This window comes from Clostridium sp. UBA4548, assembly GCF_002387895.1.
Lineage (GTDB): Bacteria > Bacillota > Clostridia > Clostridiales > Clostridiaceae > Clostridium_J.
The window spans coordinates 57672-115342 of sequence record NZ_DGLI01000001.1; the positions used below are offsets into that span (position 1 = coordinate 57672).

At 30.3% G+C, this 57671-nt stretch carries 63 protein-coding genes and 1 pseudogene (2 of these 64 cut by a window edge); 16 read left to right on the forward strand and 48 right to left on the reverse strand.

Features of this window, described 5'->3' with window-relative positions:
• From B3040_RS00325 to B3040_RS00385, 13 genes are all read right to left on the reverse strand, one after another.
• On the reverse strand, positions 1-385 hold the 5' portion of the coding sequence (locus B3040_RS00325) for an RNA polymerase sigma factor (protein ID WP_291569277.1). 101 nt of this gene lie to the left of the window's left edge; 385 of the gene's 486 nt are visible here — the first part of the coding sequence; it begins with the start codon at positions 383-385; its stop codon lies off the left edge, out of view.
• 223 nt (positions 386-608) lie between these two features.
• Complete coding sequence (locus B3040_RS00330; RefSeq protein WP_291569278.1) at positions 609-2303, reverse strand: M3 family oligoendopeptidase; 1695 nt, start codon at positions 2301-2303, stop codon at positions 609-611.
• Between the two features lie 57 nt (positions 2304-2360).
• On the reverse strand, positions 2361-3065 hold the full coding sequence (locus tag B3040_RS00335; RefSeq protein ID WP_291569279.1) for a GNAT family N-acetyltransferase: 705 nt from the start codon (positions 3063-3065) through the stop codon (positions 2361-2363).
• A gap of 110 nt (positions 3066-3175) precedes the next feature.
• A complete protein-coding gene (locus tag B3040_RS00340; RefSeq protein WP_291569280.1) occupies positions 3176-3562 on the reverse strand; it encodes a cytidine deaminase in 387 nt (128 codons plus the stop codon).
• A gap of 129 nt (positions 3563-3691) precedes the next feature.
• Positions 3692-4219, reverse strand: a complete 528-nt coding sequence (locus B3040_RS00345; RefSeq protein ID WP_291569281.1) for a GNAT family N-acetyltransferase — start codon at positions 4217-4219, stop codon at positions 3692-3694.
• A 105-nt stretch (positions 4220-4324) separates the two neighbouring features.
• A complete protein-coding gene (locus B3040_RS00350; protein ID WP_291569282.1) occupies positions 4325-4894 on the reverse strand; it encodes a DJ-1/PfpI family protein in 570 nt (189 codons plus the stop codon).
• Between the two features lie 200 nt (positions 4895-5094).
• Entirely contained in the window at positions 5095-5220 is a 126-nt protein-coding gene (locus B3040_RS00355; protein ID WP_291569283.1) for a hypothetical protein, read from the reverse strand.
• A gap of 79 nt (positions 5221-5299) precedes the next feature.
• Positions 5300-5560 carry a CPBP family intramembrane glutamic endopeptidase gene (locus B3040_RS00360; RefSeq protein WP_291569284.1) on the reverse strand — a complete coding sequence of 87 codons (261 nt, stop codon included), beginning with the start codon at positions 5558-5560 and terminating at the stop codon, positions 5300-5302.
• Positions 5541-5912 carry a hypothetical protein gene (locus B3040_RS00365; protein WP_291569285.1) on the reverse strand — a complete coding sequence of 124 codons (372 nt, stop codon included), beginning with the start codon at positions 5910-5912 and terminating at the stop codon, positions 5541-5543. The genes B3040_RS00360 and B3040_RS00365 overlap by 20 nt, the downstream gene beginning before the upstream one ends.
• A 115-nt stretch (positions 5913-6027) precedes the next feature.
• Positions 6028-6825 (reverse strand): class I SAM-dependent methyltransferase, encoded by a 798-nt coding sequence (locus tag B3040_RS00370; protein ID WP_291569286.1) that lies wholly within the window; start codon positions 6823-6825, stop codon positions 6028-6030.
• 83 nt (positions 6826-6908) lie between these two features.
• Positions 6909-7430 carry a hypothetical protein gene (locus B3040_RS00375; protein WP_291569287.1) on the reverse strand — a complete coding sequence of 174 codons (522 nt, stop codon included), beginning with the start codon at positions 7428-7430 and terminating at the stop codon, positions 6909-6911.
• A 111-nt stretch (positions 7431-7541) separates the two neighbouring features.
• On the reverse strand, positions 7542-7784 hold the full coding sequence (locus tag B3040_RS00380) for a hypothetical protein (RefSeq protein ID WP_291569288.1): 243 nt from the start codon (positions 7782-7784) through the stop codon (positions 7542-7544).
• 138 nt (positions 7785-7922) lie between these two features.
• Positions 7923-8573: a class I SAM-dependent methyltransferase gene (locus B3040_RS00385; RefSeq protein WP_291569289.1), complete on the reverse strand. Its 651-nt coding sequence runs from the start codon at positions 8571-8573 to the stop codon at positions 7923-7925.
• 573 nt (positions 8574-9146) lie between these two features.
• Here B3040_RS00385 and B3040_RS00390 point away from each other — a divergent pair.
• Positions 9147-10304 carry a MerR family transcriptional regulator gene (locus B3040_RS00390; RefSeq protein WP_291569290.1) on the forward strand — a complete coding sequence of 386 codons (1158 nt, stop codon included), beginning with the start codon at positions 9147-9149 and terminating at the stop codon, positions 10302-10304.
• Between the two features lie 196 nt (positions 10305-10500).
• On the opposite strand, the gene B3040_RS00395 is transcribed toward B3040_RS00390, so the two are convergent.
• From B3040_RS00395 to B3040_RS19515, 10 genes and pseudogenes are all read right to left on the reverse strand, one after another.
• Positions 10501-11034, reverse strand: a complete 534-nt coding sequence (locus B3040_RS00395; protein ID WP_291569291.1) for a DUF7010 family protein — start codon at positions 11032-11034, stop codon at positions 10501-10503.
• Positions 11035-11299: 265 nt separating this feature from the next.
• Positions 11300-11809 (reverse strand): GNAT family N-acetyltransferase, encoded by a 510-nt coding sequence (locus B3040_RS00400; RefSeq protein WP_291569292.1) that lies wholly within the window; start codon positions 11807-11809, stop codon positions 11300-11302.
• 40 nt (positions 11810-11849) lie between these two features.
• Entirely contained in the window at positions 11850-12002 is a 153-nt protein-coding gene (locus B3040_RS00405) for a hypothetical protein (protein ID WP_291569293.1), read from the reverse strand.
• 129 nt (positions 12003-12131) lie between these two features.
• Positions 12132-13376: an alpha/beta hydrolase-fold protein gene (locus B3040_RS00410; RefSeq protein WP_291569294.1), complete on the reverse strand. Its 1245-nt coding sequence runs from the start codon at positions 13374-13376 to the stop codon at positions 12132-12134.
• A gap of 597 nt (positions 13377-13973) precedes the next feature.
• Positions 13974-15458: a DUF4179 domain-containing protein gene (locus B3040_RS00415; RefSeq protein WP_291569295.1), complete on the reverse strand. Its 1485-nt coding sequence runs from the start codon at positions 15456-15458 to the stop codon at positions 13974-13976.
• A 1-nt stretch (position 15459) separates the two neighbouring features.
• On the reverse strand, positions 15460-15981 hold the full coding sequence (locus tag B3040_RS00420; protein WP_291569296.1) for a sigma-70 family RNA polymerase sigma factor: 522 nt from the start codon (positions 15979-15981) through the stop codon (positions 15460-15462).
• Positions 15982-16362: 381 nt separating this feature from the next.
• The gene (locus tag B3040_RS00425) at positions 16363-16866 is read right to left on the reverse strand and encodes a hypothetical protein (protein ID WP_291569297.1); all 504 of its coding nucleotides are present in this window, start codon (positions 16864-16866) and stop codon (positions 16363-16365) included.
• A 191-nt stretch (positions 16867-17057) separates the two neighbouring features.
• Positions 17058-19727 carry a sigma 54-interacting transcriptional regulator gene (locus tag B3040_RS00430; protein ID WP_291569298.1) on the reverse strand — a complete coding sequence of 890 codons (2670 nt, stop codon included), beginning with the start codon at positions 19725-19727 and terminating at the stop codon, positions 17058-17060.
• Positions 19728-19794: 67 nt separating this feature from the next.
• A complete protein-coding gene (locus B3040_RS00435; RefSeq protein WP_291569299.1) occupies positions 19795-19986 on the reverse strand; it encodes a hypothetical protein in 192 nt (63 codons plus the stop codon).
• Positions 19987-20022: 36 nt separating this feature from the next.
• Positions 20023-20187, reverse strand: a pseudogene (locus B3040_RS19515) (phosphotransferase); the annotation flags it as partial.
• Positions 20188-20660: 473 nt separating this feature from the next.
• Between B3040_RS19515 and B3040_RS00440 the strand changes: the two are divergent.
• On the forward strand, positions 20661-20984 hold the full coding sequence (locus tag B3040_RS00440; protein WP_017414336.1) for a hypothetical protein: 324 nt from the start codon (positions 20661-20663) through the stop codon (positions 20982-20984).
• Positions 20985-21551: 567 nt separating this feature from the next.
• Here the strand turns inward: B3040_RS00440 and B3040_RS00450 are convergent.
• Both B3040_RS00450 and B3040_RS00455 read right to left on the reverse strand, forming a co-directional pair.
• Positions 21552-22568: an NAD-dependent epimerase/dehydratase family protein gene (locus tag B3040_RS00450; RefSeq protein WP_291569300.1), complete on the reverse strand. Its 1017-nt coding sequence runs from the start codon at positions 22566-22568 to the stop codon at positions 21552-21554.
• A 152-nt stretch (positions 22569-22720) separates the two neighbouring features.
• Entirely contained in the window at positions 22721-23662 is a 942-nt protein-coding gene (locus tag B3040_RS00455; protein WP_291569301.1) for a helix-turn-helix transcriptional regulator, read from the reverse strand.
• Positions 23663-23753: 91 nt separating this feature from the next.
• Here B3040_RS00455 and B3040_RS00460 point away from each other — a divergent pair, with 91 nt between their 5' ends.
• Complete coding sequence (locus B3040_RS00460) at positions 23754-26042, forward strand: excinuclease ABC subunit UvrA (RefSeq protein ID WP_291569302.1); 2289 nt, start codon at positions 23754-23756, stop codon at positions 26040-26042.
• A gap of 515 nt (positions 26043-26557) precedes the next feature.
• Here B3040_RS00460 and B3040_RS00465 read toward each other — a convergent pair.
• The 4 genes from B3040_RS00465 to B3040_RS00480 form a co-directional block, all read right to left on the reverse strand.
• The gene (locus B3040_RS00465) at positions 26558-27370 is read right to left on the reverse strand and encodes an alpha/beta fold hydrolase (protein WP_291569303.1); all 813 of its coding nucleotides are present in this window, start codon (positions 27368-27370) and stop codon (positions 26558-26560) included.
• Positions 27371-27446: 76 nt separating this feature from the next.
• The gene (locus B3040_RS00470) at positions 27447-29099 is read right to left on the reverse strand and encodes a hypothetical protein (protein ID WP_291569304.1); all 1653 of its coding nucleotides are present in this window, start codon (positions 29097-29099) and stop codon (positions 27447-27449) included.
• Positions 29100-29103: 4 nt separating this feature from the next.
• Positions 29104-29886, reverse strand: coding sequence for an ABC transporter ATP-binding protein (locus tag B3040_RS00475; RefSeq protein ID WP_414632511.1), 783 nt, complete (start codon positions 29884-29886; stop codon positions 29104-29106).
• Positions 29887-30096: 210 nt separating this feature from the next.
• Positions 30097-30969, reverse strand: coding sequence for a LysR family transcriptional regulator (locus tag B3040_RS00480; RefSeq protein WP_291569305.1), 873 nt, complete (start codon positions 30967-30969; stop codon positions 30097-30099).
• A 192-nt stretch (positions 30970-31161) separates the two neighbouring features.
• On the opposite strand from B3040_RS00480, the gene B3040_RS00485 reads away from it, so the two are divergent.
• Complete coding sequence (locus B3040_RS00485; protein WP_291569306.1) at positions 31162-32493, forward strand: MATE family efflux transporter; 1332 nt, start codon at positions 31162-31164, stop codon at positions 32491-32493.
• A gap of 202 nt (positions 32494-32695) precedes the next feature.
• Here the strand turns inward: B3040_RS00485 and B3040_RS00490 are convergent, their stop codons facing one another.
• The 3 genes from B3040_RS00490 to B3040_RS00500 all read right to left on the reverse strand — a co-directional run bounded on the left by B3040_RS00490 (position 32696) and on the right by B3040_RS00500 (position 35193).
• Positions 32696-32941, reverse strand: a complete 246-nt coding sequence (locus B3040_RS00490; RefSeq protein ID WP_291569307.1) for a hypothetical protein — start codon at positions 32939-32941, stop codon at positions 32696-32698.
• Between the two features lie 347 nt (positions 32942-33288).
• Positions 33289-33522: a hypothetical protein gene (locus tag B3040_RS00495; protein ID WP_017414347.1), complete on the reverse strand. Its 234-nt coding sequence runs from the start codon at positions 33520-33522 to the stop codon at positions 33289-33291.
• A gap of 645 nt (positions 33523-34167) precedes the next feature.
• Positions 34168-35193: an FUSC family protein gene (locus tag B3040_RS00500; protein WP_291569308.1), complete on the reverse strand. Its 1026-nt coding sequence runs from the start codon at positions 35191-35193 to the stop codon at positions 34168-34170.
• A gap of 347 nt (positions 35194-35540) precedes the next feature.
• On the opposite strand from B3040_RS00500, the gene B3040_RS00505 reads away from it, so the two are divergent.
• Both B3040_RS00505 and B3040_RS00510 read left to right on the forward strand, forming a co-directional pair.
• On the forward strand, positions 35541-37061 hold the full coding sequence (locus tag B3040_RS00505; RefSeq protein ID WP_291569309.1) for a diguanylate cyclase: 1521 nt from the start codon (positions 35541-35543) through the stop codon (positions 37059-37061).
• A 95-nt stretch (positions 37062-37156) separates the two neighbouring features.
• On the forward strand, positions 37157-37324 hold the full coding sequence (locus B3040_RS00510; protein ID WP_291569310.1) for a DUF2922 domain-containing protein: 168 nt from the start codon (positions 37157-37159) through the stop codon (positions 37322-37324).
• Between the two features lie 85 nt (positions 37325-37409).
• On the opposite strand, the gene B3040_RS00515 is transcribed toward B3040_RS00510, so the two are convergent.
• From B3040_RS00515 to B3040_RS00525, 3 genes are all read right to left on the reverse strand, one after another.
• Positions 37410-38603: a DUF4179 domain-containing protein gene (locus B3040_RS00515; protein WP_291569311.1), complete on the reverse strand. Its 1194-nt coding sequence runs from the start codon at positions 38601-38603 to the stop codon at positions 37410-37412.
• A 1-nt stretch (position 38604) separates the two neighbouring features.
• Positions 38605-39150 carry an RNA polymerase sigma factor gene (locus B3040_RS00520; RefSeq protein WP_291569312.1) on the reverse strand — a complete coding sequence of 182 codons (546 nt, stop codon included), beginning with the start codon at positions 39148-39150 and terminating at the stop codon, positions 38605-38607.
• Between the two features lie 289 nt (positions 39151-39439).
• The gene (locus B3040_RS00525) at positions 39440-39715 is read right to left on the reverse strand and encodes a hypothetical protein (RefSeq protein ID WP_291569313.1); all 276 of its coding nucleotides are present in this window, start codon (positions 39713-39715) and stop codon (positions 39440-39442) included.
• A gap of 295 nt (positions 39716-40010) precedes the next feature.
• On the opposite strand from B3040_RS00525, the gene B3040_RS00530 reads away from it, so the two are divergent.
• Together B3040_RS00530 and B3040_RS00535 are read left to right on the forward strand one after the other, a co-directional pair.
• Positions 40011-40442, forward strand: coding sequence for a MarR family transcriptional regulator (locus tag B3040_RS00530; RefSeq protein WP_291569314.1), 432 nt, complete (start codon positions 40011-40013; stop codon positions 40440-40442).
• Positions 40443-40444: 2 nt separating this feature from the next.
• Positions 40445-41308 (forward strand): NmrA family NAD(P)-binding protein, encoded by an 864-nt coding sequence (locus tag B3040_RS00535; protein WP_291569315.1) that lies wholly within the window; start codon positions 40445-40447, stop codon positions 41306-41308.
• Positions 41309-41471: 163 nt separating this feature from the next.
• Here B3040_RS00535 and catA read toward each other — a convergent pair whose 3' ends face one another.
• The 7 genes from catA to B3040_RS00570 form a co-directional block, all read right to left on the reverse strand.
• Positions 41472-42131, reverse strand: coding sequence for a type A chloramphenicol O-acetyltransferase (gene catA, locus B3040_RS00540; RefSeq protein WP_291569316.1), 660 nt, complete (start codon positions 42129-42131; stop codon positions 41472-41474).
• Between the two features lie 605 nt (positions 42132-42736).
• Positions 42737-42889: a hypothetical protein gene (locus tag B3040_RS00545; protein ID WP_291569317.1), complete on the reverse strand. Its 153-nt coding sequence runs from the start codon at positions 42887-42889 to the stop codon at positions 42737-42739.
• Entirely contained in the window at positions 42882-43109 is a 228-nt protein-coding gene (locus B3040_RS00550) for a hypothetical protein (RefSeq protein ID WP_291569318.1), read from the reverse strand. Before B3040_RS00550 ends, B3040_RS00545 begins: the two co-directional genes overlap by 8 nt.
• Before the next feature lie 43 nt (positions 43110-43152).
• Positions 43153-43275, reverse strand: coding sequence for a hypothetical protein (locus tag B3040_RS00555; protein WP_291569319.1), 123 nt, complete (start codon positions 43273-43275; stop codon positions 43153-43155).
• 275 nt (positions 43276-43550) lie between these two features.
• Complete coding sequence (locus B3040_RS00560) at positions 43551-43757, reverse strand: hypothetical protein (RefSeq protein WP_291569320.1); 207 nt, start codon at positions 43755-43757, stop codon at positions 43551-43553.
• Positions 43758-43759: 2 nt separating this feature from the next.
• Positions 43760-44380 (reverse strand): hypothetical protein, encoded by a 621-nt coding sequence (locus tag B3040_RS00565; protein ID WP_291569321.1) that lies wholly within the window; start codon positions 44378-44380, stop codon positions 43760-43762.
• A 545-nt stretch (positions 44381-44925) separates the two neighbouring features.
• Complete coding sequence (locus B3040_RS00570; RefSeq protein ID WP_291569322.1) at positions 44926-45186, reverse strand: hypothetical protein; 261 nt, start codon at positions 45184-45186, stop codon at positions 44926-44928.
• A gap of 321 nt (positions 45187-45507) precedes the next feature.
• Between B3040_RS00570 and B3040_RS00575 the strand changes: the two genes are divergently transcribed.
• Together B3040_RS00575 and B3040_RS00580 are read left to right on the forward strand one after the other, a co-directional pair.
• Positions 45508-46263 carry a DUF438 domain-containing protein gene (locus B3040_RS00575; RefSeq protein WP_291569323.1) on the forward strand — a complete coding sequence of 252 codons (756 nt, stop codon included), beginning with the start codon at positions 45508-45510 and terminating at the stop codon, positions 46261-46263.
• A gap of 200 nt (positions 46264-46463) precedes the next feature.
• Entirely contained in the window at positions 46464-46697 is a 234-nt protein-coding gene (locus B3040_RS00580) for a DUF2249 domain-containing protein (protein ID WP_291569324.1), read from the forward strand.
• Positions 46698-46855: 158 nt separating this feature from the next.
• On the opposite strand, the gene B3040_RS00585 is transcribed toward B3040_RS00580, so the two are convergent.
• The 4 genes from B3040_RS00585 to B3040_RS00600 form a co-directional block, all read right to left on the reverse strand.
• The gene (locus B3040_RS00585; RefSeq protein ID WP_291569325.1) at positions 46856-47728 is read right to left on the reverse strand and encodes a YitT family protein; all 873 of its coding nucleotides are present in this window, start codon (positions 47726-47728) and stop codon (positions 46856-46858) included.
• 251 nt (positions 47729-47979) lie between these two features.
• Positions 47980-48222, reverse strand: a complete 243-nt coding sequence (locus tag B3040_RS00590) for a hypothetical protein (RefSeq protein WP_291569326.1) — start codon at positions 48220-48222, stop codon at positions 47980-47982.
• A gap of 99 nt (positions 48223-48321) precedes the next feature.
• Entirely contained in the window at positions 48322-48687 is a 366-nt protein-coding gene (locus tag B3040_RS00595) for a DUF4180 domain-containing protein (RefSeq protein ID WP_291569327.1), read from the reverse strand.
• 381 nt (positions 48688-49068) lie between these two features.
• The gene (locus B3040_RS00600) at positions 49069-49842 is read right to left on the reverse strand and encodes a hypothetical protein (RefSeq protein ID WP_291569328.1); all 774 of its coding nucleotides are present in this window, start codon (positions 49840-49842) and stop codon (positions 49069-49071) included.
• Between the two features lie 268 nt (positions 49843-50110).
• Between B3040_RS00600 and B3040_RS00605 the strand changes: the two genes are divergently transcribed.
• The 6 genes from B3040_RS00605 to B3040_RS00630 all read left to right on the forward strand — a co-directional run bounded on the left by B3040_RS00605 (position 50111) and on the right by B3040_RS00630 (position 54057).
• Positions 50111-50545, forward strand: coding sequence for an OsmC family protein (locus B3040_RS00605; protein ID WP_291569329.1), 435 nt, complete (start codon positions 50111-50113; stop codon positions 50543-50545).
• A gap of 216 nt (positions 50546-50761) precedes the next feature.
• Positions 50762-51310: an NUDIX hydrolase gene (locus B3040_RS00610; protein ID WP_291569330.1), complete on the forward strand. Its 549-nt coding sequence runs from the start codon at positions 50762-50764 to the stop codon at positions 51308-51310.
• Positions 51300-51791, forward strand: a complete 492-nt coding sequence (locus tag B3040_RS00615; RefSeq protein WP_291569331.1) for an HIT family protein — start codon at positions 51300-51302, stop codon at positions 51789-51791. Before B3040_RS00610 ends, B3040_RS00615 begins: the two co-directional genes overlap by 11 nt.
• Positions 51792-52262: 471 nt before the next feature.
• Complete coding sequence (locus B3040_RS00620) at positions 52263-52808, forward strand: GNAT family N-acetyltransferase (RefSeq protein WP_291569332.1); 546 nt, start codon at positions 52263-52265, stop codon at positions 52806-52808.
• A gap of 338 nt (positions 52809-53146) precedes the next feature.
• Positions 53147-53623: an RNA polymerase sigma factor gene (locus tag B3040_RS00625; protein WP_291569430.1), complete on the forward strand. Its 477-nt coding sequence runs from the start codon at positions 53147-53149 to the stop codon at positions 53621-53623.
• Entirely contained in the window at positions 53620-54057 is a 438-nt protein-coding gene (locus B3040_RS00630; RefSeq protein ID WP_291569333.1) for a DUF3955 domain-containing protein, read from the forward strand. Before B3040_RS00625 ends, B3040_RS00630 begins: the two co-directional genes overlap by 4 nt.
• A 237-nt stretch (positions 54058-54294) precedes the next feature.
• Here B3040_RS00630 and B3040_RS00635 read toward each other — a convergent pair whose 3' ends face one another.
• Entirely contained in the window at positions 54295-56304 is a 2010-nt protein-coding gene (locus B3040_RS00635; RefSeq protein ID WP_291569334.1) for a methyl-accepting chemotaxis protein, read from the reverse strand.
• A gap of 678 nt (positions 56305-56982) precedes the next feature.
• On the reverse strand, positions 56983-57671 hold the 3' portion of the coding sequence (locus tag B3040_RS00640) for a DUF401 family protein (RefSeq protein WP_291569335.1). It continues 517 nt past the right edge of the window; only the last 689 of its 1206 coding nucleotides appear in the window; its start codon lies off the right edge, out of view; it ends in the stop codon at positions 56983-56985.

Sequence of the window (57671 nt, forward strand, 5' to 3'; positions counted from 1 at the left end):
TTTGTGGTAAATCTTCATAATAATATAGCACTGCAATAATCTTTAAATCATAATTTAGTTTATTTACAAGATCTCTAAGTTCTAGTTTGTCATGGTTAAACTCTTCAATGCCTTGAGGAAAATCCTCATTAAATGTAATTAACTTTTTCTTCTTTAAGATATTCTTGCATTGATTAATCAAAATGCTGGTTAACCAGGTTTTTATATATTCTTCCTTTTGCAATTTGCCCAGGGATTTAAAAGCCCTCAATACAGTTTCTTGAAAGGCATCTTCCACATCCTGTTCATTTTGCACAATTCTTTTAGTTATTCTATAGAAATAATTTTTATTATCGTATATAGTTTGTATTAATAAATTTTCCGCTGCAGCTTTATTAACCAACAAATCAACCCCTTCAATAATTAGACCACCATAACCTTATATTGGTTCAAAAAAACTTTAAGTTTTTTCTTTTTTTATGTAAATCTGATTTTTTCTGAATATTAGTTATATTCTATCATGATTATGGTTGAACCCTATAAGCCCCATAATAAAAAGAGGCATCTCAAAACAAATTCTTTTGCAAAATGTTTTGAAACACCTCTAAATATATTTTATTATTCATAAGCTAGACTAAGTTAGCTTCAGCTTCAAGTATCCATTCTCTAATAGATTTTATGATAGATTCAATACTTCCTTCTTTAAAAGGATCTTGTAAGTTTCCTAACTTAACAATATCCATAAAGGACTTACTTCCCCCTGCACTACATACCTTCATATAATCTTCCCAAGCTTTATCTCTATTTTTCTTAGCTTTACTCCAGAAATTAAATGCAACAACCTGTGCTAATCCATAATCTATATAATAAAAAGGCCCCCAGAAAATGTGTGATTGACGTAGCCAGTATCCGCCTCTATCTAAAAAACTATTTTCTTCATAGTCCCTATAAGGAATATATTTCTTTTCAAGTTCTCTCCAGAAACTATTTCTCTCTTCATATGAAGCTTCAGGCTTTTCATAAACAAAATGTTGAAATTCATCAACTACAGCAATGTAGGCTAATAAAAATAATGCACTGCACATATGAGAGAATTTATATTTTTCTCCATCTTCCTCAAAAAAGTCCTCTACCCAAGGTTCAGTTAAAAATTCCATGGTCATAGAATGAATCTCTGATATATCTTCAGTTGCTGTTAAATACTCTGGTATTTTATGATTTCTGCATAAATAATGTTGAAAGGCATGTCCAACTTCATGGGTAAATACATTGAAATCTTCTATAGTTCCTTTGTATACGCAGTATATAAATGGTGCAGAGTATTTGGGTATATACTCACAAAATCCCCCCTCATCCTTTCCATCTCTTTTTTCAATATCAAAAAGATTTCTCTCACAAATATATTTAAAGAACTCATTTGTTTCTAATGACAATTCCTCATACATCTTTTGAGTTTTCTTTATAATTGAATTCTCGTCCCCTTTTAACAGAGGATTACCACTTAAGAAAAATATTGATTCATCATAATATCTTATATTTTCCACATTCAACCTTTTAGCTTGTCTTTCCATCAACTCTTTGTTCAATGGCACAACATATTCTAATATTTGCTTTCTAAAATTAGCTATCATTTCTTTATCATAGCCAATCCTATTCATTCTTGCATATCCCATATCAACAAAATTATCATATCCCATTTTTATGGCCATATTATTTCTTAGCTTTACAAATTTATTAAATATTTCTTGCATTTCTTCTTCATGTTCTATATATATTTGAGTTTGAGCTTCATAAGCACGCTTTCTCATTTCTCTATCTTCAGAGCATATATAATTATCAAAGTCCCACCTTCCAAGTTCTTCTCCTTGAAATTTTGTCTTAAAAGACTGCCCTAATTTAACATATTCTATTATCAACTTTTTTTCCTGTTGCAAATCCTCTATTATGTCTTTTGAAATACATTTTGTCTTCATTTCTGCTAAATCAAATAATTGATTTCCATACTTTTCTTTAAGTGTAGCTTTAAACTTTGAGCTATTTAAAGCTTTATAGTAGTCACAAACTAAATCCTCTAAAATAGGTTCAGCATCAGCATAGTAATCCATTTCCTCACTATAAAATTCCTTATCTACTCCTAAGCTATTTCTTAACTCACTTAATACTCTCATTGATGTAAACTCACTTCTAATATTATTAATTTCATCTATTATTAAGCATTGTACTTCAAAAGAATTAGCTTCATTTAGTTTGTTTATTAACTCAGTAATCTTATTCTCAATTTCTTTTATATCTACACGTTGGTATTTAAAATTCTCAAACTTCATGGTTGGTTATCCCCTTTAAATTCTCTCTTTTTTATTCCTTTTATAATCTAGATACCCTTATAAGGAAGCTTCTTCTGCAAAATATTCCACCCATGCTGGATAAAAACCAGCTGCTAAAGCAGTTCTCATGGAAGCAATATTTCCACTCCAAGTTGTATAATATGGTATTTTATCTAGCTTTAATATCTCCTTTGTTAGTTCTTGAGTAAGTAATTTTGCTAATCCTTGTCCCCTAAATTCTTTCACAGTATCTATACCTATTTGCCATAGTGAATCATGATCATTGTCAGCACCAGCTAATGCTGCTATCTTTCCTTCAATAAAAGCTGCAATTGCAATTTCATCTTTTTTATAGTTTAGCGCATTTTCAAATCCAGGGTATTTTAAATAAAACTCCCTCATATTTTCCTTTTGTATTTTCTTAAGAACTACATTGTCTGGGCATGTAATATGCTCATTTTTACTATAAAGAAATCTCAAATACTCACCTGCAAGGCATAAATGATTTTCTCTTAATTTACACTCAATCTTATGAAGGTTTTTCCCATCAATAATATCCTCAGCAAGTGTATCTATAAAATTTTCCTCTGCCCAGTTAATTAAATCTTTTCTTCCTACAAAAACCATTGATTTTCCAAAGGAAATCATACGAAATACTTCTTTATCATTTTCCACAAATACATTTTTATCATGATTAAACACATTATATTCTAAGTTATTACTTTCAATATAATAGTTAATTACCTTCTCTTTGCTATCCATAATTAAAATCTCCTCTGAAAATTCATATTCTTTATGTCCCTCTATCAATAATAATTAGTAGTGTAATTACTTCTTACTAATATCATTCTATAACTTAAGAATACTTAAAATTAATATGTTGAGTAAGGTAGTAGTTCTTTTATAGTTACTTTCTCTATGCCATTTTCAGTTTGAACTAAAACCTTAATATTAGGAGCATACTGCTTAAGTAATTCTCTGCAATTTCCACAGGGTGGAATTATAGTGTTATTTTTCTTTGGCGACCTAACTGCAACAATAGTATCGAAATTACGCTCTCCAGCGGTAATGGCTGCACCAATTGCTATATATTCAGCACATGAGCCATGATGTGTATAAACATTTACCCCAACATAGATATTACCATTCTTACAACGTATTGCTGCTCCTACTGTATGATTTTCATCAACTTCATCAAAATTCTTGTTAATAACCTTTTTTGCTTCTTCAATTAACTCTAAATCATTACTATCAACCATAATTAACCCTACCTCTTTTATTGTAATTTATTATTTTATAGCCTACTATTTAGTTTTAAAAGCACCTTGTTCGTGCCCTAAATTTCAATAGTTACATTGCTTAAATTCTATATTTTGATTACGGATCATTTATAAATTAATCCAATATCGTTGAGTGGTTTCAGAAAAAGCCTCATTATAAATCTCATTTTCTAATACTCCACTGTTATTTTGAATAACCTTTGCTGATGCAACATTTGTTTTATTGCAGGTTATTAAAACTTTACTTAAATTCAATTCTCTGCACTTCTCCAAGGCTAATTTTAACATTAAAGTTCCGTATCCCTTTTTTCTTTCGGTTGGTCTTATTGAATAACCTATATGTCCTCCCCTATTAAATAAGGATTCATTTAATTTATGCCTTATAGTAATCATTCCAATTATTTTGCTATCTTCTGTTCTAATAAAAAAGTAAGTGTTTCCAGGCACCTTGTCTTCTGGTATGTTTGCTATGTCTAAAGACTTCTTAAGTTTAAGTAACCATTCATCATAATTATCATACCTATTAAGTCCCGCTGTACCATTAATTTCTGAATTATGCTTTAAGAATTCTTGTATATATTCAAATGCTTGCCTTTCAAATTCCTTTGAAGGAGCTATCAATGTAAAATCTGTCATTTTCTCACCTCATAAGTTAATAATTTGTTGTTACACAACAATTTGCTATTCTCCAAAATCTAATTCATTTCCGTCAAGTCCATGAATCTCTCTTTACTTTATACCTTATTCTCCTTTGTAAGATTTTGCATACCCTTTCTTATCATCTTCATCATCAAATACATTAAACTTTGATAATATTTCTGCACCAAAGTCTACAAAGGATCTTCCTTTAGCGGTAATTATATTTTCATGCTTTACAACTTTTTCTTCTAGATAATTTCCCCTAGGAAAACAATCCTCTATTCCATTATCTACATAATAACTATGGTCTAAGGTGGTAGTGTACCTATGATTATCTAATACACCTGCTTTTGCTAAAAATTCGGGTGCAGCACATATTGCGCAAATTAACTTTTTCTCCCTATCCAGCTTTTGTATTAGTTCTATTAATTCCGTTCTGCACTCCCTTATGATTCCACCAGGTATAATTAGTCCTTCAATATCCCCAAGCTCAATTGCTTCTTTTACTGTCATATCAGGAACATATTTAAGCTGAGACAAAGCCTCTATTGTATCTCTTTCATAAGCAACACTAACTATTTTAACTTCTTCTATGCATCCTAACATATGGCATCCTAATGTAACTTCAAAATCTGCCATACTATCATAAATAAAACACAATATTTTCCCCATTTTAAAATCCCCTTTTTATATAACATTTAACTTATTTTGTTATCCTCAATATTAAATCTGTTACTAAATTATCTAAATCGAATAATATTAATTTTTCATGTTAATAATCCAATTTAAAATTCACTAGGTGAAATAATATCTATTAACCCCCTCCTACAATTCTATATATTCCTATTAGGATTACCTTTTACTCTTAAACCTTAAAGATACATTCCAATTGCATACTCAGTCTGCTGATAAAATTTATAACCTATACTTTCATAAACTGATAATCCCCTAATTATTCCTTCTCTGGTTGCAAAACCATCATTATTGTTGTTTATCAATGGCAGTGCTTCTGTTGGTAAACTCTATACGAAGATTAAGCTTAGTAGAAAACTGCAAATTATATTCATATTAGATATCCTATAGAATCACTGTTAATATTAAACTTGATACCATGTTAATAAGTATATGAGCAATCATAACCGGCATAATGCTGCCATTACTTTTTCTATCCACAATGTATCCAAATGTATACCCTAACAAAAAAGCATTTATAATTCGTACAGTGATATCTACTAAGGATGCTGAACCTCGTATGACGAAATGTGGCAATGCAAACACAATAGCCTGAAGAACATTTCCCTTTAAAAACCCAAGATTCTTAATGAGTTTTTTTTGCAACAAATCCTCTAAAAAGAAGCTCTTCTGCTATACCTGTTTTCAAGCCATAAAGCAAAAGGTACATGAAGAATGTTAATGATGTAAAATCTTGTGTATCAACAGTACTCCTACCACTATATCCTAACTTGATTACCAAAATATTAGTTGATAATGTTACTAAGTATACTATAGTAATAATAAGAACTGTCTCAAAGACATTGATTTTTTGTGGCTTATAAATACCTATTGAATTTAAAAATCCTTTTGATGATTTTTCTTTAATCAGATACCAAATAAGAGGTATAGTTGAAAAGAATAAGATATTAAATATAACACCAATAAATTCGTTAATCAGTGTATTGATTACATTCATATTTATACTCCTTCTGTTATTGGTCTAGCCTTTCCCTATACTCATCATCCCAATAAAAAATAGTAATTAATCTCTTTTCTAATTTCATCTGTCATTAATGCTTTAAAAAGAGGAACTATTTCTTTGTAGAGATAAATAACCCTGTTTCCTTAGGAATATTTATGACTCCTTTTTTTTGTCTTATTCCTTCAAAATAGTCATAGAAATCAGTCAAATCGTTATCAGTATAATGTGCTATAGTAATAGTAGATTTTAGCCAATCTACTAGATCTTGAGTTTCAGTGATAGCTAAGGAGTCTTCATGATCATATCTCTCAACTTCATCAAAATGCTTACTTAATAATTCCTTTCCATTTTGCAGATTGAAAGTAAAGTTTTCTGTAAAGGAATTTAATTTTGGATTAACCTTTTTAAAAGCATCTCTAAGAAATGGCCTCATACCCCCATTTCCATTTGTCGCTGAATAAAATTTGCCACCATTTTTAAGCACCCTGTTAACTTCAGATAAAGCTTTTGATAAATCAGGCACATGATATAACATGTGATTTGCAATAACAACGTCAAAGCAATTATCAGGAAAGGGTATATTCTGAATGTCCACCTTTTGTGCTAACATATTATTTCTACTAGAATACTTTTCCCAAACTACTTTTACCATGCCCTCTGAAAAGTCCGATAAAACTAAAGTACAATCTTCTGGTAACTTATGAATTCCCTTATCCCATTGAGCACCATTTCCACAGCCTAACTCTAATATGCGGCACCCCTTTGGAAACTCATATTTTTCAAAAAGCCAAGGAAAAAAACCTTGTTTATTTGTGCTGTATTTATCATGTAATTTGGTTCTTATTGATAGGTTACTACCATCTTTATATTGTTCTTTCACATTTTCTGCTTTGTTCATTACTGACATAACTTTCCCCCCAATAATATAAAATTCGTAACATTTAACACTAATATATTTTCACTAAGAGGCTATTAATAATTTTTATTAATTTATTGAAGTTCTTCAAACCCAACGCACTGCTTAGTGTTATTTAAATAGGCAATCCTATATTTTTTACCGGATTTTAATTTGCCATTTATGAAGAACTTTGGTTCATAGAGTTTTAAATCATAAATAAATATGATATTACTACTTTTTGACTCTTGAACATTATAAATTGTGCCAACTGTGTATTGATAATTATTTTTCATTAAACTAGGAATATCTTTAACTGCTGGAACTACCATATAATAAATATAGAAAGGAATTGCAATAAAGTAGACCATAGATGCTAAGAAAGAAAAACTACATTTAAACAGCAAAGTAAATTTTGATTGGACTTTATTATATACAAAATATCCAATACATCCGTTCGCATTCTTTGATATTTTGTAAAGTCTTAGATTCTTCCTGCCAAAGTAATAACATATTATTGAAGCTCCTGCTATAAGTACTATAACACTTAATAAAATTACAGTGTCAAAAACTACCATATATTTTAAATTAAACTCCATCTGAATTTTTCCTTTCATAAATTAAACTGTTTTGTTTTTTTATAACTTTAACCATAACTTAGTAAGAAACTCTAAAATTACGGTTATTTAAAAACCTTATACCACCATAAGTTTTTTTTACATACCTATTTACATAAATAAAAACAATACAAACTTCGTTGTCATGGTTACTAAAAATATTGAGATACCTATTATTAGAATTTTAATACTTTTATTCTGAACTAGTTTTTCACCATCATATAGTAAGTTATCGTCACTTATTTTTCTGTGTTCTTTTAGTGTTTTCTTAAATCTGAGAATTGCAATACCTATCATGGTAAGCCCTAATAGTTCTATAGCAAAAAATACAATATTAAATATGCTCCTAAGCACTGCAGTTCCTCCTCGAATTTCTATTGTTTTTAACTTATCTTCTGGTTCTTAAACCTATAGTAAATGAACACCTTAAAAAGAAAGTGAAGTGAAAAAACTTCTGATTATCCTTATTTTATAGTTCTCATGTATCAAGAGTTATTTATTAAATTTTAAGAGTAATATTTTTGGTACTTTGGAGCTATCATTAGAAAGTTGCGGCTCGCATAATAGTTTCAAATTAAATCCAACATTTATCATACAATTGATTGTATTACTTAATGTCTTATGCCAAAAGGTAATTGGTTTCCCTAAATGTTCACTTAACATTTCTTGATATGGACCTTCATTAAAATAATCTTTTAATCCAAAACATGGATGCAAAATAGAAATTAAGAATTCACCACCTGGTTTTAATACACGATAAGCTTCTTTTATAGCAGCTTCAAGATTTTCTACTGCCATTAAGCACATGGCTGATACCGCAAAATCAAATTTTTCATCTTCAATTCCTTCTAAAAAACAAGCATCTCTTACATAATATTCAATTTCGCTAGCCTGGTTTTGTTTTAATGCTTCATTGATTAAGTTTTCGCAATAGTCTACTCCTATTACTATAGCTCCTTTACTTGCAAATAATCTCGAATATCCACCTTCTCCACACCCTAAGTCAAGTATTCTTTTCCCTTTTATATCACCAAGAATTTTTAATGTCTCTGGTATTAATATATCTGTTCTAACTTGATTAATTTTTAAAGATTCTAACCATTCGTCTGAAGCATTGTCCCATTCATTTACAATATCGCTCATCTGTTTTACCTCCACCGGTATAAATAATCTTTGCTATATAATACAATCTTTCTAGTGGCTAGGTCTTTTTAAAAGAAGTAGCCTTATTTCTGTTCATTTCTCATATTTTCCTCATAATTATCTCCCATAGTAAAATTTATTTCTTCGGTGCTTAGTTATTTATATACTTTTATATAATAAGAGATAATACATTCTTTTTGATTTATATATCTTTACAGACTTAGCTATGCAATAAATAGCTTATACTAATTATATAGCTACCCATTAAATCTACAATAACTCTATAACTTGTTTTAAAGCATTTTTATGCAGCTTTTAAGTTTTCATGTGTTTTTTTATTCAATTTAAAGTTAAATGAAAAACACATGAATCATGGAAAGCTATTAGTTACTTAATTCGAGTTATTTATACATTCAGTAATAATTGCTTAGAAATATAATTTCTTTAAGTGTTGACCCTCACATGATGTCATAGTGTAATATAAAAATAGAGGTTTAAGATATAAGCTAAAACTCATGGCCGGCAGAGTATTAGTGATATTCTCAATTTAAAATCATACTTGGAGGTATTTCCATGAGAACAGTAAAACAAATTTCAGATCTCACAGGAATAAGTGTGCGCATGCTGCATTACTATGATGAAATCGGATTATTAAAACCAAGCTCAGTTACAGAGGCAGGCTACAGACTTTATGACAATGAAGCTCTTGTAACCTTACAACAGATTTTATTTTTTAAAGAACTTGATATACCACTAAAGCAAGTTAAAGAAATTATGGATGGTCCCCATTTTGATAAAATGCAGGCTCTTAAAAATCAGAAAAAACTACTCCTTATAAAACGGAATAGATTAAATGATTTAGTAGAGCTTATAGATAAAACCTTAAAAGGAGAAAATACAATGAGCTTTAGAGAATTTGATATGAGAGAATATTATAATGTACTAGAGGAATTTAAGCATGAAAATAGTGACAAAGTAATTAGTCAGTGGGGAAGTATAGATAAATTTGATGAAATCATTGAAACAATAAAATCTAAGGAAGCAAAGCTTGTCAACATGGCTTTGGAGGAATACGGAAGTATAGAAAAGTATACTGATGCTGTAAAGAAAAATTTGAATAATAGTGTGGTATTAACTAAAGCAGAACAAATTGATAAGTTTAAAAAGGATTTTCTTTATGACAATCACCCAAGGTTGAAAGAAATATATAAAACTCTTGTAGCTGACTTAAGTAAAGATCCTTCTTCAAAGGAAATTCAACAAATTGCTAGTGAAATAACTAATACAGCTAAAAGGGATTATGAAGTTTTTAGAGCTGGCATGGGAGAAGATTATTGGTACACTATGGTACAACTTTTCTTAGTATTTCCTATGTGGATAGAAGAAGTTGATAGTAAATATGGTAGTGGAGCGTCTAACTATATTGGAAAAGCTTTAAAAGTTTATTTGGCCGATTATGAACCTAAATTAGATAAGCTATATAAAAACCTTACAGCAGACTTAAGTAAAGACCCTTTGTCAAAGGAAGTTCAAGAAATTATTTCTCATATAGTTGCTGAGACACAAAGGCAACATGAAGCCTTAAAAGTAGAGGTGGGAGAAAATTATTGGAGCTATCAAGCAGAGCAGTATTTATCAGAACCTATTTTAATTAAAGCATTGGATAAGAAATATGGTGATGGTGCATCTAAATTTATTGGAGAAGCTCTAAAGTTTTATGCAAAAAAATAATAAGTAATGCTTATAAATGGCATATTAAATAGTCAATAATAAACTAAAGTCCTATTTATCCTATAGCTTCCAGTTCATATTTTTTCCTCTAAAAGGGCAATATCAGCTGGAAGCTATTCCTAGCCTAGGTACAAAATTTTACACAAAGAGAAAAAGAACATCCATAGATTTGATTTACACAAATCTATGGATGTTCTTATTTTCCTATTTTTTTATTTTCAACCACCAAACAAATACTAAAGAAAATCTCTATTATCATCATCATAGCTGCAAGAATATAGGGTTCAAAGTTTATACCAACTATAAGGGATAAAATTGGAACTAAAATAGCAAATGCAATATATGATTTAGACTTATATAGCCACCCATAGGGCAATAAATGTGCTCCAAAAATCATTGCTATTATCATTAACATTTTTTCAGGTAGTGTTGGATATATCCACATTGCAATTAACAGGTACAGCATTTGATTAGCAGAAAAAAGAATTCCCAAATTAGTTAAAGGATTTTTCTTGTTTTGAAAATCTACCTTGATTAATTTAGATATTAAAAATGCTAAAGGCATTAACGGTGCTGTAAAACAAAATGTAAGTAGGTTCTTAGTAAGAATAGGTAATGATGTTACATGAAGAATAAGTACAGCACCCCAAATAATAATTGATGCTACTATGAAATGTAGTCCTTTCTTTTGCTTAATTGCACAATCCAAGCGTAATTCTTCTAAGTTCATAATTTATCTTTAGTGAGAGTGTACTGTAAGTACCAACCTCCCACTAAAATTCACCTCATTTCTTTTATACTTTTTTCTGTGTATAGCATATGAGCAACTTTGTTGTTAATTCGTCACCTTAAGAAAAGTACGTATTAATTCTTAATTATAATTATGGATGCTTTATAAGTTAATCCAGTATGGTTGAGTGCTGTGAGATTGTCATTTGCAACTAATAAAATTGGGTCTTTCATTTTTTCTTTTTTCAACTATTAATGAAAATACTCTACTTAACTAGATTGTATCGTGCCATGATGTGCTCATCTTCATATTTACCATTCCTTATGATTGCATATTTTTTTGTTCCTTCTATTGCAAAACCTAAAGACTTGTACAAATTAATTGCTCTTTCATTGTCTATAAATACTCCTAATTCCAATCTTACAAGCATCAGCCAATTATCTGCTAAATCAATAACTTTATTCAACAATGCTTTACCAATACCTTTACCTTGATAATCCTTACTAATAGTAATTCCAAGACTTCCAGAGTGTCTAACTCGTGGAGAATTATTTACAGTTAAACCTGCAATCCCAACTACTTTTTTTCCTCCATTTTCTTCAACCTCTGCAACAAATATATGCTGGTTATTTGTAAGTCCACTAATAAATGCTTGGGTTTTTGTTATCCTATCACTTGTTAATGACATTATATTTTCTCTTACTCCATCCATTGTACGAATTTCATGTATGGCCTCAGCATCCTCTAGTTTTATAGATCTTATATTAATATTCACTGTTATCCCCTCCTAAAACATATAATAATGTTATTATTTTTCATTCTTTATTATTTGATTGTGTTATGCCAAGAACGATAAAGCAGCACCCTATAGGTATAAATACATAATTTTTACCTATAATAGCAGCAATAAAAAATAAAATTGCTGATGATAAGTAAAGCATTCTCACTAATTTCTCTTTACTTTTCATAAATTATTTCCCCTATTTCTCACTAAGTTAGTACCACTAGGATTTCCTATAGCACCAAAATCTAAGTTACAATTTATACAAATGGTTGTGTAATAGTTATTTTTACAAACTTTTAATAACATCATATTTTTATTTATTTCCAACAAGGTAAACTAGCCCTTTTGCCAAGGTTTCTCCCCAACTTAAATAATCATGTCCTCCTTTAAACTCTGAGTATTCAACCTGATACCCCTTAGAAAGAAGTACATCTTTCATTATAACGTTGGGTTTTATCATCCTATTTCCTTCAAGGATTCCTACTTCTAAGTAAAACTTTAAGTTCAGCTTTTCTTTTTCTTTAAATAAATTACTAATCCAAGTTTCCTGAAACTCTTCTTTTGAATTCACATTTTCAGGAGTCCATCCAGGACACCACCAAAAGGATCCTGATTGGGATAAAACATTACCAAATACCTCTGATTTCATTACACCTAAGTAAGTAGCAGCTAATCCTCCTAAGCTAAGACCACCTATTATAGAGTCCTCTGGCTTGTGTGAAACATTATATCTTTCTCTAACATATGGAACTATTTCCTCAGCTACAAAACTAGTAAAATTCTTATTACATGACAGCATCTCAAATCTATTGTCCTTACTTTCTATAAAAACTGCTACTATAGGTGCTATTTGTTTTTCATAAATCAGATTGTCCAATAATGAAGGGGTTAAAAGCCCATGAACGTATTCAAAGCCATCACTTAAAACTAGCATCTTATAGGGTTCTTCTTCTTTTGAATATCCTACAGGAGTATAAATCCACACTCTATACTCATCATTTAAAATCTTACTTTTATATCTAAACATTTCTAAGTTTCCATTAGGGGTATCTTCCCTTTTCACAGACCACACCTTAGGCTCTGCTTTAGGAAGTTCAACCATATTGCATATCCAAGGCTGTGAATCTAAAGTTTCTTCATCCTTTGGAACTAAAACCTTTTGCTTTGCTAATGGATCAATTCTTATACATTCTTCATTTCTTTTTTGCCAATCTTCATTTAAAGGGTCATTTACAGTTAAAAAGTACCTAAATCTTAAATCATTTCTTACTTTAAAGGTCTTATACCAAATATCAGTATCTAGAATCCTATCCATTTTATTTTTTTCGTAATCTAGTCCTACGCAGCCATCAAGGACCACAACATTTTCAACGTCCTTGTCCCCTTCATATAAAAACGTAATTAGTACATCATCTGTATCTCCCTTGATTTCTTCAATAATTGGGGTATTATTTTCTTTGATTTCTTTCCAAAATTCATCTATGGCCTTTTCATTTCCTTCTAGAATACTTCTTTTTAGCTTATTAATTTTTTCACTCTCAAAATTCACATCATTCACAATAAATCCCCTACCTCTTTTAAACGTATTTTTATAAATGTTAGATAAAATATTATAATTTACTCATAGATTTTTTAATTGCCTTTGTTATCTTTTCTGCACAAAAAATCATTGTTGAAACTATTGATATTCCCAATAAATATGCGCTTCCATCAATTTTATTTCATGTTCGTTTTTATCCTCATAGTTTTTAAAATACAATATGATCATTTCATATAACCCTTTAGTAAATAATTTCATTATAATTTATATTCTACCATGTGATTAATGTAAAAATATACCTATAACCTTCGATTAATTGCACAAATCAAAAATAAAGACAGTTTACATCTAATACTTTAATTTAATTAAAGCTTTAGATGTAAACTGTCCATAGGCTTCCTAAGTGAAAGCTCAATTTATTCAACATGAATAAAATTCATGCCCAAAAGGCCTTAAGGGAACCAGGGTAAGTTCATGTATAAGTTAAATTTTATTTCTGTTTCCCTATAGGATTGAATTTATTTTAGTGATTAAATAATAATTATCCAAGCATTGATAGGTGCTATTTCCTTCAATTATCCTATAGCAATTCTACTTCTGCCTTTACTATTATCTTTAATTATTAAGATTAATGTCTATTTTATACTTATCATCAATTTGGGGTTCTTCTATAATAGGAAGTGCTATTTTGTATTTCTTATTTTTATCAATAGGAGGAAGTTTTACTGATACAATTCTCTCCTCCACATCTTCAAGTATGGCCATAGATCCATCCTGTTCTTGATCTATATCATTATAATTTTCATCTAGAATTTCCACAAAGTTAATCTTTCTAAAGGAATATGCCCCGCTGCCTTCCAGCTTGAAGGTAATTTTAGTTTCTTTGTCTGTTGCTTCAATATTTTTAATAAGAGCTGTGTTATTTTCTCCTACTTTTATTACCTTATTAACTAGGTTATCTAAGGTTTCAAATTCTCTTGCTTTATCAATGTTGTAAACGTGAGTAACCTTATCCCACCCATATCCTTCTGATTTTTCCTTTTCTGTTGCAGCTCTTACTTTTGTTACAACCTCCTGTGGAATGTTTAAATCAGTGCTACTAACTGTAGTTTGTAATATTTGATGTTTAATGCCATCTATCTCCTTAGTCTTATCTCCCCATTTCTTTAAAATAGGTACAACCCTTAATGATTTAACATTTGACAGGTCATTACGAATCTCTATCCTTGAATAATATTCCCAATCGCTAGCGTAACCACTGTCTCCGCTACTTTCTAATATCCTTCCCCTGTCATCTATAACAACAAAGTCATATATACCTATATCATAAAATTCACTTGTATTTAAATTATCAAAAACTCCTGAGTAATTTATTGTATTTCCTAAAGGACTTATAACCATCTTTTCAAGCTTTAAAGTGCTGCTTGGCAACTTAATGGTTTTATCCAGATTTATAACTTTAGATTTTGTGGCCTCATCCGCCTTTGAAACCTTAAACTTAAATTCCCACGGCCCTTCTACTTCGTTTATCCATCCAATATTTATTTTAACATCTACTTCCTTAGGTAGGTCCATCTCCGAGATATTTGCATAGGATATGCTAATAAGTTTATTATCACCTATCTTTTTATCCCTCTCTCCATATGATCTTACGGATTTACCATTTAAATAAATGCCTCCCATACCTCCCATGCTTTCCCTAAGATTCTCCCCTTCAATTATTGAAGTAACTGCCATGGTGTTATCATCAATTACAATTTCAGCTATTGTAACTTTTATACCATTATTCTCCACAGTCTTGTACACACTAGTTGAAAACTGCTCATATTCATCAAAATGCTGACCCATGTAACCATACTTTACAAGTTTAAAAACAGATTCCATTCCCGGAGTTGCTTTTACTAGTTCACGCCCCATAACCCCTACTGCTGTAGCTATAAATATTGCTGCTGTAGCTGCAATTGCTATGTTTTTATATTTATTTCTAGAACTAACCTTTTTCTGCTTCTCCCTTCGTCCCCTTTCAATTCCTTTTTTAACTGCTAAATCTATACCCTCTGGTATTTTGATATCATTTATTAAGCTATCTATATTCTCCATATTAAACACTCTCCTTTCCCATAGATATTCTCAACTTGCTCAAAGCTTTATTTAGATGTGTCTTTACTGTACCTGTTGGACAATCAAGCACCTGTGATATCTCAGTTATGGTGAGATCCTGAAAATACTTTAGTACTATGACGTTCTTCAGCTTATATTCTAGTTTATCAATGGAACTCAGGATATCTAACTTTTCATCAATTCCATAGCTTTCATAATAACTTGAAGTCTCTGAAGGATTATCCACTATAGACACAACCTTATTTTTATTTTTTATAAAGTCCTTAGCATTATTAATCAAAATTCTAGTTATCCAGGTCTTAAAATATTTAGGCTCCTTTAATTTGCCTATGGACATGTAAGCTTTATATACAGTCTCCTGCAATATGTCTAATGCATCTGCTTCATTCTTAACATAAGCATAGGCTGTTCTGTAAAACCCTTCTTTATTTATGTCCATAAGATATTCGAAAGCTTTTTCATCCCCTTGGATTGCTAGCTTAACCTGTTCTTCTATAACCATAGCTAATCTCCTTTAAGGTATTAATTACGCGTAATTTTTGTTTGGTGTATCTTCAAAAAATAAGTAAGTCAATTTGTTCGCCTATTTTGTGTTATACTGCGTCAACAGGTTCCTTGCCTACCTCAAAATATCCTTCACATCTTTGATTTATTATTTATTTTCAGATACCTTACACCTATTAGACTTTAATAGCCATCAAAGGGTTTTAAAAATCATAAAAAATCTGCAGAAGAATAAAAATTCTACTGCAGATTTATGTGCTAAATCAATAAGCTTTATTTTAACTACTATCCTTTTGAATTTTACCTCTAATATAAATTGATGAATTATAAATTATCCTTATGACATATTGACTTATAATTAACTTGTTTATAGATTTCTTTACTTGAACTTTACCACTACTTCCCCTTCAGTAGTTTCATCACCAACAACTTTAACAGTATACTCTTCTACTTCATTAGCTTTTACTTCAATGGTTTCTTCCTTATTTGCATCTAGTGATTTAATTACATCACTATTTTTATCTAACACTAAAAGTATTAACTTACCTGACTCAACTTTTGAGTTGCACTGTAGTGTTACACTTTCATCTTTGCTTAGCTTAAACTTTGACATAGTATGAACCCCAGTGAATTTTTTAAACTTTAGTTTCCATGAATCATTAGTGTCTTGAGGCATAAACATGACTCCACTCTTTTCATCCTCAGAATTTTTAATATTAAATTTACTTAAATCTACAGTGGTTATTAAGTTTTTCTTGTTTTCAACTTTAGCTTCATTATTAGCTTTGTTCACTTGATTTACCTTTTCATTACCACCTTTACTGCATCCTGAAAGTGACAGTAACATCCCTACAGATAATATAATTAATAATTTTTTTCTCATGATACCCCCTACTTAACCATACATTACTTCTACTTAATACTTCTATTAAGAAATCACTTCAAATTTAGGTTATATACTCCAAGAGTGGTCCCTCAATAAAGAATTAAAGTAAGGAAATTTCTACATATATCCATACCTTAGTTCACCCTAGGGTGTGTTATAAGTAATATATATCCTTCTTAAATCCTATGCTAATTTCCCATTTTAAAGTAGCTCATTATATAACAGATTTCATCTGATAGGATATATACATCATATTTTTTATTTAATTCATTGCACCCCTTCTTCACAGCTCTATAAAGTTCTAGGTTAGCTCTTATATATTCCTCACTTCCTTGAAATTCTATTATAGAATCACCAGCTTTAAGCCTTTCAATCATACAACCTATATGAAGGGTTGTACCTATTAAAACTTCCCTGTCCATCTTTATATTTAGAGCATCTTCAATTTCATTTATAAATCTCCTAATATCCTTAAACGCCTCCGCCCCATCTATGGTTTTAAGCTGATTTTTTAAGGTATCTCCCATTTTAATATAGGTAGTTTCAATATCTATGAGCTGTTGAATTTCTTCTATAGCTTTTCCACTTATAATTTCATGAAGTCCAAAATGTTTTATTTGCTTATTTATGTCGAAGGAACTAACTATACAAAGGATATTTTTTTCCCGGGAAATAGCCTTAATCCTTGAATTAATATTGTCCTTTGATACTAAATTGAAAGGAATTAGTTCTAGTAGATTGCTGTCATATCTAAGATTCTTATCTAGTAATTCTTTGATAGCTCTTGCACTACCTTCACCAGTGGTACAAACAGTTATAATAGCCATTTTATCTTCAAAGGTGCTTAAATCCTGAATTAGTGAAATATCCTGTTCAATTAAACTATTAACATTTATGGTTTCCTTATAAATCTGGTCTAAAGAAGAGCCTAGCATAGCTTTTCTTGCTGCCTCTAAAACATGGAGAGTACTCACCAATGGAATGGTTTTTGTTTTAATTGAAAATTCTTTTTCTAGCTCCTCTCCAAAGGTTGTTAAAGATCCCATGTCTACCAAAATCATCATATCTGAAGTTATATTATTTTCCTTCACCATAGTCTTTAATCTTTGAAGCACTTGCTGAGGTTTCTCCTCCAGAGGAGCATTTATACCAATAACATGATTTATTCCTAGAAGCTTATTTGCCACCTCTGCCATGGAAGTTGCAGTACCATTTCCATGAGCAATAACAACAACTTTTACTTCTTCCTCATACTTTATGCTATCTTTTTCATCATATACTAAAAACAATGCAATAAATCCTGCTTCATCAATAGGCATGGTGATATCAAGAGTTCTTTCTATTATGTTTAAGCATTCTAGTGCCACTGAAAACTCGTCACCATGGTCTGTTCTTATTTTATTTAGTTGAGGATTTATTATTCTTTTATTCCTTTTAACTCTTTCAATTGCATTTGCTATGTGAGCCGCCATACCAAAATAAATCTTTTGATTTAAAACTCTTTTAAATCTTTCTTCACAAAAGGTCATTATGTGCTGCACTACACTTGCAATCTCAGGAGCTATAATATTCTCTAGGCTCCATAAATCCGTTCTCTTACTTACATTATGAATATATTTAGCAAAATAATCCTCAATATCTCTTCCCATTTCCCTTTCAAATTCATTCCCCTTTATGCCCTTTGCCTTAAGTTCATGAACTCTCATGGAAATCATATCATATATGGTGTCTTCATTGTTATCTTCTTGAAAAAGAATTCCCTCATTATTATTATTGAAAATACAGTACCTTTTATTGAAACCTATGAGCTTGTTCCATATTTGCCTATGATCAGTTTCTCTGTATAAACCTTCTCTAATATAGATAGGAAGCTCTGAGCTATTTACTTTTATTTCACCTTTTTTCCCAGCAGCAAAATCTGCATAAGCTTTAGCACAAGCAAGTTGAATGTCTGTTTTAAGTTGTCCTATATTGTTTGTACAGTCATAACTTAAAAAAGCCCTCATAGAATTTACGGAGACTTTTATTTCTTTCTCCAGTCTAGTGGACTCCTCCTTGAAGAAACCACTAATAAGGTTAAACCTCTCCTCCACACTTCTTTCCCCTAAGGCTGGTATTTTAATCACCATGGGAATTCTTCTAGTAAAGGTCCTTAGAAGAGTTGACTCAGGATTTTCTGTAGTTGCACATATAATGAGCACCGTTGCTCTTCTTTCTTGTTCCGTTTCCCCAAGCCTTCTATATATTCCCTTATCCATAAAGGTAAAGAATATTTCCTGTCCCTCTGGTGGTAGCCTATGAACCTCATCAAGAAATAACACTCCTCCATTAGCCTTTTCAATAAGCCCTTGCTTATCTGAATCTGCCCCTGTATAAGCACCCTTTTTAGTTCCAAAAAGCTGACTAATTAAAAGCTGAGGGTTATTAGCGTAGTCAGCACAGTTAAAGATAACAAAGGGGGCATTATTTTGAAGTTTTTTTGTCTCTACAGCATATTTATGTATAAGAGATGCAAACATGGACTTTCCAACTCCAGTGTCTCCAAGGATTAAAATATTCATGCCCCTAGGAGGATAAAGCACCGCCGCCTTAGCCTGCTCCACTGCTGTAAAAAGACTCTCATTTAACTTTGAAAACTTATCAATGGTAAAAGAAAATCTTTCAGCAGACTGCTCTTTTAAAATACTAAATATCACAGGTCTTCCACTGCTTTTAGAAACCCTGCCCTCTTCACATAATTTATTTAAATCACTACTCACATTGGCTCTGCTTAAATCTAGATCCTCTGCAATTTCTATAGCCGTTGCCCCTTTTTCATATTCCTTAAGCTTTTCATAAATAGCATCAATTCTCTTCAAGTTCTCACCCCCATTTAGCTGATTTGACTATATTCATAATTTATTTTCTTAGTGTTTTATTATGCTATTACTCAGTAAGACTTTCTAAAAAGTCACTCTGTTGTTGAATAAATAAGTCATTTCTAATACTATGTCCAAGTATGTTTGCACGAAAAAAAATGACCTGAGCCATAAACCATAATTGCCTACCTATAGCAAGGAAAGCTATGGCTTCCTCGTCTTTTTCAGAAAGTCCTTTTACCTGCTTATACGATTTCAAGAATTCTTTCCATATAATTTGGGGCTGGCCCACTCTCTTCAGACTCCAATAATAAACTGCAAGATCATAAGCTATATAGCCAGGACTACATTCATCAAAATCAAATAGAGTAATTTTTTCATTATCATCTATATGGCAGTTACCACTAAATAGGTCAACATGGCAAACACCTTGCTCTAAGTCATTCTCTCTTCTAGCTAGTCTTGATTTTACTTTTTCTGAAACATACTTATATGGATATTAAAATCCACAAGTATCCAATAATCGGTAATTTTTTTCTCTAATAATATAGCTTCATAATAACTGTAAAGGTTACTTTAGCTATATTAAAAATATATTTTCCTTGTTTAAAATTAATTATCAAAATTAATCTTTGTACTTATAATTCTAATAAACCTATAGCCAAATGTCTAAGATATTTTACTGATTTTTAAAAATTTTTCAACAATATCTTCTGATTGTGACCATAAAATTAGATAAAGATTCTAAAATCGATACTATGTAACTAATGAAATTTTAAATAAAAGGAAAACTCCTTGAGGATTGAATAATAGAGTATTAAGATTAAAAGGGATTGTAATATATAACCTTGTGTTGATATGGACTTGTGATATAATTTAATTGGTATTTCAACTGAGCAATCTTATATATTAATAATTATCGAGGTGATTTTTTTGGAATGTATTGAAATTAGTCAGGAGAAAAAAGAAAAGTATCTTGAAATGGTGAAAGAATGCAGAGAAATGATAAATACAGAAAAGTATAGACATTGTACATGCCCTAAGACAAAGTGTGAATGGCATGGAAAATGTTTTGAATGTGTTCTTTTACATAGAGTAAATCAGGATCATATTCCGTGTTGTTTACAGCCAATGCTACGTAATAAAATCAAAGAACTTGCAAAAGTAGCTGAAATGATTACTGAGCCTAAACCCCTAACACCTGGAGAGTATTGGGATTATGTAAATGAAGTATGTCCTAATGAAAATGACAAATAAAGAAAAATAATATATAATTTGATATTAATTTATTCATAACTTTTTATCACTAAAATATAAAATTAAATAAACTTTCGAACACTAAAGATAAAATAGCTCCTTAGTATATCTTTGTATATGACATGTTGTTTGAATTAAGAGGAACATAAATATTTCATATGTTGATGATGTGTAACTCTTATGTAAAAACCACTTCTTGAAAGAAATAATTAATATACGTTAAAGTGACCTATCTATATGGTCTAGGAATATAGAAATAAGTAATATTAATAAACAGAAATAATTAGAAAAAATATGAAACTAACTATTTAATATAAGGAAGATACGATGATAACCCATTCAAGAAAAAACTTGGTATAACAGACGAAAGATTTAGGGAAATTTCAAAAGCTTTATTGAATATTTAAATAAACTAAATTACTATAGTCTTACTTAGTAAAGAAAAAATAAAAATCAAATAATTTACAAAACACCGTATTATTCAGATGAATTTTACGGTGTTTTTTCTAAATTTCAAAATTGAATTTGCGTTTTTTATAATTAAAGATAAAGGCTATTCTTATACTCTTATCTAGAGTGCCAAAGCTTCAGTAATTCTTTCTCTTTATAACTAGTTATTCCAGCCTTAAAACTATATCCTTTAGGTCTAGACTTAGCCCAATTTAAAGTATCTGCTATTGTTTCTTCTAAAGGTTTAAAGCTAAGGCCTTTCTTCAAAGCTTTAGTAATATCAACACCTAAAAAACCTGGAATTTTTAACTTATCTGGAATCCATAATGGCATTTCACTCCAGTATTGTACCTCCTTATCAAAGAGGAAGTTCTCCTGTACCCAAGTCAAGGTTGCATTGCTTTTACTAACTTCCTTACACTTTTCTAATAACTCTTCCATGGTAAGTTCACAATCTGGTCCTGTGGCATTATACTCTCCAACTATGGCTTCTTCGCTGGCTTTAACAATCCATTGTGCCAAATCTTCAACATTAATGAATTGGATTAAAGCATCCTTCCTTCCTGGACAAAATACTTCTCCCCCCTTTGAAATCCTATCTATCCAGTAGGTAAATCTATCAGTTGGGTCAAACTGTCCTACTATAAGTCCTGGTCTCACATTTAACACCTGTCCAGGCATTGCCTTCTTTGCAGCTTCTTCACATAAATGTTTTAAAGCTCCGTAATACTTCATTACAGATTCTCCACTCTCATCTAACCTTACTTCCTCTAGCTCTTCCTTTGTCATGGTCTCAATTTTGCTATCTTCGTTAATGTTGCGCTTTTCTAAGTCTGAATATACCGATATACTAGAAACAAAGGTATAATGCGTACAGGAGTCTGCTAAAATTCTTGCAGATTTTTCTACTTCCCAAGGCACATATCCACTGGTATCAATGACTCTATCCCACACTCGTCCCTTTAGAGTATCTAAGTTATTTGCCCTATCCCCTATTAAATGTTCCACTTTAGCATTAATATCTATTTTTTCTCTTCCTCTTGTAAAAATAGTTACCTGGTGTCCCTGATCTAAAGCTTTATTAACTATATGTCTTCCTAGAAACTTTGTTCCTCCAAGTATCAAATATTTCATAATATTCACCCCCGAATTTAGTAACCCTACTTTTAAAAATACTTCTATTAATCTATAATTACCGTATTCATCTAATTAAGCAAAGCTAAATAAACCTTAAATATCTTTAGTAATATTATAGCATAAGGTTACATGTGGTAAAATTAAGAAATTTATTCCCCATAGTTATCTATTATTTTCTGTGCTTCTTTGCATAAAAACTCCTTCATTTCCTCTGGTTCAATTACTTTAACCTGATTACCTAGTTGCATGAAAAACCTCCCTGTATATTCTAAGTCACTATAGTCTATTATTTCATCAATATAGCCACCCTCTCCATTAGGGTTCATCACAATACTATCGCCTAGATAGGGATTATTTCTGCATTCCCTTACCCCTAGGTCTGTTAAGGTCACATATAGCCTTATGGGTTTAATGATTTTATAGGAATCTATGCATTCTTTTAAGGAAATATCTAAGTCTTTATGCTGTGTATTAGTATCCTGTAAATCTAAGATTCTATCTACCCTAAAATGTCTTATATCCTCACAGCCAAAATCATAGGCTGGTACATACCAAAATCCGTGGTTGCTGTATATGCCGATTGGAACTATTCTATAGTTTTTGTTTCCGTTTTTTGAGGAATATTTTATATTTATAATTTGCTTTTCTAAGGAGCACTTTAATAACTCCTTTATGTAAGGAGCTTCAATTTCTCTTTTATGATTCCAAAAGATTAAGGAGGACTCCATTTTATCCACAATACTTTGAAGATCTTCTGGAAGCTTTGTGTAAAGTTTTCGTGACACTGAATTTATATCAATTTCAAAGGGAATGGTTTTATAGTGTTTAAGAGATTGAAAAGCAAAGAATATGGCAAGTGCTTCATCTTCATTAAAGTTAATTGGAGGAAGCATCCTCGTTGATAGTACTCTATAGCCTCCATCTTTTCCTTGCTCTGTATATAAATACACTCCCATATCTGATAGTTCTGTCAAATATCTATGGGCAGTTCTTACTGAAATATTAAATTCTTCAGCCACTTCTTTGGCAGTAAATCGCTTCTTTGTGTTTACATATTGTAATAATTCAAATAACTTTTGTGCCTTACTCATTATTAATTTTCAACCTTTCTTACTTAATCTTGTCAAGTTCTGTCATGTATCCATGATATTCTATACCTATTACTTTATCAAGGAGGAAATCATGGATAAAAGCAATATTATTATTTCTGGTGCACGGGAAAAAAACTTAAAAGCTATAGATGTTATCATACCCAAAAATCAAATTACCACTGTGGTAGGTGTGTCTGGGTCTGGAAAGTCCGCCTTAGTCTTTGATACCGTTGCAGCAGAATCTCAAAGACAATTAAATGAAACTTACTCAAGTTTTATAAGAAATAGATTGCCTCATTATGGTAAGCCAGAGGTGGATTCTATTAATAATCTCTCCGTATCTATTGTTATTAATCAAAAAAGACTTGGGGACAATGCTCGCTCTACAGTGGGAACTGTCACTGATATTTATAGTCTGCTAAGGCTATTGTTTTCAAGAATTGGCACTCCATTTGTGGGATACTCTGATGTTTTTTCCTTTAATAATCCTCAAGGAATGTGTGGAGAATGTGAGGGCCTTGGCATCGCACAAAGTTTTAGGATAGATCAGCTACTAGATATGAATAAATCCTTAAATGAAGGTGCAATTTTATTCCCTACTTTTTACCCTGGAGGCTTTCGTTGGAAACGCTATGTTCATACTGGATTATTTGATAATGATAAAAAGCTTAGGGATTACACTAAAGAGGAGCTAGATACTTTGCTTTATAAATCTGGCTTTAAACCCAAAAACCCAACAAAGGATTGGCCTCCTACCTCCTTTTATGAAGGTGTAATTCCACGTATTAAAAAAGCATTTCTAACTAAAAGCTGCAGAGATGCAAAGCTATATAAAAATCATATAGCACGAGTAGTCTATGAGGATTTATGCCCTACCTGCTGTGGAAGTCGCCTAAATTCTAAAGTATTAAGCTGCAAAATAAATGGAAAAACCATTGCAGATTGTGTGAATATGACCATCTCAGATTTAATAGACTTTTTGAAAGAAATTAAGGTACCCAGTGTAAGTACAGTTATAGAGTCCCTACTTCAGCAACTGAGTTATGCAAAAGAAGTGGGCCTTGGATATCTATCCTTAAGTCGTGGAACTTCCACCTTATCTGGTGGTGAGTCCCAACGTATAAAAATGATACGTCAGCTTGGCAGTAGCTTAAATGGTCTAATTTATATTTTTGACGAACCAAGCATTGGCCTCCACCCTCATGATATTCTTAGAATTAATAGCTTACTAAAAAGGTTAAAGGAAAAAGGAAATACTATTTTAATTGTGGAGCATGACCCAGATATTATTAAAATCTCTGATTATCTCCTTGAAATGGGGCCTGGTTCTGGGATTCTAGGTGGAGAAATTATGTTTCAGGGAAGTCTAAGTGAGCTTTATCATAGCTCTACTTTGACGGCTAAATACCTAAATAGTTCTCATGAAATAAAAAAAATAATTAGGGAACCTAAGGGTTGGTTAGAAATAAAAAATGGTTCCTTGCATAACCTTCATAATGTTCAGGTGAAAATTCCAAAAGGAGTAATGATTGTGGTAACAGGAGTAGCTGGCTCAGGTAAAAGTACATTGTTTAATAAACTTCTTCCTGTATATTACCCACAGTGTATTTTAATTAATCAAAAGCCCATTACCACTAACAAGCGTTCTAATATAGCTACCTTTTCAGGTGTTTTAGATCATATTAGAGATTTATTAGGGGATGAAAATCAGGTTGATGCTTCCCTATTTAGCTTTAATTCAAAAGGTGCTTGCCCAAATTGTAAGGGTTTAGGAACTGTAGAACTTGATTTAGCCTTTATGGATGCTGTGACAGAGGTTTGCGAAATTTGTAATGGGAAAGGCTTTACGAAAACTGCACTGCAATACTTATATAGTGGGAAAAATATCAGTGATATTTTAAATTTAAGTGTAGTTGAAACCATAGAGTTATTTAGGAATCAATCTTTTGTTAGTAAGCTAAATAAGCTACAAGACGTGGGCCTTGGATACTTAAAGTTAGGGCAACCACTAACCACTTTATCAGGGGGAGAGCTCCAAAGGCTAAAACTTGCCCTTGAATTACAGGAGAAAAATCAAATTTATATACTAGATGAGCCAACCACTGGATTGCACCCTTCTGATATTGAAAAGCTATTACTAATATTTGAAAAGTTATTAAGCAATGGCAGCACCTTAATTGTTATTGAACATAATTTAGAAATCATGTGTCATGGAGATTGGATAATTGATATGGGACCAGAGGCAGGAGAACTTGGTGGAAACATAATATTCTCTGGAAAACCTGAAGACATAATTAGTTGCAAGAAATCAATTACGGGGAAGTATATAAAAGATTATATTAATGATTCTAAGTACAAGGTTTATAACTTCAATTATTAACTTACAACTTAAACCTCATAACCCCAAAATGATATAAACCGCTGAGATTGCTTCCCTATCTGCATAGCAGAGGATGGAAATTATGTTTTTACTCTTATTTCTACCAAGCTTCTCTTAGTTACTAGGTGCGATATATTCTAACTTTTATACTCTCGTTATATCTAAGACTAATTTTCATGAAATAATAATTAAGGGATATGTGAAAACCAAGTATATTAAACTTTGTTTTCACATATCCCTCTTTTAAAATCTCTATTTTAAATCTTATTGAGTTTTTCAGGCTTAATATTAAAATCTACACTCCTAAGATGGCAATAAAAACTACGGCTTGAAACAAGAATATATGAACATTGATTGTGTAGAAGAAATCTCTTGATAAAAGGTTACAGTTTTCTTTAAAATCACAAGATTCTTGCCCTCCGTGTGATCGAGATAATTTAAAAATATTCAATAGCAGAAAGCCTGCTAAGAAAAGAATTGCCATGTTTAAAGCATTTGAAATTTCACTCATAAGCTTAGTTCTCAATAAATTTTACTAGCTCTTCATTAAATTTATCCTTCTGATCATAAAACACTCCATGACCACTATAATTGAAAGGTAATAGTTTTGAATTTTTAATGATCTTGTTCTGTATTTCACCTAGTTCAAAAGGAACTACTTTATCATGGATTCCATGAATAATTAAAGTTGGAACATTTACTGCCTCTAAATCACAAAACAGCACTTCGTTTAACCAAGTATTGGCAATTGCTGCAGTTGACCATCCAGCTGCTTGTAAACCTAACTGGAAAAACCAATCTGAAAATGCTTCACTTATGAACTGATAAAAGAATATATCTCCAAAACCCCTAAGCATTTTAGGTCGATCCGTATATGTTCCTTCGATTAACTGTAGAACTGTATCCCTATCTAATCCGTAAGGAAAATTTGGACGCTTAATGAGACTAGGTGCAGCCGCAGAAACTAGAACAAGCTTTGATATTCCATACCCTTTATGTCTCCCCATATATCTTGCTGCTATGGCCCCTCCAGTTGAATGTCCTACAAGTGTAATATCACATAATCCAAGTGTATCAATTACACTTCTAACATCATCTGAAAGGGTATTGTAATCATATCCTGTCCACGGTTTATCTGAATTTCCAAACCCTCTTGTATCTATTCCTATACATCTATAACCTTGCTTAGGGAGCTTATCAAACTGATATTCAAATAATTTATGACTTCCAGGCCATCCATGTATAAACAAAATTGTCTTTTTTCCTTCTGGATTCAAATCTTCCACATATATTTTTACATTCGTAGAACATTTTACATAATAACCCATTATGAACCTCCAATAGTTATTAGCTATACCACTATAATATTCACTTTGTAAAAGAGTGTGTATGCTAAAACTATTATCACAAAGACTTATTAAGTTTTTCTGGCTTAATGTTAAAAGCTACATTCCAAAGTATTAAATTAGCTATAACACTTACACCTAAAAGTATATAAAAACCATAATCCATTTTACCTATAAAATAGTGCACTCCCCATAAGGCTCCAATACCAAACATTAGGATAAAGGTTATACCCACATTAGAGTCCTTGGAAGCATCGAAGGGTTGTGAAAATGGTAAGGCTTTTTCCATGACCATGAAGCATATTAAGGTATAAATCATCATAATTAAAAATACCACCACTAAATCCCCAGTTATTCTCACTCCAAAGATACCTATAAAAACTACTGCTTGAAACAAAAATATAGGAAGAAACAACTTAGCTATAACTGCCTTTATAGTGGCTCTAAACACAGGTTTATAATTACTTATCGGCATAATCTTGTAAATCCAAGCTCCCTTATAGGTTCCTGAGCTTTTAATCATCATCATCACAGAAGATAACATCATTCCAGTAAAGTATATGAAAAAGTAGGACTTCCCCTTAGAAATCTCAGCGAAGGAAGACATAGATAACCTTTGAAAGATAAATATAAAAGGAAAAATTATAGCAAAGCCTAAGGATGGATATACCTTAAGTTTAAATTCCCTTTCATTTTTCATCATATCTGAAGCAAACCTAAAAAATATTCTTTCCTCCTTACTTCTGCATAACACTGTTGAAAGCATCCCTCCTGGTTTTCTTTTAACTTTTTTCCTCTTCCCAGAGTTATTAGTCATCTTTTGGAGATTTTCTTCAAACATATCCATGGATTTAATATAAAACGCCATTGCCAAAATAGGAATCACAATAGCCATCACAGTAAGTATGATATAAACTACATTTACCTCTGATTTTTTCATCATCTCAAAGGGTGCCGAAAACCATACAGGAGGTAACAAATATTGCCACCACTTTGGCGTAAACTGAATATTCATTTCTGCTACCTGAAATAATCTACCTACTAACTGATAAGCCACGGCAATTACTAAGCTTAAAATAATTTGAAAATAGTTGATTACATCTTTAAGCTTTTCTCCATCAAAGAATCTTAAAATTAAAAGATATAAAAAGGAAGTAAGAACTATTATAAACATATCTAAAAATATTGTTGCTACAACAAACATTAGTGAAAATACTATGCCCTGCTTTAAAAAACTAGCTATAAGCCCTGGTAAAATTAAGGCTGTAGTTATATAAAACATATATAAAGATACGTGTATCGTCTTTGCAAAGTTCAAAGTCCTTGAATCTACAGGCTTTGTACCTATTATATTTTTATCCTTCACATCTAAAAGCACTGTTGAAAAATCAGAAATTAAAGAGGACATGATAAAAAACATAACCACTGAAAATACGATGCTCATCTGAAATAAATAACTGCTATCCATGAGAATGAAAGGAATTAATATAATTCCCATTAAAACATATACCCATAGAGATTTTAGAAATTTATTACTGTTTTCTTTTTCATTTTTCTTATTATCATTAGCAGAAAAAACTGTTGGTACTCTTCTTCCATCCATTAAGAGTTTAATTTGAAGTATTTTTCTCATTACTTCATAATCGACTCCCAGTTTTCGGAAAAAAAACTTGAACTTATCTAAAAACTTTAAAAACTTAAAATCCTTCATAAGTCTACACCTCTTCAACCACAGAGACAAACTCCTCTGCAATAGTTTCATACTGGTTAAACCCTGTAAGCTGGTTGAAAATTTGTTCTAGTGATCCCTCTTTATTATTTTCCTTAAGCTCCTTAAAGCTACCATCAGCAACAACTTCTCCATTATTTAAAAGAATTATCCTATTGCTTATTTTCTCCACCACATCCATGATGTGAGAAGAATAAAAAATAGTCTTTCCTTGCTTTGAAAGGTGGAAAAGAATTTCTTTAACTACCATTACACTATTAGCATCTAATCCACTAAGTGGTTCGTCTAAAAATAATATATCAGGATTATGAAGAAGACTGGAAATAATTAAAACCTTCTGCTTCATGCCCTTAGAATAAGAGCTAATTCGTGAGTTGTAAGAGTCCTTTATTCCTAAAAGTTCCATAAGCTTTTCAGCCTTTTCATCTGCCTTTTCAAAGGTTAACCCATAGAGTTCACCTATAAAAGTAAGATACTCTCTTGCTGTTAGGTTATCATAAATGTCTGCAATCTCAGGTACATATCCAATTTTTCTTTTGTATTCTAACTTATCTTTGGTTATATCCTGACCTAGTATCTTAACTTCTCCCTGGTACCCGTGAACAATGCCTAAGACTATTTTAATTGTGGTACTTTTCCCTGCTCCATTAGGACCAATGTACCCAATAATTTCTCCCTGATGTATTTCTAAATTTATTCCCTTTAAAACCCTTTTTTCCCCATAACTCATGGACAGATTCTTAATTTCTACCGTCACATCATTCCCCATATAAATTCCCCCCAATTGTTAAATTAATACTTATAATATACCATTTTCCATTTACTATATCAATTTTTAATCCCCATTAAATAATAAACAATTTTAAGAGCTAAGTTAAAATTGTAAATGGTTTTATATCATTAATTTAAACTTTTAAGGACCTAACAGAAGTTATTGACAAATACCTCTATGCTAATCAATGCTTTAACAGTTTTTTTCCTAGGTTAATATATTGGTTTCCTTTAAAAAGTTCTTTGCAATTGTAGATAAATCTCCTCCCGCAAGGGTTATCACTGCATTTTGTGTGAATAGAGCTTGATTATCAATAATTTTATATTTTAGGTTGTTTGCCATCACAAGCCCTTTAGAGGACATAGGAACAATTGCAATACCTAAACCTGCATTTGCCCATAGTAGAGAGGTTCTAGAATCATCATTAATGCACAGTATATCTGGATTTATTTCTTCCCTTTGAAAAGCTGTTAGCACTACATCTTTAAATCTGCGGTAAATAATGAGAGGCTTTTTTTCTAACTCCCTTATTGAAATAGTATTTTGTAGACTATCTAAGTCATAATCTGTATTATATGCGGCTATCATTGGTTCACTTTTCATGTAAATAGTATTAAGCCCTGTGCTTTCAAATGGTGTTCTTACAATTCCAATTTCGATAACACCCGACTTTAAAAGATTAATTATTTCTGGGGTTATCCCTTCATAAATCTCATATTTGATTTTTTCATATTTTTTATGGAACCTTAAAAAATACTTTTCTAACATATCAGCCTCTATAGCTGATATAATACCAATCTTAAGGGTTCCCTTTATTCCAATTTTAGTATCTTCTAACTCCTTTTTTATTGAATTCTTTAACTCAATGATATTATTTGCTTTATTAAAAAGGATTTCTCCCGCCTGAGTAAGTGTTATATTTCTTGCACCTCTATTAAATAACTTTATTCCTACTTCTTCTTCAAGGCCCTTTAGATGATTACTAAGTGCTGGCTGAGCTATATGTAACTTTTTGGCTGCTGCTGTAATGTTTCCTTCATTTACTAATGTTATAAAATATAAAAGTTGTTTTATTTCCATAAATTTTTCTCCTATATAAAAAAATATATACTTTCTATAATAAATCAATATTTTTATTATATGTAAATCCATGGTAAACTACAATAGGGCTATAGCTAAAGCATTCCATGGTGCTGCATTAGCATAATATTAATGGGATAAAACCACCATTAAGTGTTTTTTATGCCCTAATTTTTCTTTGGAGGGATATTTATGGTTACCGATATGACAAAGGGAAATCCTACAGAAATTATATTGAAGTTTGCATTTCCCTTTTTAGTTGGAAACTTATTTCAACAACTATATAACATTGTAGATTCCGTTGTAGTTGGAAAGTTCATAGGAAAGGATGCCTTAGCTGCAGTAGGTTCTTCCTTTATGCTCATGAACTTTTTTTCTTTTGTGATCATTGGATTATGTATGGGGGCTTCTACGGTTTATTCTCATTTTTTTGGAGAAAAGGACTATTCAAATCTTAGAAAGTCAATATTCATCTCCTTTTTATCTATAGGACTTTTTACAATTATTCTGTCTGTTTTAATAACACTAAATATAGACAGTATGCTGCTACTTATAAAAACTCCAGTTTCCATACTTAATGATTCAAAGGATTATTTGAGAATTATATTCGGAGGACTTATCTTTGTTTTCCTTTATAATGGCTCCTCAGCTTTACTTAGAGCCATAGGTGATTCAAAGACTCCATTATATTTTCTCATCATAGCTACTATTGTAAATATTATCTTAGATTTAGTCTTTGTAAATATTTTTCATTTAGGTATATCAGGCGTTGCTCTAGCTACAATAATTGCACAAGGTATTTCTTCAATACTATGCCTAATTTATGCCATTGTAAAAATACCTATTATTCGTATAACTCCTAAAGACTTAATTTTTGATAAGGCTATAGCTCTCATGATTGGTAAGTATAGCTTACTAACTTCTATACAGCAATCTATAATGACCTTTGGAATGGTGTGTGTACAAGGAATTGTAAATACCTTTGGGGCTGATACTATTGCAGCCTTTACTATAGCTGGAAAAATAGATTCTATTGCATACTTACCTGTTCAGGACTTTGGAAATGCTTTTTCTACTTATATTGCTCAAAACAAAGGTGCGAAAAATATCTCTAGAATACATGAAGGCGTAAGATCTGCCGTTGGCACAATTGTAATATTTTGTTTGATATTTTCTACTCTAATTCTTGTAAACTCAAAAAAACTAATGAAGATATTTGTAAATGCTAATGAAGTAAATGTAATAAACCTTGGTGTAGAATACTTATCTATAATTGCTATATTTTATATACTTATTGGTTTTCTATTTATGTTCTATGGGTTTTTTAGAGGAATTGGAGCTTTAAATACCTCTGTAATTCTTACTATAATCTCTTTAGGAACCAGGGTAATTTTAGCCTATACTCTCTCAAGTATTCCACAGTTAGGTCAGCGTGGCATATGGTGGGCTGTGCCCCTTGGTTGGTTCTTTGCTGATATAGTAGGTTTTATAATCTATAAAAGAAACAAACATGAACTCTTATAAACTAACCTTTATCTAATTTGGTGAAAAACCTTATAGCTATAAAACCAAATTTAAGACTTAACTTTACATGTAACCTACCTTGATGTTCTAAAGTCTTTTCAAAATCCATAAATCAAATATTCACTAATGAAACTAAAAAGGATTACTCCAAAATTATAAATTCTGGGTAGTCCTTCTATGCAGTTACTTATTTATTTTTAACCTATTGTACTGTTCCACCAGCTTGTCTGATACTGTTTACTATACCAGTTAAATCAAGGTTACCATTGTTACCAAGTAGTGGTATTCTTATTATTAAACATATTCCACCAGGTGATGTTAATTCTAATAAATTTAATAAATTTATTGTAGTTCCAGCTGGAATATTTATTCTTAATATAGTCCCTGGTAATTGAGGACAGTTATTGTGTGGATAGTTGCTATTATTGTTTGTATAGTCTTCAAACATTATAATCACCTCACATTTGCTCTGTACTATGTACTATTCAAATAAGTGGACAAGGGTTACAGGTTAGTTATAGTAATATTTAACATTATGTGAGGAAGGATTTTGATATTATTACTTAACCTTAAATTCTCTGATGGTCTCATTTAAAGTAATTTAAAACTACAAAGGTAGAGCTATAAATAATAGACTTTAAAGTGTAAAACAGGTCATGAATAGTTTTTATCCATGACCTGCTTGGTGAAATTATAATTGAACTAAGTTACAAATTAACTTAGTCACAAACTTGCCTTGGCTCTTTAAGGCTTTTGAACATAAGTAAAATAAGTTGTCGCCTAAGTAGCCTATAACTACTGGTTTACAGCCTCAACTGTTACCCCTGCTTTTTTTAGGCTATCAACAATGCCCCCTAAGTTGATGCTTCCTGCCAGTAGTGGAATTCTTACATTTAGGCATATTCCACTTGGGGACGTTAACTCTAATAAATTACCAACATTAATTGTAGCTCCTGCTGGAATATTAATTTCAATTACAGTTCCAGGTAATTTAGTGCAAGTTTGTTGTGGCATGTACTCTTCAAACATTAATATCACCTCATAAGTTACTCACATTATATACTATTAAACTCTTAATAAAAGGTTACAGTTGAATCTGTTGCTACTAAAATCTTATCCTTACTCATTCTAACAGCTCCATTGTATTTATTTCTCAATAAATATATATGGTTTGATGTTCTCTATTGTAACTTCAACAATTGGTGACTCTTTTAATACCTTACCATAGTTCTTAGCTAAGTATTTATCAGACAACTTTTGAAATTTAAGGGAGTATATATCTCATTTTCAAGATTTCATGAAATCTTTATAAAGAGATAGCTTTAAAGCTTTTTTTATTGAAATCTTTATAACCATACATCGTAATTTTTTTATTGAAGTTTTATAAAAAGATAAGCGGATATAGTTTTCATGCCGATTTCAGAGATTTCATGCAAAATCAACCTACCATTTTTCACTGAAAGCTGTGTTATTCTTTAATATTTTTCATGTGAATAAGTGATAAACTAAAAAAGAGTTCGACTTTAACTCTGAACTCTTTTGGAGATTCCATAAGACATTTTTATTAACAAACTTTGTAGATAAATCCTACAAGTGGACTCCTTAAGTTGAAAAATTCCATCTGCTATATTCCTTACACTCATAGTGCCTTTTATATTACGAACTACTTTCCACCTAAGGGGATGGGAGAATTACATCCCCTTGCTTAAAATCTTCTAGCTTTTTTGTAAGAACCAACTTGTCTACTATTAAGGCCAAGATAATTCCTATAAAAACATATAATATTCTTTCAATAGCAGTTGTAAGGGTACCATTTATTAATGAAGTTGATGCTACTACTGACATTGTGATACATAAAACTTTATCTCTATAATTAGTGGTATAGCCATCTAGATATCCTCCAACTAAAACCATTAACCCTCTTACAGTATTATTCTTGATAAACATAAATAGTACTAATATAATTAGCACACCAGCTAATGTTCCTTGTAACCTCTGTTTTGATTTCATAATACAATTTTCAGAGTATAATTCTGTTAATGAAAATATTGTATATACTATCCATCTTCCTTGGTGGATATTTAAAAGAGCTACTACAAAGGCTGTTATTGCTGTTGTAAATCCAACTCTAATGGCATAGGCAGCTCTTACAGTATGTATTTTATATGTCCTTCCAAATACCCTTAAATGCCTATAGGCTTTCTCATTATCATCAACTTCAAGGATTTTACTTTCTTCAACTTTTACAGCGCTATTTTTTCTATAAATAATAAATTGTAGAGCCATAATATGGATTGCACCTATGCCTAATCCTAATAATCTTTTACTAAAATCCAAATCACTAACTGGATTATAAAGCATAAACAAATATTGTAATGCAAAAGGTATTATCATAACTTTGTTCAAATTATAACTTAATAAATATCCTATTGCGGACAATGTAACAAAATTTAATAGTAAGCCTAACCAAAGATTATAATTTGCTATATGTGCAAATACCCCTAAAACTAAGTTTGCTAAAATTAGCCTCACTAAATTTTTAACTGGTTTGTCTGTTAAATCTTCTTGCATAAATACCAATGCAGCTATCATTACAGTAATACCAACTTGGCTATTTCTTATACCGAATATGTTTTCAAAAATTTTCACAAATACTAAAACTGAAATAAATATAGTTGTCTTTGATGTAAATTTTTTCATCCTGAATTTCCACCTTTCCATAAACAACGAAAAATATTATCACAAAGATAATTTAATTACAAGTTTATTTTTAAAATGTGATTGTAATATTTAATCAATGATAAGGTAGAAGCCGTAATTATCAAACTCTTTTAAAAAAATTGATAATTTTTGTCGCATTTTGTTGAATGGTTTAATATAATATATTTATACTTCGTTAATAAATAATCATATTACCAGTTGAGCTTTATTTTAAAACTTATATTCGTAATTTGAATTTATATATGTTGTTACTTGGCTGGAAGTTTTGCACGAATTTTTTTCAAAATGTACTTATATAATTTAATTAATCATAAGGTGGGGATATTGTGAAATACAGTTATAAGTTAACTCTCACTATAATAGCAATTGCTTGCTTAATAATAGGCTGCTATTTTTCTTATTCACACAAGAAAATAAGTAGCATATATAGTCTTCAAACAGAAAATGCAATCATTGATTTGAAAAAGAACTTTATTAAAGATACTGTTAATAATATAATAATTGAAATAGAAAGTGCACGAAATATCTCAATAGATCAATGCAAAAAGACTGCAGATGAAAAGCTATTTACCTTTGCTTCTAAAAATGATTTATCTGAGGCTGAGTTTACAAACTTTTTAGTTAGTGACTTTAAAAGTTATACAGCACGAAATTACTGGACAGTTTTTCTATGGAACAATAAAACTCATGAGGTACTTTATAAAACTGATGATTTAGAAGTAAAAAGTATTACTGACACATTAGAAATACTAGAATCTGAATTACTTGTTAACAAAACCATAACTCATGGCAACTTAGAGGTAGTTTTTGGAGTGAGTAAAAGATATATAGATGAAGCTGTAAAAGAATTTATTACTAATAAAATTAGGAATTCTAAGTTTAGTGATAACTCCTATATTTGGGTTAATGAAATCTTAAATTACCAAGGTGGTGCTAATTTTGCAATAAGGCGGGTTCACCCTAACCTTCCTGATACTGAAGGTATGTATCTTTCAACAGATATGAAAGATATAAAAGGTAACTTGCCTTACCTTAAAGAACTTGAAGGCGTAAATGAAAATGGAGAGTTATATTACAATTACTATTTTAAAGAGCTAGATAGCAATAAAGTATCTGAAAAGTTAGCTTATTCAAAGTTATACAAGGGCTTCAACTGGGTTATTTCCATGGGAGTATACTTAGATGATATCAAGGAATATACTTACATAACAAATGAAAAAAGCAAAGCTATGTTATCTAACTTATCATTAATGATGATTCTAACCCTACTGTCACTTTTACTTATCTCTTTTTCATTACTTATTTCAACAGAAAGATTCAACTACAAACACACAAAAAAACAACTTGAATCCGAAATTAATCAAGATGTTCTCACTAAAGCTTATAGCCGTAAATTTGGTACAAATGAACTGATAAAGTCCTTTAAGAGTTTTAAAATTAATAATACAAATCCTGGCATAATGATATTGGATATAGACAAATTTAAAACAATAAATGACACTTATGGTCACCATACAGGTGATATTGTATTGAAGGAAGTAGTTCATGCAATTAACCATATAACTAGAGATTCAGATAAGTTGATTCGCTGGGGTGGAGACGAATTTATCGGCATCTTTCATGGTTTGCGTGAAGAAAATGCTCTTATCTTAAGTGAAAAAATATTGCTTGAAGTGAGTAATGTTAAAATACCTATTGGTGATGATATTATATCTCCGTCCGTTTCCATAGGATTTTCTTACTTTAAAAAAAGTGATAAGGAATATACTGAAGTTTTAAAACGAGCAGATGATGCACTCTACGATTCAAAAGTTCAAGGCAGGAATAAATCTAATATAATTCTTTAAACAATGAACAAGTTCATTATTTAATATAAATTACTATAACTATGTTTTGGGTAGTAACAATGAAAAACACTAATAGGATATTTTGCAAACTATAATTGAGGCAGATATTTTTTCTTTTTTCTTTAAAAACTTCTCAGGAAGAAGCTTCTGCTCTTATGGATACCATCATAGCAAAGGATGTGATCTTAACTAAAAGTGGTTCTTTAGTTTCAAAGTGTGGAGCACAGCTCACTCAAAGACAAACTACTAAACTTGCTGTGTAGTAGCACCCAATTTCATAAGTAAAAATAAAGAGGCTATTTCCAAAGGGAGTTTCATAACCACTTGGAAATAGCCTCTGATAATTAACTATTTATTTGGCTTTTTAACCAATATTATTTCTTTCTTTTCACCATTAAAATCAGTTAGTAGCACTTTAACGTTTCCATCATAATCAAAGGATGTAATTTCAAAACTTTTTACTTTTAATAGATGGTCATTATCCCCAACCGTAAGATATCCTTTTAATGTAGAGTTATGAATATTCCCCCTATCATCAAATATTGTAGCTTCATCTATTTTATTAATAATTTTCTTTCTATTTTCACCTTTAAAATCAGAATTAAACTCAAAGGTTACATACATACAAGTAGGCAATAGCTCGGCTTTAATTATTTTTATTGTTTCTCCATTGGTTCCTTCAGGTACATAGGTAATTTCCTTACCGGCTTTAAGTTTTTCTTCTAATGTAATACTTGTTTGCCACTTACCTTCAATTAGATTGTACAATCTTAACTTCCTCTGTTTATAGTTATATATTTCATATTCTTCTAGCTTACTTTCAGCCTTTGAAAAGGCGCTCTCCTCAAGATTATTGTCTAGAGAGGTTAATAATCTTACTGCTTTAACATCCAAGTTCACACTATCTATACCTGAAATTGGCTCCATAGAGTATAAAACTAAATTATATTTAATTTCACCTGATTCCTTATTTATTATCCTATTACTATCAAATCCAGCTTTTAATATCTTCACTGTCATTTGTTCTTCTTCACTTAACTCCTCAGTAATACTTTTTAAAAGATATCTACCATTATTATCTTTTAAATTCATATCAAGTTCTATTTCCTGTAAATTATTTAATAGGGTCTTATCATCAAATTTTATATTTAGGGAAAGTGCTAATTTTGAGCTATCATAAGTTACATTTGTTACACCAATTTCAATACCTTGATCCTTTACTGTATTTGTGCTACCAAGCTCTTGAACTAATCCATTGTCTATGGCTTTCTGCACTCCTTGATCTTTAAAAAATAAGTTTTTAACTGCTGCTATGGTCTTATTTCCAATTGCTGCAAAGGTGTCTTGTACAGCAAAGGTTGAACCTACTATGCAAAGTGCAGCTACTACTGAAATGATTTTTCTCCTTTTTACAGCCCTATTTTTCTTTGCTATATTTCTTATATCTGCAAAGGCATTTTCCTTTTTATCTAGAATACTTTTAGGTATTTTTATATCCTCATTAAACATCCTATCCAGCTGATTATCAAAACTAATACTCACTCTAACACCCTCCCTTACTAAAACCATGATTTTCTGGCTTGACATAATGGACCTTTAATTGTTGTCTTGCTCTGCTTAACCTTGATTTAATGGTACCTTCTTTTTCATTAAGAATTTCACTAATTTCCCTTGTATTAAACCCATTTACATAATAAAGTACAATAACTAGCTTATATTCTGGGCTCAAAACACTTAAAACCTCTTCAAAATCCAACTTACCTTCAACAATATCATCAGTACTTAAATCCGTATTACTATCAATAGCCACTTGAAAATCCTCTACATAAATAACCTTGTTGCTAGACATTACATTGTTACAGTTATTAATTAGAATTTTAATTAGCCAAGTTTTAAAAAAGCAGATATTTCTTAGTTTTTTAATATTTTTAAAACAAGCAAGAATTGTCTCTTGTATAACATCTCCAATATCAGCTTCATTTTTAAGTCTTGCTTTAGCTACTTTATACATCTGTGGCATGTATTGATTTATAACTTCAATAAAGGCCTCCTCGTCTCCCTTTTGTGCTTTTTTGATTAATAAATCCATATATTATCCTCCAAAAACTCATATACGTATATGCTTTGTACAATAATTAGACCATATAAAAACTAAAATAGTTGCATAAACTTTAATGGAATATTTCTGCTTATAATTTTGGCTAGGTTTTAATAAAATGTTGAAAAGTACAAAAAAATATTAGGTTGAATGGAAGTTCACCCTAACATTGTATTTACTATAAATTTACTGATAAGTATTGATTTATCTTTGGGCTGGATTTTCTGTGTAAATTTTTTTAACTTGCCCAGTAGATGTAAGGATAAACTTTGAATAGATGTTACAAAATCAACTTAATAATATCAGCGATTATGATGAATAAACCTAAAGTTATACATAATATTCCCACAGTCTTACTTCCCTTGCTGATACCTTCTGAACTTGTTTGTTTTGCAATCTTAATTTGATTTAAACCATTAAATAATTGAGTAAACCCCATAAATAACATGACTATATCAATACTTGCATAATTTGCAAAGAAGAGCACTACTGAAATAATTGTTAATATGGCAAATATAATACCTATTATAGCGTATATTTTCCTATTGGCCTCCAAAATTAACACCCCCTACTTTATTATTCTTATACCCTTCATATTCCCTATAGTTCAATTTTACCATAAATTAACTTTAATTACAGAGAAATTCTTTTTTTATAATACCTATTTATAACTAACAACGGACTGATATGAATGTTTTTCTATACACTAATAAATTTCCCCATAACCTCACCATGAAAAGCTTCATGGTGAACACCCACTTAGTAAATAAATACTTAAGCGTTATTGACAAAGTTAATCTAATTAACTAAAATATAATTAATCAGATTAACTATATTAAGGTGGTAAAATTATGGACAAATCAAATTTAAAGTTCCAAGGTGCTGAAGCTATCTCCATGTTTTGTAGATTAAATATTAATGCAAAAAGAAATCTTCCTGTTAGACCAGGTGAGATGGGGTTATTAATACTAATTGTGAAAAATGAAAATCAAATTACTCCAGTTATGGCAGCGGATTTTTTTAAAGTTAGTAAGCCAATGATAGCTACCATGGTAAAATCACTTTTAAAACAAGGTTATATAAAAAAAATACCATCTAAAGAGGATAGAAGAAGTTTTATAATATCTCCAGAGGAAAAAGCCGTTGAATTAGTTAATAGTACCTACGAAGAATATATTAGATTAATAGAACTACTTCTAAAAGGTATGGGTGAAAAGAAATACATAAAGTTTATTAATTTAATGGAAGAAGCCAATGAAATATTAATGGAAGGAAAAAAATAATTATGGGGAAAATTATGGTTACAGGAGCCCTTGGAAATGTTGGAGGATATATTGCAAAATATCTTATTGCGCTTGATGAAGATATTGTAGTGGCAGATATCAATAAAGAAGCTTTAGAAAATAAATTTGGCTCTAAAGTTAAGAGTGTTTACTTTGATTTCACTGACCCTTCAACCTTCAATGAGGCATTAGAAGATATAGATAGAGTTTTTATTATGCGCCCGCCTCATCTTGGAAAACCTCAAGATCTAAAACCTTTTATAGAAGCGTTAAAAAGAAAAGGTAGTATTGAACTTGTAAGTTTTTTATCATTGATTGGTGTGGAGAATAACCCTGTGCCCCCACATCATAAAATTGAAAAGTATATTGAGGAGGTAGGTCTCCCCTATTGCCATATTCGACCAAGTTTTTTTATGCAGAATATTAGTGGAATACATGCTTTTGAAGTTAAATATTTTAATAGGATTGTTGTTCCTGTAGGAAGTGCTTTAACTAGCTTTATTGATGCAGAAGATATTGGAGAAATTACTGCAAAAATACTTTCTAATCCTAAAAGTCATAAAAATAAAGCATACTCAATTACAGGAGCTGAAGCTATTGATTATTATGAAGTTGAGAAAATAATGACAGAAGAGCTAGGGAGAAAAATTACCTACTCTAATCCTAAGCCAAGCTTTGCATTAAAATACTGGACTAAAGTTAGAGGTCTTGATGAAGAATATTCAAAGGTAATGAATATGTTGTATATGATGACAAGATTGGGCACAGCTAAAAAGGTTACTAGTGTTTTTGAAGAGGTAATGGGGAAAAAACCTCAAACATTTAGGCAGTTTGTTAGGAAAAATATTTCAGCTTGGGAAGATTAATATTTCATACTATATAATTGTTTTTAGAGGAATTAAAGAAAAACTATCTAATATTGAAAAGTTACTTAATAAATAGATTGCTATTTTAATTATTTACATATTAATTTTTAAGGGAAGTCATTTGACTTCCCTAATTTTACTTTATAAAAATATTATAATTAATTTATTTCACTGTTGACCAGATTTGAAAACTTGACGCTAATTCCTGTACCTCATTAATAAACCTACTGGTATGATATCCATCACAAACTGCATGGTGAACCTGAATGGATATAGGAATAAATGTCTTATTATTTTGTTCAAAATATTTACCAAGGGTAAATATAGGAGTTAAATAGGTTCCATCATCCTTTATATTAAGATTAAAGCCAGTAAAACTCACCCAAGGTATGCAAGATATAGGGAATGTATTGGCTGATTCATTGAGCTTCGGTTCAAAACTCATAATGTGCCCATAGGTTTTAATATCCTCAAGATATTTATTATAAAAACCTGAAAAACTTTCTTCATACTCTGTCCATATACTTGAAAATGTTTTATTATCCTCATGAAAGATAGTGTAATTTGGACTCATACTATCCCAGTATCCTAAATTATTATTTTCATCAAAACAGATGCGGAATTCCTCATGGTTATTTACCACAGTTGCAATGATATAAATAAGTGTTGGGTACAGTTTAAGTTTTTTTAGTCTAATGTGATTCAGTAAATTTGTTATTTCTATATTTGCTGTCATGCTATAAGTGCATTTAACAGAATTGAAATAGTGTTCAAAATATGGTTTTCTATCCCAATGTTCAGTATCTATTAAATTAAATTTCATAATTTTAGCCTCCTAAAAATTTCGTTGATTTATTTTAGCAGGCTATCTTAATTGAGATAATCACTTTACGACCTCCAAACTTATATATTTGGTTTGTATTATAGCATATCTACTATATTGTATCAATTGCCAACCTTCACCTAAAATATAATCTATAAAAAAAGCCAACCTGAGAGTATGTAAAAACTATATAATTATATATTGAATATGCTAAACTTTTCTTATGAGTTAAAGAACAATTCTATTTTATGGTAACTAAATGACTTTTATATAAAGGGGGAATTCCTTATGTCTATGGGGAAGTTAATTATTTTTATAATATTAATGCTTTATATAGGATGGATTAACACATCAATTAGAGAAATTAAAGAAAAACCTTCTAATATTGAGAAGTTGCTTAATAAATAAGATTACTATTTTAATTAATAGTAATCTTATTTATTTTTTTATATTAATAGATATCAAATAAAAACCATTTTCATCTTTTAAAATGAACAATCAAAAAAGCAGACGCTTCAAGCTATTGAAATGTCTGCTTTTTATATAAATTTATTTATAATCTAAAAAATTCTTTAACATCTTTATGTTCTTTTGATGATATCATGTTAACTAACTTCTGTAACATCATCTTCCTTAGTAATTGGTGTCTCTTTTTTTAAAAGGTTACAAATTGTAACTTTACCTACATTTGCAACTCTACTCTTTAGTGATTTGAATTGTAAAAGTGCATCTGGTTCTTTATGGATGAAATCATTCATTTTTTTGCTTTTTTCTCCATAATATATAGGAGTTCATTAGAGTAAATAAAATCATTATAATATATGGAATAGCAACTAAAAATGAAGCACTTGCAGAAGCACTGAAACTTTTATATTTTATATTGTTGCAATACTCAATGGCTACACGCGCACTCATTAGATTAGATAATATAATTGCTAGTATAGTAGAAAATATTGATAATTTTTTATATATATTCATAATAAACCTCCATTTTCTAATAATAGATTAGTTTCATATAAATCTACTGACGCTTTGTTAATCTTATTACTTTCAACTCCATTAAATCTGTGTTTAAATTAAACTTATTATTAACTTCATCAGATAAATCATTATCCATAATAAACTTTTTATTTTTATGGTTCATTTCATTCAAAAAATGATTTTACTTTGAAAACTTGATCCTCTCAGACACACTTTCTTTTTATCTAAACTTTCATTTAATCCTCAATTATATTTAATCTTTGATAGCGTTCATTTTACATCTTTTGACCGCTTATTTTAAAAAATTATTTACAATTCAGGTAGGACAACGGTTTACCTAGTTCTTTATGAATTTTTGGACAATTACCTTATTCTGAGTTACCGATGCCTTTACCTTTTTATTATATACTTTGGTTCACTATAATACCATCAACCCTTTTAATAAATTGTGAAGTGTTCATAGCTTTTTTGTAAACTATACGATCCTGTACATTGTACATTGGAATAAAATTTAGTCCAGTATTCATAATCATCAGATCCACATCTCCAAGTTTCCCATCTACATCCTAAATACTGGGTTGTAGGATTTGCTGCCATAACAACGTCTTTAACGCCAGCAGCTATAGATAGCAACGATGCCGCCATTCCTAAAAAGGATTAATGCCACCGATTAAGGTACATAAAGCAGTAAGCGAAACAGCGCTTACAGCCTTCCCTAAATTAATATTCTGTGTTCCTGAACCCACATAAGTATTATAATCACTAGATGTTAAACTACCATATGGATAAAGAGACTTCACACTTTTATAAATTATTCCCATTGGATTAGCAACTAAATTCGTATCCGTTTTCTCTACTTGAGATACTTGAACTTTAAAACCATCAAGTGTAATACTACCGTCCTTCGCAAAAGAAAGTTCATTTCTTAGTTTGTCAGAAGTAACAATAATGGTCGTATTTTCAGTATCACTGTTTTTTATAATTACTTTTTCATCAGCATTCTTATATTTTAATATATACTCGTTACCATTTTCCGTCACATTAACTCTTCCAATTTTTGATGTATCCACATGAAATTTATTTAACACATCAATTTCTGACTTAACTTTAGAATTCTCTTCTCGAGTGAGCACCTTATTTGTTGAAATAGAAGGGTTCATAGCATAAGCTAAGCTAGCGGCATTTGCTAATCTAGTAGGAAGCAACGCTCCTGTTAAAGTAATACTTAGAACAATAGACAAAGAACTTATCATTTTCTTCATTTTCATGGTTAACCCTCCTTTTTCTTTTTATTTTTTAACAAGATGTAGATGCTAGATAAACTTTCTAAGGTAAAAATAACTCCTAAAGAATAAAATTTACTCTTCATATAGATTAGGGGGGGTTAGCAACAAAGCGCAGAAATTATACTCAAAGGATTAAGTTTAATCAAACCCATGATTTGTTATTATCCTCTCACACTGTAACTAGCTTATATGGTAAATAAAAGCATATGGACTCACTCTCTTTTACTTTGAATTATTTAAACTCTAAGTTTGCTTATGAAATAGTTTGAAACTGTATCCAATAATACATTTATTTTTTTATAGGAATAATAAATTCATTACTATAGGTTTATGGTATTAATCAGAATATTCTAAAACCTAGAGTATATTTTTTCACTAAAAGTGCTTGCCCCCACTTTAATCAATAGATTTTTAAATTAATTCCTGTTATATGATTAATTGTAAAATACATGTATTTTATAAATAAAATACCATATTTTGTCATATAAAGCAACAATATTATTTATATATTTAGTAACACTTTGGTTTTAGAATAACCTTCCTTCAAAAGAGCATTCTTTTTTAGACTTCTCTTTTAGTGTGAGTTTCTTGTTTTTTTCTTCTCTTATACTAGAAGTTGCATTAATTTTAACATCAACTTTTAGTATTATTTCAAATAGACACAGCATCAACAAATGAAATCGATCACTTACTTGAAAGGCATTAGGTTGTGCATAAGCTATTGCATTGCTATAAGTAATAGGCCTATCTCGTGAAACAACTTTTAAACCTGGGAAGTTTCTAACCATTCTTTAACATCTTTATATTCTCTTAATGTGATCATGTCAACTACTTTGTAAATTGTATTTTATACATTAAAACCTTTTCTTAGAAAACACCTAAGTATTCTAGTGCTCCCTTTTTTTTATTTAATGCTATAAAAATTCCATAATGTTTTTTATAAATTATTTTGTAATTTGATTTCAATCACATTCAAGTTCTAAAATTCTTTGTACAATTAATACATAGTCAAGTTCAAAATTTAGTTCAATAGCCTTACTGGCTGAGGCTTTATAAATTACAAAATAGAATTTTTTAGATAAATATTATGGTTGTGAGGAGGTATTATTATGAATGAAAAACGTATTGAAAAACTAACTCAAGTACTTAAAAAGTTAAATACTGAAGGAGTTACTGAGGAGAGTAGAAAAGAAGCTCTTGATATTGTTGCTAATATAGATCCTATAGAGTTATCCATTGCAGAGCAAAGATTAATTGAAGAAGGAATGCATCCAGAGGATTTAAGACATTTGTGTGATATTCACATGGAGGTTTTAAGTGATGAGCTAGTGAAGCTTAGAAAGAAAATTCAACCTGGTCATATGCTAGATACCCTAATTGTGGAGCATGAGAAGATAAAGGAATTTTTAACTGAAGTGGAGGCTTTAAACTTTTTAATTCAAAAATTAAATAGCTATGAGGAAGGACCAGAGTTATTTAAGGAAATGGCTGTCCTTGCAAACAATATTTTAGAGGCAGAAAAGCATCATCAAAGAGAGGAAGATGTGCTATTCCCTGAACTTGAAAAAAGAAATATTACTGGCCCAACTAGAATAATGAGAATGGAACATGAAGATCTTAGAGCAAGAAAAAAGGTTCTTAGAGAAACCTCTGAATTAGCTCCTTCACTAGATTTTGCTCTATGTAAATCACTAATTGATGAAACCTCAAAGTACCTTGTGTTCCAGTTAAGAGATCACATTTATAAAGAAAATTATATTTTATATCCTACAGCTGTAGATGCAATAAACGAAAAAGAAATCTGGAAGGAAATGAAGGAAAAGTGTGCTGTTATTGGCTACTGCCCCTTCACTCCAGAAATGTAAGCATTAAGCTAAGGATTTAAATGTTAATATCTAGGAAGCCAAAATTAATCCAAACTTATTCATCCTTCTATCTTGGTTTCCTTAAGGCTTTTAGAAATAAACAAATTAAAGTTTTACTAAGAAAGCCTATAATAAGTTATAAAAAACACTGCCTAGAGCTGCCTTCAGTCCTAGGACAAAAATATAAGGAGATGTTAACTATGTCACAATTTGCTGCACAAGTAGATGCAAGAAAATATGAACCAAAAGATAAACATTCTGTTATTTTTCAAACCTTTTTCGACTTAAAAAAAGGTGAATTTATGGAACTTATAAATGATCATGACCCAAGACCACTACACTATCAATTTTTAGCTGAACTAGATGGTCAGTTCAGTTGGGAATACCTAGAGCAAGGACCTGAGGTTTGGAGAGTTTCTATAGGTAAAATGTAATAAATTAAAGCTAAAGCTTCAACTTAAATATTATAGCGTCCTTTACAAAGGATACGCTTTATATGTTGTAGCTTTAGCTTTTTCATATTTTCAATTCTTCCCTCTCCCCTTCTAAGTTATCCTTCCAAAATGTGAATAAATTTTTAACTTAATCTTTTTTAGGCTAAGCTCTCAAATCCAAGGCCCTTCCCCCAAACAGAAGTAACAGGAAGTACATTTACAAAGGCGTTAGGATCTTCATTTGCTATAAACATTTTAATTAGCATTGATTCTCTAGGTGAGCATATAGTTACAATTTTTAATCTTACTAAATTCATATAACCACCCTTTATTTCATAAGTGCTAATACCTCTTTTTATATCCCTTAGTATATAATTTGAAATGGCCTCATGATTTTCACTTATAATTTCAAGTTTTACCTTCTTAGAGCTGAAACCATAAAGCACAACATCTGCTACTTTCATAAATATGAGTTGAGATATAATAGCATATAGAGCAATTTCCTTATCATATATTAATGCAGAGGATATAATTATAACGCCATCTATACATAATAATATTTCACTTAAACTTATAAAAGGAAATACCTTATTATGAAGTATCTTTGCTACAGTATCACTTCCACCTTGTGAAAATCCTCTTTTTAATATAAGAGCAGTTCCTATGCCACATGTAATTCCAAAGTATATTGAAGCTAAAATCCTATCATTTTCTATGAAGGCAAAATTCATTTTTTCAAATGCTATTAAAATCATTGGAAAGGTAATAGATAGGGTTGCAATCTTCACAGCTTCACCTTTGCCTAGTGTGAAATATGCTGTTATTAATACAAGTATAGATAAGGAATAATAAATGTAGGAATAGCTAATCTTAATGATTTCCTCCATAATAATGGATATACCTGTAATTCCACCAGAAATTAGCCCATTAGGCTTTAGTATTGAGGTAATTGAGAAAGCCACTAATATACAACCTATTGCAACAAAAATAAAGTCTAATACTTTGTTCTTTAAATCTAAATTCTTCATCATTACACCTTTCTTCTTTAAAATAATCACATTAACTATTATAGCTTACCAATGTATATTCTAAAAAAAATCTAGGTTAAATGTAGGTAAAAAGTGTGATGATTAAAATCCAATAAAACTTATAATAAAAAAAGTCTGTATAAACCTTAAGATTACTATAATAAAATAGCTATCTTAAAGTCCCTACAAACTTTTATGTTTAAAAGAAAAGTCTCATTATGAGTGGCGCTTTAGCTCTACTACACTCAATAATGCTACAACAATATTATTCTAACCCTGCTATTTTGTTCCTTAAATAATTGTATAGTGGAAGTCAAGTTTGAACTGTCAACTGAAGTTTGATAAATAATAATATCTGGATAATACTCTTCATATTTACTAATGGCTTCTATGGAATTTTTAGCCACATAAACTAAGTTGATTTTTTCCTTAAACACTATACTAATTATTGAATTATAAACTATATCTAAATCTCCAATTAACATCACTCTATCCAAAGCATTCACCCGTATTTAATTGTAGCCTAAAACAAGTTTTTCCACAACACCACTGACCACAAAATCCTAGTCGCTTAAGGACATAATTTATTATGAACCTTATACGGAACTTAATTTTTCAATTGCTTGGTTTTCGTTTGGTAAAAAGAATATATGCCTTCCTTTATTGCTTTCATAAATAAAGTCCCTTAAACTCTTACTTGTATATGCTGAAAAATCTCCTACAATAGCTAGTTTCACATTGTAATTAACAAACTTTTGAAGTATATCTCCCGCAAGCTTGGTACTTAAGTTAAAAAAGTCCTCGCATACTGCTGACTTATTTAAAATTACGCGATTGCAGCCAGTATCATAAGTTGCTGTCATAATAAAATCCAAAGCTGATTGAACATCTGTTATCACTTTCTCATTACTATTTATAACTGCAATCTCAACATTTTTTTCTTTAACTATATTTATCTTCATAATAATCCTCCATTCTCATAAATAATTTTACTTTATAATATAAAACAAGTATTCCTACTATTATATACTAATTATAGCCATAACTCCAATATGTTCAAACACATATATTTTAAGCTATAGTTTTCATACTGAAAAGTAGTTGATTTTTCCCTTGAAGCTCTAATTACCTACTTAGATTCATCTAACCAGTAAAAAATCCACTGATTAGAAGATTTTTTATATGAATCCATTTCTAATTGTCTTCTAAATAACTTATTTTATGAGACTTTAATATTCTTCTTGAAAGTAGAGTATAGTATATTTTAACTAACTCTCCCTCCTGAAAAAACTGCTCTTCCTCTGTAGTAAATCTTACTTCTATTTTGCGTTTATAGTTTGTTACTATATAAGTATATGTATATCTTGAACTATTTTTTTACTATGAGTATAAAAGCCTATACACTCCCCTTCAAGGGAAGCAGAAAGATTAAATATTAAGTCTAATATAAATAATAAAGGTCTTGCAAAAATCAAGATTAAAAATGTAAGTGATATTAAATTATAATATCTAAAGCCTTTAGTAAAGGAAATAAGTCCAATAACAAAAAACACCAGATACAAAAGACACCAGTTTGAATAAGCTTCAAGTAAATCCTTCCTTGAAATACTCTTATCTAAATGAGTAAAATCTAGTTTAAACCTCCAAAGAAAGTTACGCTTATCTTCATTTTCCTCATAATTACCTACTACTTTTTGCCAAGCAGTTTGCCTATTAGTATTTAACAGCTTGTCCGTTACCCAAGCTACAGTCATTGAAACAGAAAAAAATAACATATTAAATGCAGAAGTACTAGTTAGGGATGACCCTGTTTTTCTAGTAATTACAAGAGCATAAAATAATAATAGTAAATTAATTATAAAAAGCAGGTTTCCTTTTTTTAAAATAGAGCTCTTCTCTACCTCATTTAGGCTATAAGCTTTTAGCTTAAATAACAAAACAATAGTAATGGCTAACGCCAGTAACCTGCAATTAAGAGAAATATTTACTACAAGTGTTATTATCTCGGAACTATGTCCAGTTAAAGAAAAAAAATGTACCACAGCATTAATTAATAAAAAAGTAGTAAACATATAAAAATAATCTGATGCTTCTCTTCTTTCACTTTTATTTCCCAAAATTCGTTCCTCCAAACTCTCTTCTTTTACCATATAAATAGTATAACAGACACAATTCACAGCAGTAAATTCACCAAATAGTGGAATATACTGTTGTAAATAAAAACATTGTTTATTTATGATGTGTTATTTTCCGTTGTAAAAATGGCAAAGTCATGAAGGTATTTAAAAATATTTTTCATATATATTCATCAATATATGATGTAAAATAGTAGTAAATCATCAACTTTTCTTAAATAGTTTAAATAAAAGCTTAGGAGGGTTTATTGTGAGCAATAATTTAACGGTAACAGCAGATATGATAAATGATAAAGTGAAATTTTCTGGGGTGTCACGTGATAATCATGAAATAATTATTGATTCTATAGATGGAGATGGGTATACTCCCCTTGAGGTATTCCTTATGAGTCTGGCAACCTGCAGTGGAATGACCTTGGCTTTATTGCTTAGGAGAATGCACAAGGAAATAGCTGAATTAAAAGTAGTTGCTTCTGGTGAAAGAAGGACAACTCCTCCATCATATTTTAAAAGTATACATTTAGTATTTGAGCTTGCATCAAAGGATTTACAGGCAAGTGAGATTGAAGAGACTATAAAACTAATGGAAGAATCCATGTGTCCTGTTTGGAACATGGTAAAAAACAATGTTGACCTAAGCAGTGAGTATAGAATCACAGGCAGCGAAAAAACAGAAACTATATAAATTTATAAAGATTATCACCTAAATTTAAGCTATATTTTATGACAATGGTAAAGATATAGTGATTTTTAAGGGAAATCATTTGATTTTCTTTAATCAGCATTTTAAGAAAATAGATCTAAATATATGTTCTTACATATGTTTTATGGTGTAATAAGGTTCAATTGCTATTAATTAGTGACCGAACTAAATAAGAAGTTTTAGATTGGGGATGAAAATATGCTACCTAAAAGGTTAGCCAGAACTGTTATTTATGAAAATCCATGGGTGAATTTATACGTTGATAAGGTTATGTTTCCTGATGGAAGATTAATTGAAAAACATCATTATTTACACTTTGAAAGTGAATCAGTTGGAGTCGTAATAGAAAATGCTAATGATGAAATTCTATTAATTCAGTCCTATAGATATACTACTAATTCAATAGAATGGGAGATACCAGCAGGAGGAATTGAAAAAGGAGAAACACCAGAAGAAGCTGCTAAAAGAGAAGTTCTAGAAGAAACAGGCTATAAGGTAACAGAGCCTAAGCTAATATATACATATAACCCTTCGAATGGGATGTCTGATGCTGTAGTTAACTTAGTAAGGTGTAAAGCCATAAGCTTCATTGAGGAATTTGATAAAAATGAAGTTAAAGAGCGTAAATGGGTAAAAATTAGTGAAATTAAAAAGATGATAAGGGAAAATAAAATAAACTGTGGGTTAACCTTAACAGGGATACTAATTACACTTTCAGGTATTATGGAGGATGAAAATGGGGTTTAAAGATTTTATGAATAATCAGTGGCCAGATCAATGTATGGGCTGTTCCGTTGGTAATGGGGATATGTTACCTCCAGGGGGAATAATATATGATACTAAAAACTTTGTTCTTCACCAAGATCCAGATGTTCCCCTTAGTGGATTTTTAATTGTTGCAGCTAAAAAACATATAAGATCTATTGAGGAGCTAACCTTAGAGGAATCTACAGAATTTTTTCAGCTAGTTTACAAAGCAAGGGTTGCAATGAAGAAGGTATGTGATATTAATGAGATTACCATTATTCAGGAAGAGCGATCAGGTCACTTGCATTTATGGCTATTACCTAGGTATCAATGGATGAATGAGAAGTTTGGCAACTCTTTAAGTAACATAAGGGAAATAATGAGCTACACTAAGGAAAATCTTAAAACAGAAAGTAATTTAGAAGAAGTTCTATTAGTAACAGAAAAACTAAAGGTGGCTTTTAGTAATAATCTTCTTTGAAAATTAAATAATACTGTAGTAGCAGTAGGAATTAGGTCAATGTTATAAATTTTAAATTAATGTTATTTGGAGAAATATAATTATGGAAATTAAAAAGGTAAGTGCTGATAATCTTGAACAAGTAAGGGAGTTACATGTCTATTGTACAGTCCGTCAGTGAACTGATAGTTTACCCTCAAAAGATGAACTATCCATTGCCCAATTTCTATAAAAAATAAACCTATAATTTTTTCTATTGAAAAATTATAATCTCAATAATTTGACAACAATTAATATAGATGTTATGTTGAATTAGTTCATATAATTAATTTAAAGGAGGAATATCTTATGAAGAAAAGATCACTTTATAGTCTTGCATTAGGCATAGGGTATTCTACTGCTGTTTTTTTCTAAAATTTACTGAACACGGGATAAGTGTTCCATTTTTTATCATTTAATAATAAAATAATAATTTTAGAGGAGACAATTTATATGAATAATAAAGAAAATATAGTAGTGAGATATAATCCAGAATCTGTTCCTAAAATAGAAAGAAGAATCTATATAGAAAAATTTACATCAGTAGATTTTGATGAATATTATAAATTGGTTAGTGATGAAAATGTGATGTCTATGATTACAGAAAGAGGGATTCCTTTGGATGAAGCAATGAAAAATTATAATTTGCTTTTGAAAAATAATGAATTGCATAAATCCTTTGGTAATTTTAAAGTAATTGAAACCTCAACTAATAATTTTATTGGTTCTGCTTTGCTAAGAGTTAAAGAAGAGAGTTCTACTGAAGCGGAAATTGGATATATGTTATTGCCTACTTACTGGGGTAAGGGAATCGGTGGCGAAATTGCTAGATTGTTAATTGATAAAGCAAAATATGAAACTCAAATTAATAAGATTACTGCAATTATTGATCCTAATAATACTGCTTCTAGAAAAATCTTAATTAACAATGGATTTACTTCAGAAAAGGTATGTGAAATGGATGGATTACCTGGAGAAATATTAAGTAGGACACTTTAGAAATTACTTACCTCACTGAGGAAAGTGTTTGGCTGAAGGGTTAATTATGATTTGAAAACTTAGAACATAAAGTAATTTAGACGGAGTTTTATTAGTAGCAGAAAAACTAAAGATAGCCTTTGGGAGTAAGCCACTAATGGAAATATAATTTCTTATTTAAAGACTACAATTAAAAATGAAATACTTTATTGAAATACTGTATTATTCAGAAGTGAATTTTACAGTATTTTTTATATTTTAGTTCAAAAACTGCCCATAAAAAAATCTTTGAATATTTTTATTAAAGGTTGTAACAAAATGCTATTATGATAGTCTTATATATGAAAGGCGGTGAAATTGTGACGGAATTTGAAGAAATATACTCCAGATATTTTAAGGATGTATATAGATATGTATTGTGTCTTTCAAAAAATGAAAGTATTGCAGAAGAAATAACTCAAGAAACATTTTTCAAAGCGTTAAAAAGCTTTGATAGTTTCAAGGGGGATTGTAAAATTAGTGTTTGGCTTTGTCAAATTGCTAAAAACTCATATTTTTCATATTTAAAGAAAGAAAAAGGTAGTTGTGAAAGTGTTGAGGATTTAGATCAGGTTTTTGATACTGATCTTGAAAAAATATTTATTGGCGATGAAAGTGCATTTGAAATTCATAAATTAATCCATAATTTAGAAGAACCATATAAAGAAGTGTTTACTTTGCGTTTTCTTGGAGATTTATCATTTTTAAAAATAGCTGAATTATTTGGGAAAACAGAGAGCTGGGCAAGAGTCACTTATCATCGTGCAAGAACAAAATTAAAGGAGAGGTTGATATGAAGTTATCATGTGAGGTCATTAAAGATTTATTACCATTGTATTACGATAAAGTTTGCAGTAAAGAAAGCTCTTCCTTGATAGAAGAACATTTAGCTGAATGTCCACAATGCGTGGATGAATTTGAAAAGCTTAAAATAAATTTAGAGAATCCAACTATTTCAGATGTGGAGGTAAAATTAATGAAGAATATTTCAACAAAATGGGAAAAGGATAAGAGGTCATCATTTGCAAAAGGTTCCATGTTGGTGTCAGCATTGGCAGCTATAGTTTGTTTTGTTTCCTTTAATATTATCGGTTCAGAAGTTTTACCAGATGGTACATTAGTTGAACCCTTCGCATTAATACCTATTGGATATATATTTCTTCTCATGTTTATTATTTCATCGATATGGAACTTTGTAATTTCAAAGAAGCACAAGATTCACACTAAGTAAAACAATATATCCTGTATTTATAATTACCATATAGCGTTCTTATGTAATGAATTATATGCAAAACCTATGCTAAATCAAAATTATAGCATAGGTTTTTGGATTTCATATAAACATTACTTTATTACAAGCATCCACTTACTGTTAAATATATCAGAATCCATGAAGACCTACAAAAGCTATTTTATGCCTGTATATTATAAAGGTGATGGCATTATTAAAAAAGATAACCTTCTTGTTCTATGTTGTTTTAAACTTACTTAATTCCTCATTTAAGGTCTCTGATAAGTTTTGAAGTCCCATAACATAGTTATTAAATTCTTCCATGGTAGCGTTTATTTCTTCAGTTGATGCTGATACTTCTTCTGAAGAAGCAGCTGTTTCTTCTGCCACAGAGGAGATATTTTGAATTTGACTTACGACTTCTTCTTTTTCAGTGTTAATATTTAAAACTTTTTCTTTTATGTTTTCAACTTTTTCAATTAACTTGCTTATAGAACCATAAATATCATTGAAGATTACATTTGTGTCTTCCACTGTTTTATCCTGTTCTATAACAATATTTTGAGCTAGTCCCATAGCTTCTACTGCTATGCTTGACTTATTTTGAATTGCTTCAACAATTCTCTTTATTTCTTCTGTAGAGTTCCTTGATTGCTCTGCTAGCTTTCTTATTTCATCAGCAACTATAGCAAAGCCTCTACCAGCTTCTCCTGCTCTTGCAGCCTCAATAGAAGCATTAAGAGATAATAGGTTTGTCTGTTCAGTTATTTGTGTAATAGTTTGTGAAATTTTACTAATCTCTTCAGTACTTTTGCTCATATCTTCAACTATTTCAGCCACAGACTGAGTTGTTTCTTTAGTTTCTTCAGATTTATCCATAAGTAGTTTAACCATTTTTAAACCCTTATTGCTTAAATCTTTAGTATTTAAAGATACTTCATCTATTTCCTTAGTTGAGGTTTCAATGCTACCTATTCCATCCACTAACTTGTCCATTTCATCCGATGCATCCTGTGTACTTGAAGCCTGCTGAACTGCTCCATTAGATATTTCCTCAATTGCTCTTGATACTTCTGACACAGAGGCCGTAGTTTCTTCTGTCATTGCAGATAAATTAGTTGCAGTATCTACAACTGTTTGTGAGGATTTTTCAACATTCCTTAAGATTTGTGATATGTTTTCTATCATAACATTAAAGTTTTTTGCTAAAACCCCAATTTCATCCTTTGACTTAACTTGAACGAGTTCTGTTAAATCTCCTTTGGAAGCTTTAGTCATAACATCTTTTATCTTATTTAAGTTTACAGTTATTGATTTGGTTATTAAAATTGATATCCCCACTGCTATAACAGCAGTAATAATTAGTACTGTTATAAGAGTTACTAAGATAGACTTTGTATCCTTATTTAACTCATGTTCATCCATAGTTCCAAGCACAGTCCATCCTGTAACAGGACTATTTGTATATACAGCAAACTTAACTTCTCCACCATCTTCATAGGTACTAAAACCTTCTTTTTTTTCCGATATGGTCTTCCAAATTGGAAGCTTAGAAAAGGCATCAGTACCAATTAATTTTTCGTCGTGATGAGTTAGAATTAACCCGTTTTTATCAAGAAGCACCGCATAGCCTTCATCTCCAACCTTTATTTCTGCTGTGCTTTTTGCCAGTGTAGTGAAATTTATATCCATAGCAACTACACCAATTATTTGACCATCCTTTTCTACTGCTTTTGAGATGGATACTGTAGTTTTACCAGTGGTTGCATCTGTATAAGGGTCGCTAAACACAACTTCCCCCTTATTCTCAGCAGCCTCTTTATACCAAGGCCTTGAAGTTGGATCATAGTCAGATCCCATATCATCAGCGGGATATAAATAAAAATTTTTCCCAACTGTCCCCATATATACTGATTCTATATTTGGATTTGTCTCTTGCATACCTTTAATACTATCCATAAGATATGGCGAAAATTCAGGATTACTATGTATATTAATAAAATTATAGTTATTTGCAAGCATGCTCACATTATTACCCATGGATATCAGTTCTTTATCAATTCCCCTATTTGCTTCTTTTAATAATTGCGCACTTGAACTCTCTAATTTTTCAACTATTATTGACTTGGAATTAAAGTAAGCTACTGCTCCAAGAATAATAAGCGGAATAATACAAATGCTTAATAAACTTACTAGTAACTTAGTTTTGATACTTTTAAAATTAAATCCTACCTTTATTTTGCTCATATAAAATTATACCTCCCCTTTGATTTATTATTTAATAATTTTTAATTAAATTCAAAATTATTAAAAATCACTTATTAATTATACCTTTATTTATATCTTCGTTACTATTTTCTTTAACTTTATACTATATCCATTTAAATTCGACATGTTTTTGATAATCTTTCATCATATTTCGACATTTACCTATGAATTATATTTTATTTATGTTATTTATGTTATTTATGTTATTTATGTTATTTTAATCTCACATTTTTATCCATAATAATTTTATTTTGGATTTAGATCATCAGTTTCCTATCATTTTATTTTACCCTTTTAAGTTTAATTCTGTTTTTTCATCAAATTAGAAACTTATTCTTTTGCTGATTATCACATTACCCTGCTTTAGTTATACATTAATTCCTTTCCTATGGCGGAAATATAAACTTTAAAGAAACTTACCTAAGTGATTCTTATAAAAAAAGGTTATCCTAACAAATTTAGGATAACCTGATAAATTATATAATCTAATGCCTTTCACTTTAAGCTTTCCTTCTACTTTAACAAGAAGTTCACTAGATAACGGTATTATTAGATAATTTTGTTAAGAAAGTTCATTTACTAATAGTTTTTTCCTAGGTCTATATGCAATCCAGAAGGTGTAGAGACTCTCGTTAACTTACCTCCTTTCATAAAAATTTATAGAACTAGATATAATAAGTAGCTATAAAGAGAACTGATTACAATGAAGGTCAGTAATATGGGTATAGTCTTTTTTATTAAATCTATGAATGAAGTGCCATAATGCTCTACTACTATTGCTAAACAAATGTGAGTCGGTGAAATCTGCATAGCAATATAGGTTGTACACATGATTATTATCATTAAGGCTAGTCCACCATTTGGGATAGTAGCATATGCTAAAGGTACAGCAATAGCTATCATACCTTGGCCACCTGCCACTAAAGTGCCAAAGAAAAATAAAAGCATAAAAATAATCACTGGTGGAATTGGTAGTGCTGAAAAGTATCCAGGTAATCTTTGAATAACTCCTGTAAATGTCAAAATTTCTTTAAACATCATAATTACAATAGTAGTTAATATTAGTTTGCCTTCTATTGCCGATTGAAACATTGGTTTTATCTCTTCAAAGCTAAATTTGTTTAGAAGAAACGAAAGTATTATAATAGGTACAACTGCATAATGAACAGGTGTTTTAAACACTAAGATAATTGCAATGGTGAATACAATTGGCCATAAGCTAATTATTAGATTTTTCACATCTTCACCTTTGTTAGTTGATTCTTTCAGCTCAATATCTTTGAGAATTTTTTTAACATACATAAAGTACCCTAATAAAAATAATACAACCACCATGGGTAGCATTG

What these genes read in the sequence shown, in the direction of transcription:
- B3040_RS00385 (WP_291569289.1), bottom strand. Translation starts at nt 8,573, where the DNA reads ATGAGCGATATTGTAAATGAATGGGACAATGCTTCAGACGAATGGTTA.
- B3040_RS00395 (WP_291569291.1), bottom strand. Translation starts at nt 11,034, where the DNA reads ATGAACTTAGAAGAATTACGCTTGGATTGTGCAATTAAGCAAAAGAAA.
- B3040_RS00520 (WP_291569312.1), bottom strand. Translation starts at nt 39,150, where the DNA reads ATGGATTTATTAATCAAAAAAGCACAAAAGGGAGACGAGGAGGCCTTT.
- B3040_RS00450 (WP_291569300.1), bottom strand. Translation starts at nt 22,568, where the DNA reads ATGAAATATTTGATACTTGGAGGAACAAAGTTTCTAGGAAGACATATA.
- B3040_RS00580 (WP_291569324.1), top strand. Translation starts at nt 46,464, where the DNA reads ATGTCACAATTTGCTGCACAAGTAGATGCAAGAAAATATGAACCAAAA.
- B3040_RS00635 (WP_291569334.1), bottom strand. Translation starts at nt 56,304, where the DNA reads ATGAGCAAAATAAAGGTAGGATTTAATTTTAAAAGTATCAAAACTAAG.
- B3040_RS00570 (WP_291569322.1), bottom strand. Translation starts at nt 45,186, where the DNA reads ATGGTTAGAAACTTCCCAGGTTTAAAAGTTGTTTCACGAGATAGGCCT.
- B3040_RS00630 (WP_291569333.1), top strand. Translation starts at nt 53,620, where the DNA reads ATGAAGTTATCATGTGAGGTCATTAAAGATTTATTACCATTGTATTAC.
- B3040_RS00330 (WP_291569278.1), bottom strand. Translation starts at nt 2,303, where the DNA reads ATGAAGTTTGAGAATTTTAAATACCAACGTGTAGATATAAAAGAAATT.
- B3040_RS00340 (WP_291569280.1), bottom strand. Translation starts at nt 3,562, where the DNA reads ATGGTTGATAGTAATGATTTAGAGTTAATTGAAGAAGCAAAAAAGGTT.
- B3040_RS00370 (WP_291569286.1), bottom strand. Translation starts at nt 6,825, where the DNA reads ATGTCAGTAATGAACAAAGCAGAAAATGTGAAAGAACAATATAAAGAT.
- B3040_RS00425 (WP_291569297.1), bottom strand. Translation starts at nt 16,866, where the DNA reads ATGAGAAAAAAATTATTAATTATATTATCTGTAGGGATGTTACTGTCA.
- B3040_RS00455 (WP_291569301.1), bottom strand. Translation starts at nt 23,662, where the DNA reads ATGAGTAAGGCACAAAAGTTATTTGAATTATTACAATATGTAAACACA.
- B3040_RS00610 (WP_291569330.1), top strand. Translation starts at nt 50,762, where the DNA reads ATGCTACCTAAAAGGTTAGCCAGAACTGTTATTTATGAAAATCCATGG.
- B3040_RS00470 (WP_291569304.1), bottom strand. Translation starts at nt 29,099, where the DNA reads ATGAAGGATTTTAAGTTTTTAAAGTTTTTAGATAAGTTCAAGTTTTTT.
- B3040_RS00545 (WP_291569317.1), bottom strand. Translation starts at nt 42,889, where the DNA reads ATGAATGATTTCATCCATAAAGAACCAGATGCACTTTTACAATTCAAA.
- B3040_RS00405 (WP_291569293.1), bottom strand. Translation starts at nt 12,002, where the DNA reads ATGAAAAGTAAAGAGAAATTAGTGAGAATGCTTTACTTATCATCAGCA.
- B3040_RS00560 (WP_291569320.1), bottom strand. Translation starts at nt 43,757, where the DNA reads ATGGCGGCATCGTTGCTATCTATAGCTGCTGGCGTTAAAGACGTTGTT.
- B3040_RS00620 (WP_291569332.1), top strand. Translation starts at nt 52,263, where the DNA reads ATGAATAATAAAGAAAATATAGTAGTGAGATATAATCCAGAATCTGTT.
- B3040_RS00565 (WP_291569321.1), bottom strand. Translation starts at nt 44,380, where the DNA reads ATGAAAATGAAGAAAATGATAAGTTCTTTGTCTATTGTTCTAAGTATT.
- B3040_RS00390 (WP_291569290.1), top strand. Translation starts at nt 9,147, where the DNA reads ATGAGAACAGTAAAACAAATTTCAGATCTCACAGGAATAAGTGTGCGC.
- B3040_RS00575 (WP_291569323.1), top strand. Translation starts at nt 45,508, where the DNA reads ATGAATGAAAAACGTATTGAAAAACTAACTCAAGTACTTAAAAAGTTA.
- B3040_RS00480 (WP_291569305.1), bottom strand. Translation starts at nt 30,969, where the DNA reads ATGGAAATAAAACAACTTTTATATTTTATAACATTAGTAAATGAAGGA.
- catA (WP_291569316.1), bottom strand. Translation starts at nt 42,131, where the DNA reads ATGAAATTTAATTTAATAGATACTGAACATTGGGATAGAAAACCATAT.
- B3040_RS00375 (WP_291569287.1), bottom strand. Translation starts at nt 7,430, where the DNA reads ATGAAAGGAAAAATTCAGATGGAGTTTAATTTAAAATATATGGTAGTT.
- B3040_RS00495 (WP_017414347.1), bottom strand. Translation starts at nt 33,522, where the DNA reads ATGTTTGAAGAGTACATGCCACAACAAACTTGCACTAAATTACCTGGA.
- B3040_RS00595 (WP_291569327.1), bottom strand. Translation starts at nt 48,687, where the DNA reads ATGAAGATAAATATAGTTAAAGAAAAAAATGTTGAGATTGCAGTTATA.
- B3040_RS00490 (WP_291569307.1), bottom strand. Translation starts at nt 32,941, where the DNA reads ATGTTTGAAGACTATACAAACAATAATAGCAACTATCCACACAATAAC.
- B3040_RS00350 (WP_291569282.1), bottom strand. Translation starts at nt 4,894, where the DNA reads ATGGGGAAAATATTGTGTTTTATTTATGATAGTATGGCAGATTTTGAA.
- B3040_RS00460 (WP_291569302.1), top strand. Translation starts at nt 23,754, where the DNA reads ATGGATAAAAGCAATATTATTATTTCTGGTGCACGGGAAAAAAACTTA.
- B3040_RS00415 (WP_291569295.1), bottom strand. Translation starts at nt 15,458, where the DNA reads ATGGAGAATATAGATAGCTTAATAAATGATATCAAAATACCAGAGGGT.
- B3040_RS00365 (WP_291569285.1), bottom strand. Translation starts at nt 5,912, where the DNA reads ATGAATGTAATCAATACACTGATTAACGAATTTATTGGTGTTATATTT.
- B3040_RS00345 (WP_291569281.1), bottom strand. Translation starts at nt 4,219, where the DNA reads ATGACAGATTTTACATTGATAGCTCCTTCAAAGGAATTTGAAAGGCAA.
- B3040_RS00555 (WP_291569319.1), bottom strand. Translation starts at nt 43,275, where the DNA reads ATGAACCATAAAAATAAAAAGTTTATTATGGATAATGATTTATCTGAT.
- B3040_RS00335 (WP_291569279.1), bottom strand. Translation starts at nt 3,065, where the DNA reads ATGGATAGCAAAGAGAAGGTAATTAACTATTATATTGAAAGTAATAAC.
- B3040_RS00500 (WP_291569308.1), bottom strand. Translation starts at nt 35,193, where the DNA reads ATGAAAAAATTTACATCAAAGACAACTATATTTATTTCAGTTTTAGTA.
- B3040_RS00475 (WP_414632511.1), bottom strand. Translation starts at nt 29,886, where the DNA reads ATGGGGAATGATGTGACGGTAGAAATTAAGAATCTGTCCATGAGTTAT.
- B3040_RS00530 (WP_291569314.1), top strand. Translation starts at nt 40,011, where the DNA reads ATGGACAAATCAAATTTAAAGTTCCAAGGTGCTGAAGCTATCTCCATG.
- B3040_RS00465 (WP_291569303.1), bottom strand. Translation starts at nt 27,370, where the DNA reads ATGGGTTATTATGTAAAATGTTCTACGAATGTAAAAATATATGTGGAA.
- B3040_RS00485 (WP_291569306.1), top strand. Translation starts at nt 31,162, where the DNA reads ATGGTTACCGATATGACAAAGGGAAATCCTACAGAAATTATATTGAAG.
- B3040_RS00420 (WP_291569296.1), bottom strand. Translation starts at nt 15,981, where the DNA reads ATGGTTATAGAAGAACAGGTTAAGCTAGCAATCCAAGGGGATGAAAAA.
- B3040_RS00585 (WP_291569325.1), bottom strand. Translation starts at nt 47,728, where the DNA reads ATGATGAAGAATTTAGATTTAAAGAACAAAGTATTAGACTTTATTTTT.
- B3040_RS00615 (WP_291569331.1), top strand. Translation starts at nt 51,300, where the DNA reads ATGGGGTTTAAAGATTTTATGAATAATCAGTGGCCAGATCAATGTATG.
- B3040_RS00535 (WP_291569315.1), top strand. Translation starts at nt 40,445, where the DNA reads ATGGGGAAAATTATGGTTACAGGAGCCCTTGGAAATGTTGGAGGATAT.
- B3040_RS00550 (WP_291569318.1), bottom strand. Translation starts at nt 43,109, where the DNA reads ATGAATATATATAAAAAATTATCAATATTTTCTACTATACTAGCAATT.